This window comes from Streptomyces sp. ADMS, assembly GCF_033441795.1.
Classification (GTDB): domain Bacteria; phylum Actinomycetota; class Actinomycetes; order Streptomycetales; family Streptomycetaceae; genus Streptomyces.
On sequence record NZ_JAVFVX010000033.1, the window covers coordinates 11,886 to 67,180 of the forward strand.

58 protein-coding genes (1 of these 58 only partly in view) are annotated in these 55,295 nt (G+C 70.9%); 35 read left to right on the forward strand and 23 right to left on the reverse strand.

Features of this window, described 5'->3' with window-relative positions; genetic code table 11:
• Nucleotides 1-15: 15 nt before the first annotated feature.
• Nucleotides 16-1,740 (reverse strand): bifunctional 3'-5' exonuclease/DNA polymerase, encoded by a 1,725-nt coding sequence (locus RB628_RS16645; RefSeq protein ID WP_318321275.1) that lies wholly within the window; start codon nucleotides 1,738-1,740, stop codon nucleotides 16-18.
• 56 nt (nucleotides 1,741-1,796) lie between these two features.
• Nucleotides 1,797-2,531, reverse strand: a complete 735-nt coding sequence (locus RB628_RS16650) for a Clp protease N-terminal domain-containing protein (RefSeq protein WP_318321216.1) — start codon at nucleotides 2,529-2,531, stop codon at nucleotides 1,797-1,799.
• Between the two features lie 80 nt (nucleotides 2,532-2,611).
• Here RB628_RS16650 and RB628_RS16655 point away from each other — a divergent pair, with 80 nt between their 5' ends.
• On the forward strand, nucleotides 2,612-3,772 hold the full coding sequence (locus RB628_RS16655) for a DUF2786 domain-containing protein (protein ID WP_318321217.1): 1,161 nt from the start codon (nucleotides 2,612-2,614) through the stop codon (nucleotides 3,770-3,772).
• A gap of 435 nt (nucleotides 3,773-4,207) precedes the next feature.
• On the opposite strand, the gene RB628_RS16660 is transcribed toward RB628_RS16655, so the two are convergent.
• The 3 genes from RB628_RS16660 to rpmB are packed head-to-tail and all read right to left on the reverse strand — an operon-like array spanning nucleotide 4,208 to nucleotide 5,351.
• Nucleotides 4,208-4,741, reverse strand: coding sequence for a hypothetical protein (locus RB628_RS16660; RefSeq protein ID WP_318321218.1), 534 nt, complete (start codon nucleotides 4,739-4,741; stop codon nucleotides 4,208-4,210).
• A gap of 52 nt (nucleotides 4,742-4,793) precedes the next feature.
• Entirely contained in the window at nucleotides 4,794-5,099 is a 306-nt protein-coding gene (gene rpsN, locus RB628_RS16665) for a 30S ribosomal protein S14 (protein ID WP_318321219.1), read from the reverse strand.
• Between the two features lie 15 nt (nucleotides 5,100-5,114).
• Nucleotides 5,115-5,351 carry a 50S ribosomal protein L28 gene (rpmB, locus tag RB628_RS16670; RefSeq protein WP_006376581.1) on the reverse strand — a complete coding sequence of 79 codons (237 nt, stop codon included), beginning with the start codon at nucleotides 5,349-5,351 and terminating at the stop codon, nucleotides 5,115-5,117.
• Nucleotides 5,352-5,412: 61 nt separating this feature from the next.
• Here rpmB and rpmG point away from each other — a divergent pair, with 61 nt between their 5' ends.
• The 5 genes from rpmG to RB628_RS16695 all read left to right on the forward strand — a co-directional run bounded on the left by rpmG (nucleotide 5,413) and on the right by RB628_RS16695 (nucleotide 7,902).
• Nucleotides 5,413-5,577, forward strand: a complete 165-nt coding sequence (rpmG, locus tag RB628_RS16675) for a 50S ribosomal protein L33 (protein ID WP_318321220.1) — start codon at nucleotides 5,413-5,415, stop codon at nucleotides 5,575-5,577.
• A 9-nt stretch (nucleotides 5,578-5,586) separates the two neighbouring features.
• Entirely contained in the window at nucleotides 5,587-5,835 is a 249-nt protein-coding gene (locus RB628_RS16680; protein ID WP_318321221.1) for a type B 50S ribosomal protein L31, read from the forward strand.
• A gap of 11 nt (nucleotides 5,836-5,846) precedes the next feature.
• The gene (locus tag RB628_RS16685) at nucleotides 5,847-7,088 is read left to right on the forward strand and encodes a CobW family GTP-binding protein (protein ID WP_318321222.1); all 1,242 of its coding nucleotides are present in this window, start codon (nucleotides 5,847-5,849) and stop codon (nucleotides 7,086-7,088) included.
• A gap of 6 nt (nucleotides 7,089-7,094) precedes the next feature.
• The gene (rpsR, locus tag RB628_RS16690) at nucleotides 7,095-7,328 is read left to right on the forward strand and encodes a 30S ribosomal protein S18 (protein ID WP_318321223.1); all 234 of its coding nucleotides are present in this window, start codon (nucleotides 7,095-7,097) and stop codon (nucleotides 7,326-7,328) included.
• 298 nt (nucleotides 7,329-7,626) lie between these two features.
• The gene (locus tag RB628_RS16695; RefSeq protein WP_318321224.1) at nucleotides 7,627-7,902 is read left to right on the forward strand and encodes a DUF397 domain-containing protein; all 276 of its coding nucleotides are present in this window, start codon (nucleotides 7,627-7,629) and stop codon (nucleotides 7,900-7,902) included.
• A gap of 108 nt (nucleotides 7,903-8,010) precedes the next feature.
• Here the strand turns inward: RB628_RS16695 and RB628_RS16700 are convergent, their stop codons facing one another.
• The gene (locus RB628_RS16700) at nucleotides 8,011-8,520 is read right to left on the reverse strand and encodes an ATP-binding protein (RefSeq protein WP_318321225.1); all 510 of its coding nucleotides are present in this window, start codon (nucleotides 8,518-8,520) and stop codon (nucleotides 8,011-8,013) included.
• A 345-nt stretch (nucleotides 8,521-8,865) separates the two neighbouring features.
• On the opposite strand from RB628_RS16700, the gene RB628_RS16705 reads away from it, so the two are divergent.
• Nucleotides 8,866-9,690, forward strand: coding sequence for a helix-turn-helix transcriptional regulator (locus RB628_RS16705; protein ID WP_318321276.1), 825 nt, complete (start codon nucleotides 8,866-8,868; stop codon nucleotides 9,688-9,690).
• 116 nt (nucleotides 9,691-9,806) lie between these two features.
• Nucleotides 9,807-11,276: an aldehyde dehydrogenase family protein gene (locus RB628_RS16710; protein ID WP_318321226.1), complete on the forward strand. Its 1,470-nt coding sequence runs from the start codon at nucleotides 9,807-9,809 to the stop codon at nucleotides 11,274-11,276.
• An 81-nt stretch (nucleotides 11,277-11,357) separates the two neighbouring features.
• On the opposite strand, the gene RB628_RS16715 is transcribed toward RB628_RS16710, so the two are convergent.
• Nucleotides 11,358-11,633, reverse strand: a complete 276-nt coding sequence (locus RB628_RS16715) for a hypothetical protein (RefSeq protein ID WP_318321227.1) — start codon at nucleotides 11,631-11,633, stop codon at nucleotides 11,358-11,360.
• On the reverse strand, nucleotides 11,630-11,791 hold the full coding sequence (locus RB628_RS16720) for a hypothetical protein (protein WP_318321228.1): 162 nt from the start codon (nucleotides 11,789-11,791) through the stop codon (nucleotides 11,630-11,632). The genes RB628_RS16715 and RB628_RS16720 overlap by 4 nt, the downstream gene beginning before the upstream one ends.
• Nucleotides 11,792-12,088: 297 nt before the next feature.
• On the opposite strand from RB628_RS16720, the gene RB628_RS16725 reads away from it, so the two are divergent.
• The 5 genes from RB628_RS16725 (at nucleotide 12,089) to RB628_RS16745 (ending at nucleotide 15,408) form a co-directional block, all read left to right on the forward strand.
• Nucleotides 12,089-12,238 carry a hypothetical protein gene (locus tag RB628_RS16725; RefSeq protein WP_318321229.1) on the forward strand — a complete coding sequence of 50 codons (150 nt, stop codon included), beginning with the start codon at nucleotides 12,089-12,091 and terminating at the stop codon, nucleotides 12,236-12,238.
• A gap of 126 nt (nucleotides 12,239-12,364) precedes the next feature.
• Entirely contained in the window at nucleotides 12,365-12,904 is a 540-nt protein-coding gene (locus RB628_RS16730; RefSeq protein ID WP_318321230.1) for a DinB family protein, read from the forward strand.
• 24 nt (nucleotides 12,905-12,928) lie between these two features.
• The gene (locus RB628_RS16735; RefSeq protein ID WP_318321231.1) at nucleotides 12,929-13,570 is read left to right on the forward strand and encodes a PadR family transcriptional regulator; all 642 of its coding nucleotides are present in this window, start codon (nucleotides 12,929-12,931) and stop codon (nucleotides 13,568-13,570) included.
• Between the two features lie 72 nt (nucleotides 13,571-13,642).
• On the forward strand, nucleotides 13,643-14,599 hold the full coding sequence (locus RB628_RS16740; RefSeq protein ID WP_318321232.1) for an ATP-binding cassette domain-containing protein: 957 nt from the start codon (nucleotides 13,643-13,645) through the stop codon (nucleotides 14,597-14,599).
• Nucleotides 14,600-14,610: 11 nt separating this feature from the next.
• Nucleotides 14,611-15,408, forward strand: coding sequence for an ABC transporter permease (locus RB628_RS16745; RefSeq protein ID WP_318321277.1), 798 nt, complete (start codon nucleotides 14,611-14,613; stop codon nucleotides 15,406-15,408).
• A 133-nt stretch (nucleotides 15,409-15,541) separates the two neighbouring features.
• Here the strand turns inward: RB628_RS16745 and RB628_RS16750 are convergent, their stop codons facing one another.
• Entirely contained in the window at nucleotides 15,542-16,954 is a 1,413-nt protein-coding gene (locus tag RB628_RS16750; protein ID WP_318321233.1) for a glutamate decarboxylase, read from the reverse strand.
• Nucleotides 16,955-17,148: 194 nt separating this feature from the next.
• Here RB628_RS16750 and RB628_RS16755 point away from each other — a divergent pair, with 194 nt between their 5' ends.
• Entirely contained in the window at nucleotides 17,149-17,910 is a 762-nt protein-coding gene (locus RB628_RS16755) for a MerR family transcriptional regulator (protein ID WP_318321234.1), read from the forward strand.
• Nucleotides 17,911-17,925: 15 nt separating this feature from the next.
• On the opposite strand, the gene RB628_RS16760 is transcribed toward RB628_RS16755, so the two are convergent.
• Complete coding sequence (locus RB628_RS16760) at nucleotides 17,926-18,291, reverse strand: YbjQ family protein (RefSeq protein WP_318321235.1); 366 nt, start codon at nucleotides 18,289-18,291, stop codon at nucleotides 17,926-17,928.
• Between the two features lie 136 nt (nucleotides 18,292-18,427).
• Here RB628_RS16760 and RB628_RS16765 point away from each other — a divergent pair, with 136 nt between their 5' ends.
• Nucleotides 18,428-19,348: a DedA family protein gene (locus RB628_RS16765; protein ID WP_318321236.1), complete on the forward strand. Its 921-nt coding sequence runs from the start codon at nucleotides 18,428-18,430 to the stop codon at nucleotides 19,346-19,348.
• A gap of 127 nt (nucleotides 19,349-19,475) precedes the next feature.
• Here RB628_RS16765 and RB628_RS16770 read toward each other — a convergent pair whose 3' ends face one another.
• Together RB628_RS16770 and RB628_RS16775 are read right to left on the reverse strand one after the other, a co-directional pair.
• Nucleotides 19,476-21,179, reverse strand: a complete 1,704-nt coding sequence (locus RB628_RS16770) for a threonine/serine ThrE exporter family protein (RefSeq protein ID WP_318321237.1) — start codon at nucleotides 21,177-21,179, stop codon at nucleotides 19,476-19,478.
• A gap of 219 nt (nucleotides 21,180-21,398) precedes the next feature.
• Nucleotides 21,399-21,890, reverse strand: a complete 492-nt coding sequence (locus tag RB628_RS16775; protein ID WP_318321238.1) for an inorganic diphosphatase — start codon at nucleotides 21,888-21,890, stop codon at nucleotides 21,399-21,401.
• Between the two features lie 79 nt (nucleotides 21,891-21,969).
• Between RB628_RS16775 and dacB the strand changes: the two genes are divergently transcribed.
• From dacB to folE, 6 genes are all read left to right on the forward strand, one after another.
• The gene (gene dacB, locus RB628_RS16780; RefSeq protein ID WP_318321239.1) at nucleotides 21,970-23,730 is read left to right on the forward strand and encodes a D-alanyl-D-alanine carboxypeptidase/D-alanyl-D-alanine-endopeptidase; all 1,761 of its coding nucleotides are present in this window, start codon (nucleotides 21,970-21,972) and stop codon (nucleotides 23,728-23,730) included.
• 172 nt (nucleotides 23,731-23,902) lie between these two features.
• On the forward strand, nucleotides 23,903-25,036 hold the full coding sequence (locus RB628_RS16785) for a zinc-dependent metalloprotease (RefSeq protein ID WP_318321240.1): 1,134 nt from the start codon (nucleotides 23,903-23,905) through the stop codon (nucleotides 25,034-25,036).
• A gap of 191 nt (nucleotides 25,037-25,227) precedes the next feature.
• Nucleotides 25,228-26,271: a tRNA lysidine(34) synthetase TilS gene (gene tilS / locus RB628_RS16790; RefSeq protein ID WP_318321241.1), complete on the forward strand. Its 1,044-nt coding sequence runs from the start codon at nucleotides 25,228-25,230 to the stop codon at nucleotides 26,269-26,271.
• A 59-nt stretch (nucleotides 26,272-26,330) separates the two neighbouring features.
• Nucleotides 26,331-26,891, forward strand: coding sequence for a hypoxanthine phosphoribosyltransferase (hpt, locus tag RB628_RS16795; RefSeq protein ID WP_318321242.1), 561 nt, complete (start codon nucleotides 26,331-26,333; stop codon nucleotides 26,889-26,891).
• Nucleotides 26,892-27,102: 211 nt separating this feature from the next.
• The gene (gene ftsH, locus RB628_RS16800) at nucleotides 27,103-29,139 is read left to right on the forward strand and encodes an ATP-dependent zinc metalloprotease FtsH (RefSeq protein WP_318321243.1); all 2,037 of its coding nucleotides are present in this window, start codon (nucleotides 27,103-27,105) and stop codon (nucleotides 29,137-29,139) included.
• Between the two features lie 150 nt (nucleotides 29,140-29,289).
• Entirely contained in the window at nucleotides 29,290-29,895 is a 606-nt protein-coding gene (folE, locus tag RB628_RS16805; RefSeq protein WP_318321244.1) for a GTP cyclohydrolase I FolE, read from the forward strand.
• Between the two features lie 344 nt (nucleotides 29,896-30,239).
• On the opposite strand, the gene RB628_RS16810 is transcribed toward folE, so the two are convergent.
• The 6 genes from RB628_RS16810 to RB628_RS16835 all read right to left on the reverse strand — a co-directional run bounded on the left by RB628_RS16810 (nucleotide 30,240) and on the right by RB628_RS16835 (nucleotide 35,718).
• Nucleotides 30,240-30,722 (reverse strand): DUF3180 domain-containing protein, encoded by a 483-nt coding sequence (locus RB628_RS16810; RefSeq protein WP_318321245.1) that lies wholly within the window; start codon nucleotides 30,720-30,722, stop codon nucleotides 30,240-30,242.
• A gap of 59 nt (nucleotides 30,723-30,781) precedes the next feature.
• Nucleotides 30,782-31,393 carry a 2-amino-4-hydroxy-6-hydroxymethyldihydropteridine diphosphokinase gene (folK, locus tag RB628_RS16815; protein ID WP_318321246.1) on the reverse strand — a complete coding sequence of 204 codons (612 nt, stop codon included), beginning with the start codon at nucleotides 31,391-31,393 and terminating at the stop codon, nucleotides 30,782-30,784.
• Nucleotides 31,390-31,749 (reverse strand): dihydroneopterin aldolase, encoded by a 360-nt coding sequence (folB, locus tag RB628_RS16820; RefSeq protein WP_318321247.1) that lies wholly within the window; start codon nucleotides 31,747-31,749, stop codon nucleotides 31,390-31,392. Before folB ends, folK begins: the two co-directional genes overlap by 4 nt.
• Before the next feature lie 256 nt (nucleotides 31,750-32,005).
• Entirely contained in the window at nucleotides 32,006-32,509 is a 504-nt protein-coding gene (locus tag RB628_RS16825; RefSeq protein ID WP_318321248.1) for a nuclear transport factor 2 family protein, read from the reverse strand.
• Nucleotides 32,506-33,402 carry a dihydropteroate synthase gene (gene folP / locus RB628_RS16830; RefSeq protein WP_318321249.1) on the reverse strand — a complete coding sequence of 299 codons (897 nt, stop codon included), beginning with the start codon at nucleotides 33,400-33,402 and terminating at the stop codon, nucleotides 32,506-32,508. Before folP ends, RB628_RS16825 begins: the two co-directional genes overlap by 4 nt.
• Before the next feature lie 507 nt (nucleotides 33,403-33,909).
• Nucleotides 33,910-35,718, reverse strand: a complete 1,809-nt coding sequence (locus RB628_RS16835) for a phosphatidylglycerol lysyltransferase domain-containing protein (RefSeq protein WP_318321250.1) — start codon at nucleotides 35,716-35,718, stop codon at nucleotides 33,910-33,912.
• A 224-nt stretch (nucleotides 35,719-35,942) separates the two neighbouring features.
• Between RB628_RS16835 and RB628_RS16840 the strand changes: the two genes are divergently transcribed.
• Nucleotides 35,943-37,064 carry an alpha/beta hydrolase gene (locus RB628_RS16840; RefSeq protein ID WP_318321251.1) on the forward strand — a complete coding sequence of 374 codons (1,122 nt, stop codon included), beginning with the start codon at nucleotides 35,943-35,945 and terminating at the stop codon, nucleotides 37,062-37,064.
• Between the two features lie 115 nt (nucleotides 37,065-37,179).
• Entirely contained in the window at nucleotides 37,180-38,496 is a 1,317-nt protein-coding gene (locus tag RB628_RS16845; protein WP_318321252.1) for a hypothetical protein, read from the forward strand.
• Between the two features lie 91 nt (nucleotides 38,497-38,587).
• Here RB628_RS16845 and RB628_RS16850 read toward each other — a convergent pair whose 3' ends face one another.
• Nucleotides 38,588-39,925, reverse strand: a complete 1,338-nt coding sequence (locus tag RB628_RS16850) for a PH domain-containing protein (RefSeq protein WP_412180671.1) — start codon at nucleotides 39,923-39,925, stop codon at nucleotides 38,588-38,590.
• Nucleotides 39,922-40,437 carry a PH domain-containing protein gene (locus RB628_RS16855; protein WP_318321253.1) on the reverse strand — a complete coding sequence of 172 codons (516 nt, stop codon included), beginning with the start codon at nucleotides 40,435-40,437 and terminating at the stop codon, nucleotides 39,922-39,924. The genes RB628_RS16850 and RB628_RS16855 overlap by 4 nt, the downstream gene beginning before the upstream one ends.
• Before the next feature lie 31 nt (nucleotides 40,438-40,468).
• Between RB628_RS16855 and RB628_RS16860 the strand changes: the two genes are divergently transcribed.
• Nucleotides 40,469-41,620 carry an NADH-quinone oxidoreductase subunit D gene (locus tag RB628_RS16860; protein ID WP_318321254.1) on the forward strand — a complete coding sequence of 384 codons (1,152 nt, stop codon included), beginning with the start codon at nucleotides 40,469-40,471 and terminating at the stop codon, nucleotides 41,618-41,620.
• A 44-nt stretch (nucleotides 41,621-41,664) separates the two neighbouring features.
• On the opposite strand, the gene RB628_RS16865 is transcribed toward RB628_RS16860, so the two are convergent.
• Nucleotides 41,665-42,654: an SAM-dependent methyltransferase gene (locus RB628_RS16865; RefSeq protein ID WP_318321279.1), complete on the reverse strand. Its 990-nt coding sequence runs from the start codon at nucleotides 42,652-42,654 to the stop codon at nucleotides 41,665-41,667.
• Between the two features lie 155 nt (nucleotides 42,655-42,809).
• Between RB628_RS16865 and RB628_RS16870 the strand changes: the two genes are divergently transcribed.
• Nucleotides 42,810-44,009 (forward strand): sensor histidine kinase, encoded by a 1,200-nt coding sequence (locus tag RB628_RS16870; protein ID WP_318321255.1) that lies wholly within the window; start codon nucleotides 42,810-42,812, stop codon nucleotides 44,007-44,009.
• A 59-nt stretch (nucleotides 44,010-44,068) separates the two neighbouring features.
• Nucleotides 44,069-44,740: a response regulator transcription factor gene (locus RB628_RS16875; protein WP_318321256.1), complete on the forward strand. Its 672-nt coding sequence runs from the start codon at nucleotides 44,069-44,071 to the stop codon at nucleotides 44,738-44,740.
• Between the two features lie 24 nt (nucleotides 44,741-44,764).
• Here RB628_RS16875 and RB628_RS16880 read toward each other — a convergent pair whose 3' ends face one another.
• On the reverse strand, nucleotides 44,765-45,865 hold the full coding sequence (locus tag RB628_RS16880; RefSeq protein WP_318321257.1) for a DUF5937 family protein: 1,101 nt from the start codon (nucleotides 45,863-45,865) through the stop codon (nucleotides 44,765-44,767).
• Between the two features lie 59 nt (nucleotides 45,866-45,924).
• Nucleotides 45,925-47,103, reverse strand: coding sequence for a threonine aldolase family protein (locus tag RB628_RS16885; protein ID WP_318321258.1), 1,179 nt, complete (start codon nucleotides 47,101-47,103; stop codon nucleotides 45,925-45,927).
• Between the two features lie 194 nt (nucleotides 47,104-47,297).
• Here RB628_RS16885 and RB628_RS16890 point away from each other — a divergent pair, with 194 nt between their 5' ends.
• From RB628_RS16890 to RB628_RS16930, 9 genes are all read left to right on the forward strand, one after another.
• On the forward strand, nucleotides 47,298-48,251 hold the full coding sequence (locus RB628_RS16890) for a Rossmann-like and DUF2520 domain-containing protein (protein ID WP_318321259.1): 954 nt from the start codon (nucleotides 47,298-47,300) through the stop codon (nucleotides 48,249-48,251).
• The gene (panC, locus tag RB628_RS16895; protein WP_318321260.1) at nucleotides 48,248-49,270 is read left to right on the forward strand and encodes a pantoate--beta-alanine ligase; all 1,023 of its coding nucleotides are present in this window, start codon (nucleotides 48,248-48,250) and stop codon (nucleotides 49,268-49,270) included. Before RB628_RS16890 ends, panC begins: the two co-directional genes overlap by 4 nt.
• A 188-nt stretch (nucleotides 49,271-49,458) precedes the next feature.
• Nucleotides 49,459-51,210: an L-aspartate oxidase gene (locus RB628_RS16900; RefSeq protein ID WP_318321261.1), complete on the forward strand. Its 1,752-nt coding sequence runs from the start codon at nucleotides 49,459-49,461 to the stop codon at nucleotides 51,208-51,210.
• Nucleotides 51,211-51,215: 5 nt separating this feature from the next.
• Complete coding sequence (nadC, locus tag RB628_RS16905) at nucleotides 51,216-52,202, forward strand: carboxylating nicotinate-nucleotide diphosphorylase (RefSeq protein ID WP_318321262.1); 987 nt, start codon at nucleotides 51,216-51,218, stop codon at nucleotides 52,200-52,202.
• An 8-nt stretch (nucleotides 52,203-52,210) separates the two neighbouring features.
• Entirely contained in the window at nucleotides 52,211-53,008 is a 798-nt protein-coding gene (locus RB628_RS16910) for a type III pantothenate kinase (RefSeq protein WP_105970850.1), read from the forward strand.
• A 314-nt stretch (nucleotides 53,009-53,322) separates the two neighbouring features.
• Nucleotides 53,323-53,964, forward strand: coding sequence for a hypothetical protein (locus RB628_RS16915; protein ID WP_318321280.1), 642 nt, complete (start codon nucleotides 53,323-53,325; stop codon nucleotides 53,962-53,964).
• Between the two features lie 82 nt (nucleotides 53,965-54,046).
• Complete coding sequence (locus tag RB628_RS16920; RefSeq protein ID WP_318321263.1) at nucleotides 54,047-54,229, forward strand: hypothetical protein; 183 nt, start codon at nucleotides 54,047-54,049, stop codon at nucleotides 54,227-54,229.
• 102 nt (nucleotides 54,230-54,331) lie between these two features.
• Complete coding sequence (locus RB628_RS16925) at nucleotides 54,332-54,772, forward strand: BlaI/MecI/CopY family transcriptional regulator (RefSeq protein WP_412180672.1); 441 nt, start codon at nucleotides 54,332-54,334, stop codon at nucleotides 54,770-54,772.
• A gap of 9 nt (nucleotides 54,773-54,781) precedes the next feature.
• Nucleotides 54,782-55,295, forward strand: the 5' portion of a protein-coding gene (locus tag RB628_RS16930) for an amino-acid N-acetyltransferase (protein ID WP_318321265.1). Its footprint extends 20 nt past the window's final position; the window shows 514 of its 534 coding nt (coding positions 1-514); it begins with the start codon at nucleotides 54,782-54,784; its stop codon lies off the right edge, out of view.

Sequence of the window (55,295 nt, forward strand, 5' to 3'; positions counted from 1 at the left end):
CAGGGTTGACGCGCGTCACTTGGCGTCGGCATAACACTCCACCACCGCCGTACTGAACGGAAACCGCACCGGCGTCTGACCGAACGTCAGCCGCCCCGCCAGTTCCGCCGCCTCCCGGATCGCCGCCACGACCGTCTCCGCCTCCTCCTCGGGACAGTGCACGATCACCTCGTCGTGCTGGAAGAAGACCAACTCGGCCGCCATCCCCGCACAGCTCCGGCGCAGCGCGGCGAGCAGCAGCAGCGTCCAGTCGGCGGCGCTGCCCTGGACGACGAAGTTGCGCGCGAAGCGGCCCCGGGCACGGGAGTTGGAGGAGGCGTATCCGGGCACCCACTCCTGTGTCCCCGTGCCTCCCGCGCCCCCGGCCTGCTCGGCGCCCTCGTCCTCCGCCAGGGGGATGCCGGCCTCCTCCACCGCGTCGTCGTCGGTCCGCACGGCCGGGGGACAGGTGCGCCCCAGCCAGGTCCGCACGAGCCGCCCCTCCTCTCCCGCGCGGGCGGCCTCGTCCACGTACGCGACCGCTTTCGGGAACCGGCGTCTGAGCGCGGCGAGGTTCTTGAGGCCGTCCCCGGAGGTCTGCCCGTACACCGCGCCCAGCACGGCGAGCTTGGCCTGCTCCCGGTCGCCCGAGAACGCGCGGTCGGAGACGGACTGGTACAGGTCGCTCTCCCGCCCCGCGACCTCCATCAGCCCCGGGTCGCGCGAGATCGCGGCGAGGACCCGCGGCTCCATCTGGTCGGCGTCGGCGACGACGAGCCGCCACCCCGGGTCGGCGACCACGGCCCGCCGGATCACCTTGGGGATCTGCAGCCCGCCCCCGCCGTTGGTGACCCAGCGCCCGGTGACGGTCCCGCCCGCGAGGAACTCGGGCCTGAACCGCCCGTCCCGCACCCAGTCATGGAGCCAGGACCAGCCGTGCGCGACCCAGATGCGGTACAGCCTCTTGTACTCGACGAGAGGCTTCACGGCCGGATGGTCGATGCTCTCGATCTCCCATCTCCGCGTGGACCGCACCTTGATCCCGGCCTGCGCGAAGGCCTTGACGACATCGGCGGGCAGATCGGGCCGCACCCGGCGCCCGAACGCCGCCGACACCTCGTCCGCCAGCTCGGCGAGCCGCCGGGGCTCACCACCGCCCGCGTACCGCTCGCCCAGCAGTTCGTGGAGCACCTCGCGATGGACGTCCGCGCGCCAGGGCAGCCCCGCCGTGTTCATCTCGGCGGCCACCAGCATCCCCGCCGACTCGGCGGCCGTCAGCAGCCGCATCCGGTCCGGGTGCGCGGTCGCGTCGTGCCGCCGCTGCTGGTCGGCGTACACCTCGACGAGGTCCGTCAGTGGCAGATGGACGCTCTGGGGCTCGAAGAGCGGCGACTGCGCGCCGGGCTCGGCGGACCGCTGCGGCGGATCCGGCGGTACGGGACCACCGCGCAGCCGGGCGAGGGCCGCCGCCGCGGAACGAGGCTCGCCGAGCCGCCCCTCATGCCCGAGCAGGAGCGTCTCGGCGTCCTCGACGTCGTAGCACCGCTCGACTCGCACCCCCGTGGCGAGCAGCCGCGGATAGACCTCGGCGGTGGACCGCCACACCCATCGGGTGACCTCCGGCCGGCCACGGACGGCGGCGCAGAGATCCCCCTCCCGCAGCACCGGCCCGGCGGGCAGCCCGTCCGGACCGAGGGGGGCGATCTCCACGCCACCGTCCTCGGCCGGAGCGAGCGCCCACCGCTCGGCCGTGTCCGCCATGACTGCCATGTCCGCAGTGTGGCAGGAGGGTCTGACAACGCCCTGGACCAGCGCTTTCAGCCCTGTTCCTCGAACTCCACCCTGATCTTGGCGAGGGTCGCGGTGACGTTCTCCTCCGTTGCCGCCTTGGTGAGGCCGAGGCCGGACAGGACCCCCTCGCCGTTCTCGAACTCCAGCAGGGCTAGCAGGATGTGCTCGGTACCGACGTGGTTGTGACCCAGGCGCAGGGCCTCGCGGAAGGTGAGCTCCAGGACCTTCTTGGCGTCGGAGCCGTACGGGACGAGTTCCGGTACCTCCTCGGCTGCGGGCGGCAGTGCGGTGGTGGCGGCCTGGCGGACGGTGTCGAGCAGGACACCCTGTGCGGTGATCGCCCTGGCTGCCAGGGCCTCCGGTTCGGCGAGCAGACCGAGGACCAGGTGCGCGGGGCGGCCCTCGGGGTTGCGGGCGGCGATGGCCTCGTTGTGGGCGGCCATCACCGTGTTGCGGGCGCGCGGGGTGAACCGCTCGAAGCCCTGGCTGGGGTCGAGGTCGACGGACTCCTTGGGCACGAACCGCTTCTGCGCGGCCTGCCGGGTGACGCCCATGCTCCTGCCGATGTCGGTCCAGGAGGCACCGGAACGCCGGGCCTGGTCCACGAAGTGTCCGATCAGATGGTCGGCAACCTCCCCGAGGTGATCAGCGGCGATCACCGCGTCCTGGAGCTGGTCGAGGGCGTCGGTGTGCACTTTCTTGATGGCCTCGATGAGGTCGTCGAGACGTACGGAGGCCCGGACGGGCTGATTGGTCGTCATGTGTCAACCGTAGGTTGGCAGTAAAGGGACTGTCAACCTCAAGTTGACGGTTGCGGGTGGTGGCATGAAACGATCGACGGGTGACCAGTAGCGCGCCCCCTTCATTCGGCACCGTCGAACGCGCCTTCGAGGCCGCCCTGTACGCCGACACGGACACGGCCCTGGACGCGGGCGCGTCCCTGCTCGCCGCCGACCCGGCCGCGGACGCCGAACTCGCCCGGCGCGGCGAGGAGTTCGTGGCGTCGGCATGGCGCCGAGGCTGGCAGCCGGCCGACGTCGCACGCCTCGTACGGCGCGAGCTGGACGACGTACACGTACGCCAGGTGTCGACGCTGATCACCGCCCAGGCCCCGAAAGACCGAGCCAGGGGCTCCCGCTGGACGGACCAGCTGAAGGACCTCGCGGCAACCCCCGCCCCGCCCCGCACGGACCGCTTCACGCACGCGACGGCGGTCCTGGAGCTGTACCGGCTGCTGCTGACCCTGCCGGCGTTGGAACCTCTGGAGGACCAACCGGCAAAGGCGGGGGAGGGGGCCCGCCCGGAGTCCCGCATGCTGCCCCGTATCCGCGCGCTGCTGGCGAAGGCGGAGGCGACCGGGTTCCCGGAGGAGGCGGAGGCGCTGAGCGCGAAGGCCCAGGAACTGATGGCCCGGCACAGCATCGACGAGGCCCTGCTCGCGGCCGGCGCCCCTGCGGCCGACGCCCCGCGCGCGTGCCGCCTGGGTGTTGACGCCCCGTACGAGGAGGCGAAAGCGGTCCTGCTCCACGCGGTGGCCGACGCGAACCGCTGCCGGGCGGTGTGGAACGAGGCTCTCGGCTTCTCCACGGTGGTGGGCTTCGAACCGGACCTGGAGGCGGTGGAACTCCTCTACACGTCCCTGCTGGTACAGGCGACGGCGGCGATGACAAAGGCGGAGGCGGCCCAGCGGGCAAAGGGCCGCAACCGGACCAAGACCTTCCGCCAGTCCTTCCTGGCGGCCTACGCCCACAAAATGGGCACCCGCCTGGCGTCGACGGCGGCAGCACAGACGGCTGAAGCGGCGGCAACGGGGAGCACCGCTCCCCTGCTCCCGGTCCTGGCCACCCGGGATCTGGCGGTCACGGCCCACCTGGACCAGATGTTCCCCACAACGACGACAACCCGCCTACGGGGCGTGACGGACGAGGCAGGCTGGGCAGAGGGCACGGCAGCGGCAGACAGGGCAGCCCTGCACGCTCACACCCGCCTGCCGGGCACGTAGGGCAACCAGCCCACCCCACCTCCGCCCGCGGACCCGGCACGCGCCGACCGCGCGGTTCCCCGCGTCCCTGAAGGGCGTTCCGGCGGGCCGAGGGTTCATGGGAGCGGGCGCCGCAGTCGGCCGGAGTTCGCGGGCACCGACTGGCCGACTGGGCCCGTGCGTGTGGCTGCGGGCCCGGCGCGCGCCGACCGCGCGGTTCCCCGCGCCCCTGAAGGGGAGCCCCAGCCGGCCGGAGTTCGCAGGCGCCCGACGGCTACTCGCCGATCCTCTGCCGCCGCAGCTGCGGGCATGCGTGCCGCCAGGGGCGGTGGCTGTCCCGCCGGGAGCGGCACCCCGTGCGGCGCCGGGCCGCGCGACCCACCCCGCGGGCAGGACACCGGGCGGTGCCATGCGGCCTCCGTCAGCCACCAACCCCGCGCAAGCGCCCCCGGCGAATCAGGACCCCAGCCCCGCCGTGGGCAACCCCGACGGCAGCTGCCCGCCCTCCGACTTCGTGTACGTCTCCGTACCGAGCCCGCTCTCCCACGTGATCGTCATCGACGTCCTGTCGACGGAGTCGACCATCCCCTGGGCCCGGTCCTCGCTCCCGTCCGAGCAGGTGAGGCGGACCATCTGCATCCCCGCCTCCTTGCCCGCCGTACCGCTGCACACGGTCCCCCCGGTGGCGAACAGCCCGGCCTTCGCCCCGGTGACCACCAGCGCCACGGCACTGCCCTTGCCGGTGGTCAGCCAGCTGCCCGCCAACGCGCTGTCCGCAGTGGGCGAACCGCTGCTGCCGTCGCCGCCGCCCGCGTCGGAGGGCGACGGCGAGGAGGGTGAGGCCGACGAGTCCGTACCGCCACTCGCCGACCCGTCGTCGGACCCCCCGTCACCACTGCACCCGGCAAGCAGCAGCACGCCGGCCACCCCGACCGCCGAGGCCAAACCAGCCCTGCGCGCCAGCACGCGCGCGTACGTCACCGAAGTCACCGGAAGCTCCCAAGCAGTAGCCGTTACGACCGCCCGACACGACCGCAGAAAGCTACCAGGAGGACTTGCGCACCCCGGGAAGGAACCCGGCATGAGCCTGTTCCCGCAGGCCGACCCGGGACAGTCCGAACGTGCGGAAGTACCCGCGCGGCCGCCCGTCCATCTGGTCCCGGTTGCGCACGCGCGTGGCGCTCGCGTCCCGCGGCTGCCGTTCCAGCTCCCGCCGCGCCGCCGCCCGCTCCGCATCCGTCGAAGCCGGCCGCCGGAGGATCTCCTTGAGCTCGGCCCGCCGCTGCGCGTACCGGGCGACGATCTCCTGCCGCTTCTCGTTCTTCGCGATCTTGCTCTTCTTCGCCATGTCGCCGAACCCCCCTCAGACCTTGACCCCACGGGCCCGGATCCGGGCCACCGCCGCCTCGACGCCGATCGTGTCGACGGTCTTGATCCCCTTCGTGCTCAGCCGGAGCCGAACGTTCCTGCCCTCACTGGGCAGCCAGTACCGCTTGGACTGGATGTTGGGGTTGAAGCGACGGGACGTACGCCGGTGCGAGTGGCTGATGTTGTTGCCGAAGCCCGGCTGGGCGCCGGTCAGCATGCAGTGGGCGGACAAGGTGACGCACCTCTCTCGGTCAGGTTATGCAAATGGAAGTCGTTTTCAGTAAGATACCAGCATGGCTCGCAACGAACTCCGGCCGGTCATCAAGCTCCGGTCCACGGCCGGGACCGGCTACACGTACGTCACCCGCAAGAACCGCCGCAACGACCCGGACCGTATGACCCTGCGCAAGTACGACCCGGTCGCCGGCCGGCACGCCGACTTCCGAGAGGAGCGCTGATCAACCGCCATGCGTGAAGGAATCCACCCGGCGTACGGGCCCGTCGTCTTCCGTGACCGGGCCGCGAACCACGCCTTTCTCACCCAGTCCACGATGACCAGCGAGAAGACGATCGACTGGGAGGACGGCAACACCTACCCCGTCGTCGACGTCGAGATCTCGAACATCAGCCACCCCTTCTACACCGGCACGGCCCGCGTTCTGGACACGGCCGGCCGCGTGGAGCGCTTCGAGCGCCGGTACGGCAAGAAGGACTGAGGAGCCCACACGTGCAGGTGCATGAGCATGAGCTCTCCGTGGCGATCGTCGGCGGACTGCACGCCGACGCCCGCAAGGCAGCCGTCGCACGGCTGCTCGCCGACGTGCCGGGCAGCGTCGCACTCCACCACGACCTCGCCACAGCGGCTGCCGGCACGGTCGTCCGCACCGTCAGCGACGCCGGCGGCATCCTCTGCGCGGGCGAGGCGCCCCTGGTCAACGACTGTGCGTGCTGTGCCCTGCGCGAGGATCTCGTCCCGGAGCTGCGGCGGCTCGCGGACGCCGGGCTGACCCGGCTGGCGATCGTCGAACTGTGGGACTCCGTCGAGCCCAAGGCGATGGCCGAGGTGGTGACGGCCGGCGGCCTCACGGTCACCGGCGTCATCACCGCCGTCGACCCGGCGCTGCTGCTGCCGTACCTGGGCAACGGCGACGACCTGGCCGAAGGCGGCCTCGCCGCCGCGGCCACCGACCAGCGCACGGTCGCGGACACCTTCGCCCGCCAGCTTGAGTACGCCACCGTCCTCGCCCTCGTCGACTCCCCGGAAGCCGACGACGAGGACCGCGAGCTGCTCGCGCAGCTCCACCCGACAGCCCGCCAAGTCCCCGTCACGGGCGGCCACCCAGGGGACTTGGCGGGCGCGGCCGGCGCGGCCGCGGCTGCACCCGCGGGAGCAGGCGCGGCGGCGGCCGAGACGGCGAAGGCGACCGCACTCCCGCCCCTCGCCTCCGCCGCCCTCGCCGGATTCGACGTCGAGGCCGCCGCCGCTGCCCAGCACCCGGCGTCCGCGCTGCTGCCCGCCGAGGCCGACGCGCACGGCGTGTCCACCCTCGTGTGGCACCGTCACCGCCCCTTCCACCCGGAGCGGCTGTACGAGGCGCTGGAGGACCTGACCTGCGCCGCCGCGCGCAGCCGGGGCCGGTTCTGGCTCGCCGACCATCCGGACACGTTGCTCCACTGGGACGCGGCGGGCGGCGCGCTGTGCGTGGAGAGCGCGGGCCCCTGGCTCGCCTCGCTCCCGGACGCGGCCTGGGACATGGTCCCGCCCGTACGCCGGGCCGCCGCCGCCCTTGACTGGCACCCCGAGCACGGTGACTGCTGCCAGCACCTGGTGTTCACGTCCCCCGGCCTCGACCGCGACGGGCTCGAACATCTCCTGGAGTCCTGCCTGCTCACCGACGCCGAGTACGCCGGCGGCCGCGCCGCCTGGAAACGCCTGCCGCCCGCCTTCGACACCCTCCTGGAGGTCTGACCCGTAATGGCCCGCAAGATCGAACGCAAGCCCCTCAAGTCCCGCCCCAACCCGCTGGACGCGGCGAAGATCACGTACATCGACTACAAGGACACGGACCTGCTGCGGAAGTTCGTCTCCGACCGGGGCAAGATCCGCAGCCGCCGGGTCACCCGCGTCTCGGCCCAGCAGCAGCGCCTGCTCGCCCGCGCGATCAAGAACGCCCGGGAGATGGCACTGCTGCCGTACGTGTCCCGGTAGCCGCCGCGACCTGAGCGACCTGTCCGCGCGCCCCCGCCGTGCCCCACCCCGCACCCCCGTCTCCGTAGGTCACAGGAGGCGGGGGTGCGGGCGTGCGGGGGAACGCGCGGGGGCGCGCGTGCGTCAAGGTGTGTAGCGGAGCGAACACCCCGCGTGCACGTGCATATGCTCGTGCGTATGCCCATGCATACGGCTGTGCATACGTCCATGCGTCTGCACGTGAACAGAGTTATGATCCGGCTCAGTTGACCACCGCACCAATGGCCTCACCAGCCAGTGCACCACCAGGGAGCGACCTGTGGACCACGACGTGTACGGCGTTGGCGTAGCCGATGAGTCCGGCGCGTACAACGGCATGGCCGCCGCCCGGCTGGACGGGGTCGCCTGGCAGAAGAGCCGCCACAGCAACTCGCAGGGCTCCTGCGTCGAGTTCGCGCGGCTGCCCGGCGGCGAGGTGGCGGTACGCAACTCGCGCTTCCCCGACGGTCCGGCGCTCGTCTACACGCGCGCCGAGATCGAGGCGATGCTCCTGGGCGTCAAGGACGGCGAGTTCGACCACCTGACAGCCGGCTGACCGCCCCGCGCCGTCCCCGGCACGGAAGCGGGACGAAGCGGGGCGTAGCTGCCGTCTCGCGCGCGGCGACGCGCGTAGAATCCCGGCGCGAAGAAACGCCCCCGTGCCTCACTCGGCGGAGCCCAGGCCGAACAGCGCCCAGACGACCTTGCCGCCCAGTGTCCCCGAGAGCGGGTGCCAGCCCCAGCTGTCGCTGAACGAGTCGACGAGGAACAGACCGCGCCCCGACTCGGCCGAGAAGTCCTCCGAGAACTCCTCGGCGTCGTAGGCCACCGGGCTCTCCCGGCTCGGGTCGCGCACCGCGCACACCAGCCGCTCGGTCCAGCGCATCAAGTGCAGCCGTACGGGCGGTTCCTGGGCCGGCGGCGGTGCGGTGTCCGTGGGCAGTGCGTGCCGCAGGGCGTTGGTGACCAGCTCGGAGACGACCAGGCAGACGTCGTCGAAACGGTCGCCGATGTCCCACTGTGTGAGGGTTCTGCGGCTGAACTGCCGTGCCTCACGCACCGCTTCGTAGCGGGCGGGCAACGCGCACGACGCCGCGTTGGACACGGTCGAGGGATCCAGTGGCGGAAGCCCCTGCCTTAACGGCTCGAGCATGGTCGATCCATTCGTCCCCATGCGAGGCACTCCCGGGAGATCGCGGTCGTTGCGATGCAGTTATTGCGATGCAGCGGTGGCGCGAGCCCATGGTTTCGGATGCTTACGGCGGATGCAAGGGCAGATGCACGTGCACACGCCTGAATTGGACCCTCCCGTACCGCTTCTTGGTCATTTTTTCCGCCAACTTTTCACCTCTGGCCGGTCTTCCCCTTGCCCCTTCCTGTGCGTACGCTCTGACGTCTTCCCGTTTGAGTAACCGGACGAGTACTGCTCGGAGTGTTTTAGTGGCAGACTGCGGCCCCTGGAGAGGTTGGGGAGGCTGACGAAGTGAGCGCGGGAGAGCCGGGATCGGTGGTGCGGCGCATGCTGCTCGGATCACACCTGAGGCGACTGCGTGAGGCGCGGGGGATCACGCGAGAGGCTGCGGGTTACTCGATCCGTGCCTCCGAATCGAAGATCAGTCGTATGGAGCTGGGCCGGGTGAGCTTCAAGACGCGGGACGTCGAGGATCTGCTGACGCTGTACGGCGTCAACGACGAGGCCGAGCGCAGTGCGCTCCTCTCCCTCGCGAGGGAGGCCAACGTCGCGGGCTGGTGGCACAGTTACTCGGACGTCCTGCCGAGCTGGTTCCCCACCTATGTGGGGCTGGAGGGCGCGGCGTCCCTGATCCGCGCTTACGAAGTGCAGTTCGTGCACGGCCTGTTGCAGACCGAGGCGTATGCGAGCGCGGTCGTCGGACGCGGTATGAAGGGCGCGAGCCCCGCCGACATCCAGCGCCGCGTCGCGCTGCGCCTGGAGCGGCAGAAGTACCATCTGTCCACCGGCGGCCCGGAGTTCCACGTGGTCCTGGACGAGGCCGCCCTGCGCCGCCCGTACGGCGACCGCGAGGTGATGCGCGGCCAGCTCCAGCACCTGATCGAGATCTCCGAGCGCCCCAACGTACGGCTGCAGATCATGCCGTTCGGCTTCGGCGGGCACGCCGGCGAGAGCGGTGCGTTCACCATCCTGAGCTTCCCGGAGTCGGACCTGTCCGACGTGATCTTCCTGGAGCAGCTCACCAGCGCGCTGTACCTGGACAAGGCGGAGGACGTCACCCAGTACGAGAAGGCGATGAAGGAGCTGCAGCAGGACAGCCCCGGGCCGGACGAGAGCCGGGACCTGCTGAGGGGCCTGCTTCAGCTGTCGTGACCGGGCTTGTCCACTCGCGTCACAAGGTCATCCGATGATCCCCCAACTCCCTCTGATCGCACGTACGATGACGTGCGGTCAGACCGTGATACGGGATTGAGGGATTGAGGGATCACATGCCATCGCTTGAGCACTACTTCGCCGACCTCGCGCAGCAGTACATAGGCGGTGAGTGGCGCCCGGGCACCGGCTCCTGGGACATCATCGACTTCAACCCGTACGACGGCGAGAAGCTCGCCTCGATCACGATCGCCACGGTGGACGAGGTCGACGAGGCGTACCGCGCCGCCGCCGCGGCCCAGAAGGAGTGGGCCGCGACCAGCCCGTACGCCCGCCGGACGGTCTTCGAGAAGGCCCTGCGCATCATCGAGGACCGTGAGCAGGAGATCGCCGGGGCGATCATCGCCGAACTCGGCGGCACGCACCTCAAGGCCGGCTTCGAACTGCACCTCGCCAAGGAGTTCCTGCGCGAGTCGATCCGCCTGGCGCTGACCCCCGAGGGGCAGATCGTCCCGTCGCCGGTCGACGGCAAGGAGAACCGCGTCTACCGCGTCCCGGTGGGTGTGGTGGGTGTGATCAGCCCCTTCAACTTCCCCTTCCTCCTCTCCCTGAAGTCGGTCGCCCCGGCGCTGGCGCTCGGCAACGGCGTCGTCCTCAAGCCGCACCAGGACACCCCGGTCACCGGCGGCTCCCTGGTCGCGAAGATCTTCGAGGACGCGGGCCTGCCGCCCGGCCTCCTGAACGTCGTCATCACCGACATAGCCGAGATCGGCGACGCGTTCATCGAGCACCCGGTCCCGAAGGTCATCTCCTTCACCGGCTCGGACAAGGTCGGCCGCCATGTCGCCGCCGTCTGCGCGCCCCTCTTCAAGAACGTGGTCCTCGAACTGGGCGGCAACAGCGCCCTGGTGGTCCTGGACGACGCGGACATCGACTACGCGGTCGACGCCGCGGTCTTCAGCCGGTACGTCCATCAGGGCCAGGTCTGCATGGCCGCGAACCGTGTCCTGGTGGACCGTTCGATCGCCGGCGAGTTCACCGAGAAGTTCGTGACCAAGGTCAGGTCCCTGAAGGTCGGCGACCCGAGCGATCCCACGACGGTCATCGGACCGGTGATCAACTCCTCCCAGGCGGACGCGATTTCCGGTGTGGTGCGCCGGGCCCTGGCGGAGGGCGCGACGGCGCTGCTCCACGGCACGACGAAGGACAACCTGGTCGAGCCCTCGGTTCTGACCGACCTTCCCGCCGACTCGCCCCTCCTCCGGCAGGAGATCTTCGGCCCGGTGGCCCTCCTCGTCCCCTTCGACGGCGAGGAGGAAGCGGTCCGCCTGGTCAACGACACCCCGTACGGTCTCAGCGGCGCCGTCCACACGGCCGACGTCGAACGCGGGGTCGCCTTCGCCAAGCAGATCGACACGGGCATGTTCCACGTCAACGACGGCACGGTCCACGACGAGCCCCTGGTCGCCTTCGGCGGCGAGAAGTCCTCGGGCATCGGCCGTCTGAACGGCGAGGCGACGGTGGAGGCGTTCACGACGCGGAAGTGGATCTCTGTGCAGCACGGGCGGAGCTTCTTCCCGTTCTGATTCCTTCTGATTCCGTCTGATCCGTAGGGTGCGTTGGCCCCGGTCGGCTGTCACGCCGTCCGGGACCAGGTCGACAGGGTCTCAAGGCCGGGCGCCACGGCTCACCGCGATCCGGCGTACGTCGGTCAGGGCTTCGCTCATCCGGGCCAGCACGAACCGGAGCTGGTCGGGGGTCGTCCGGTGGTCGTCGAGCAGATCGGCCGCGTGGTCCAGGAGATCGCCCGCCATGTCGAGCTGCACGGCCTCCATGGTGTCGGCGAGCCGGGAGACGTAGCCGGTTCCGTCGGTGAAGAGGTAGGCGGGCTTGCCCTCAGGGGTCACCCAGGGCAACAGCCGCGCGGTATCGAGATCGCTCACGCCGTCACCTCCACGCCGAGGATGTTGATCTCGCGCGGCTTGAGATCGACTCCCCGGACGGTTAGCCACAGTGCGCGCCGACGGCCCCGCTGCCCCCGCTCCTTCTCCCGCCGCTCGTGAACGACGAGGTAGGGGGCGGACCAGCGGGGTGTCCTCACCGCGCAGGGGGCGCTCCCAGGGGCCGCGCGCGGTACGGCTGTTGAGGTACGGGGTGACGGGATGGTTCTCCTCCCGGGCGGCGGTGTACGGCTGCCGTCGGCGGCCCGTCGCGGGCAGCAGAAGCCGCAGGAGACAGCGGGCGATACGGTGCCCCATGTCGTCAGCTCCGATGCGTTTGTTGATGACCACGCCCTCGGACCGGTGGCTCGCTTCGTTCGTCGCGGCAGTCAAGGGCGACGTGTTCCTCCCGTCGACCATCTGACGGCATCGGCCGGCCAGCCGACATGGAAAGCAACATGCCTACCACCCGCCCCGCTGCTGAAGATCTTGAGGATGCCCTCGCGCTCGCCCGCCTTGAACATGAGCGCGCACTCGGGCGCGTCGGCACCCTCATCCCACATGCCGAGGCGCGTCGGGCGCTCCTCGCAGCGGCCGGGCTCGGCTGACAGCCGTTTCCCGCGCAATGTCGTCTCGAGAGCCTGCCCATGCGGACAGAACCTGACCTGAAGCCCTCGTAACGTCATCGGTGTCAGGCAGCAACGCCCGCACGACCCGATGGAAGGCGGCCCACCATGGTCAGTCACGTCCCCTCCGAAGCGCCCGGCGACGAGCGCGGAGCACTGCTTTCCTTCATCGAGGAGCAGCGCGGCGGTATCCGGCGGGCCCTGCTGGGGCTGACGGACGAGCAGGCGGCGAGCAGGCCCAGTGCCAGCGAGCTGTCTCTCTCCGGGCTGCTCAAGCACGTCGCCGAGGTCGAGCAGGGCTGGATCGCGCGGGCCAAGGGCGAGGCGCCGGCCGTCAAGCGGGACGAGTCGAACTGGCACGAGTGCTTCGTGCTCGTCGAGGGGGAGACCGTCGCCTCGCAGCTCGCGTACTGGGAGAAGGTCGCCGCCGAGACCGAGGCGTTCCTGCGTTCCGTACCGAGCATCGACGACACCTTCGCGCTGCCGCCGGATCCCTGGTTCCCGCCCGAGGGGCGCGTCTCGATGCGCTGGGTGGCGCTGCACCTGATCCGCGAGACGGCCCGGCACGCCGGTCACGCCGACATCATTCGCGAGTCCCTCGACGGTGCCACCGCCTTCGAGCTGGTGGACCGGGAGCGGGCCGGCTGACCCTCGGGTCCTAGTCTGGACCGCATGTCAGCGATCCGTCTCCTCGTGCTCGGTGCGGTCCGTCAGCACGGGCGGGCCCACGGCTACCAGGTGCGCAACGACCTGGAGTACTGGGGCGCGCACGAGTGGTCCAACGCCAAGCCCGGCTCGATCTACCACGCCCTGAAGCAGATGGCCAAGCAGGGCCTGCTGATCGCGCACGAGATCGCTCCCTCCACGGCCGGTGGCCCGCCGCGGACGGAGTACGAGATCACCGAGGCCGGCACCGAGGAGTGCTTCAGGCTGGTGCGCGAGGCGCTGACCTCGTACGACCAGAAGACGGACGTCAAGTCGGCGGCGATCGGCTTCATCGTCGAACTGCCGCGCGCCGAGGCCGTGGCGCTCCTGAAGGAGCGGATCCGTGGAATCGAGGCGTGGCGCTGCTCGGTCACCGAGCACTACGTGCCCGAGGGCGGCCCCGAACAGCTCGGCCACATCGGCGAGATCATGAACCTGTGGATCCACACGGCCGACGCCGAGGCCGAGTGGACCCGGGGTCTGATCGCCCGGATCGAGGGCGGGGCGTACACGTTCGCCGGGGAGGGCGAGCCGTTCGTCGGCGTGCTGACCGAGGGCGAGGAGAACCCGTACGCGACGGGGGAGAAGCACCCCGGGGACGATCACTAATCAAGTTTGACCAATCATCCTGGGCGCGTTACCTTGGCTAGATAATCAAGTTTGACTAGTGAGGAGGGTCCTGTGGCCGACGCGGCGATCACCGTCGAAGGCGCACACAAGAAGTACGGCGACACACAGGCACTGTCCGGTCTCGACCTCCACGTCGTGCGTGGCACGGTGCACGCCGTGCTCGGGCCGAACGGCGCGGGCAAGACGACCCTGGTCCGCATCCTGTCCACGCTGCTCAGGCCCGACGGCGGCCGGGTCGAGGTGGCAGGCCGCGACGTGGTGAGCGAGGCCCGGGAGGTCCGTTTCCGCATCGGTCTGCTCGGCCAGCACGCGGCGCTCGACGAGGAGCTGAGCGGCCGGCAGAACCTGGAGATGTTCGGCCGCCTCTACCACCTGGGCGCCCGCCACGCGCGCGTGCGGGCCGGTGAACTCCTCGCCCGCTTCGGACTCGCGGACACCGGCCGCAAGGCGGTCCGGCACTACAGCGGCGGAATGCGGCGCCGACTGGACCTCGCCGCCTCCCTCGTCACCGACCCGGAGGTGCTGTTCCTGGACGAACCGACGACCGGCCTCGACCCACGCGGCCGGACGGAGGTGTGGACCGCGGTCCGCTCCCTGGTCGGCGGCGGTGCGACGGTCCTGCTCACCACCCAGTACCTGGAAGAGGCCGACCAGCTCGCCGACCGTGTCTCGGTCGTCGACCGCGGCCGGGTCGTCGCGGACGGCACACCGGACGAGCTGAAGGCCGCCACGGGCGGCGACCGCATCGACGTCGTCCTGCGCGACGCGGGCCAACTCGGCGCGGCCGTCGCCCTGTTGCCCGTACCCGCCGAGGGCGTCTCGGTGGACCCCGACCGGCGGCTGCTGAGCGCCCCCGTCACCGACCGCATGGCGGCGCTCTCCGGGGTCGTAAGGGCCCTGGAGGCGGCCGGGATCGAGGCCGAGGACGTCGCGCTGCGGCGCCCGACGCTGGACGAGGTGTTCCTGGACCTCACCGGGGGCGACGAGCGGACGAAGGAGGCCGTGTGACGACGTACGGGATGAGGAGCGGCGTTCCCGCCCCGGCACTTGGGACGCCGGGCACGCGCGCGTTGACGGACTGCTGGACCATGACCCGCCGCGAACTCGCCCACTGGGCACGGCAGCCGGTCCAGGTGCTGGTCGGGCTGGTCTTCCCGGTGATGCTGCTGCTGATGTTCGGCTATCTGGTCGGCGGTGGCCGGGGCGTCGCGGGCGACTATGTCGACTTTCTGGTCCCCGGCATGCTTGTGCTCACCATGGCCTTCGGCCTGGAGGGCACCATGCTCGCCGTCACCCAGGATCTCAACAAGGGCGTGATCGACCGCTTCCGGTCGATGCCCATGGCCAACGGCGCGGTCTTGGTGGGCCGTTCGGCCGCCGACATGCTCCAGTCGGCGCTGGGGCTCGCCGTGATGCTCGCGGTGGGGTACGCGATCGGCTGGCGCGCCCACGGGGGCGTGGCGGCCCTCCTGGGGGCCGTGGGCCTGCTCCTGCTGTTCCGCTTCGCCATGCTCTGGATCGGCATCCAGCTGGCCATGGTGGCCGGGAAGCCGGAGCTGGTGCAGGCGGTCCAGATCCTGGTCTGGCCGGTCGGCTTCCTGTCCAACGCCTTCGCCACCCCCGAGTCCATGCCGGGCTGGCTGGGCACGGCCGTCCAGTGGAACCCGATGTCCCATACGGCCACCGCCGTACGCGACCTGTTCGGCAACCCCGGCGGCGAACCGGGCCACATCTGGGCGGCCGTCGCCTGGCCGCTGGCCCTGCTGGCGGTCTTCTTCCCGCTGGCGGTACGGAGGTTCGGCCGGCTGAGCCGCTAGCGCTCCGCTGGAAGGGCGTGACCAACCTGCGGGTCGGTGGGGGCTGGTCGCGCGGTTCCCCGTGCCCCATTCGGGACGCGGTGGCGCACCCGGCCTCACCAGGGTCGCTCAGGCCGATACCGATGGACTGCGTTCAGTGATGGAAACCGGTGGCCGCGTCCGTGTCCCGAGGCGACGGACGCGGCTGCCGGCGCAGTTCGGGCAACAGCCGCTCCAGGTCCTCCACGAACAGCTCGGCGAGGTCCGCGGAGAACCCGTTGCGGCACACGACCCGCAGTACGGACAGGTCCTGGCGGTTCTCCGGGAACGTGTACGCGGGCACCAGCCAGCCGCGCTCGCGCAGCCGCCGCGAGACGTCGAAGACGTCGTACGCGGTCACGTCCGACCCGGTCGTGAAGGCGAACACGGGCAGCTCGTCGCCCCGGGTGAGGAGCCGGAAGTCGCCCAGTGCCTCGATCCGCTCGGCGAGGGAGCGCGCCACGTCCCGTGTGCACTGCTGCACGGTCCGGTAGCCGTCGCGGCCCAGCCGCAGGAACGTGTAGTACTGCGCGACCACCTGGGCCCCGGGGCGCGAGAAGTTGAGCGCGAACGTCGGCATGTCGCCGCCCAGGTAGTTGACGCGGAAGACGAGTTCCTCGGGGAGCGCCTCCTCGTCCCGCCACAGCGCCCAGCCGACGCCCGGGTAGACCAGCCCGTACTTGTGCCCCGAGGTGTTGATCGAGGCCACGCGCGGCAGCCGGAAGTCCCACACCAGGCCCTCGTCGAGGAAGGGCGCCACCATGGCTCCTGAGGCCCCGTCGACGTGCACGGGGATGTCGAGCCCGGTCCGCTCCTGGAGCGCGTCCAGGGCCGTACAGAGGTCCGCGATCGGCTCGTACGACCCGTCGAAGGTGGACCCGAGGATCCCGACGACCCCGATGGTGTTCTCGTCGCACAGTTCGGCCGCCGCCTGCGCATCGAGATGGAACCGCTCGCCCTCCATGGGCACCTGACGCGCCTCCACCTCCCAGAAGTTGCAGAACTTGTCCCAGCAGACCTGCACGTTGACGCCCATGACGAGGTTCGGCCGGACGTCCCGCCCCGGATACCGGTCGGCGTTGCGCGCCGCCCACCGCCGCTTCAGCGCCATCCCGGCGAGCATGCACGCCTCACTCGAACCGGTGGTCGAACAGCCCACGGCGGCGGCCGGGTCGGGCGCGTTCCACAGATCGGCGAGCATCGCCACACAGCGCCGCTCCAGCTCGGCCGTGCGCGGGTACTCGTCCTTGTCGATCATGTTCTTGTCCCGGCACTCTCCCATCAGGACCCCGGCCTGCGGCTCCATCCAGGTGGTGACGAACGTGGCCAGGTTGAGCCGCGAGTTGCCGTCGAGCATCAGTTCGTCGTGCACGAGCTGGTACGCCGTCGACGGTGGCAGCGGGGCGTCCGGGAGCCGGTGCGTGGGCGGAGCCTCGGTCATACCGCCGACCGGATTGGCCTCACCGTGGAAGGGGTTCACCGCCATCGGGCGCCTGTCGGGCTTCCCGGGACCTCGGTGGAGCGGCATGCAGTCTCCTCGTGTCTCCTGGTGAAGGACGCTCGGCCGGTGCTCACGAACACCCTAAGCGGGCGAAAGCGGCACAACATCCGGAGGGGGCGTACGGCTTGCACCTCACGCGACGTGAGGCGCCAGCCTGGAACACGTACCCACCAGGGACAGACACAAGGGACCGCAGGCAGGGGACCGGAAGGGAGCGGGAAGTGGGCTACTCGGTCGGCCAGGTCGCCGGTTTCGCCGGGGTCACGGTGCGCACCCTGCACCACTACGACGAGATCGGCCTCCTCGTGCCGGGCGGACGCAGCCACGCGGGCCACCGGCGCTACAGCGATGCCGACCTCGACCGGCTGCAGCAGATCCTGTTCTACCGGGAGCTCGGTTTCCCGCTCGAACAAGTCGCCGCACTGCTGGACGATCCGAAGGCGGACCCGCGCGCGCGGTTGCGCCGTCAGCACGAGTTGCTGACCGTCCGGATCGAACGGCTCCAGAAGATGGCGGCGGCCGTGGAGCACGCCATGGAGGCACGCAGAATGGGCATCAACCTCACGCCCGAGGAGAAGTTCGAGGTCTTCGGAGACAAGGACCCGGAGGCACACGCGGAGGAGGCCGAGCGCCGCTGGGGCGGCACGGAGGCGTACGCGGAGTCGCAGCGCCGCGCGGCCACGTACACGAAGGACGACTGGAAGCGCATGCAGGCCGAGGTGGCCGACTGGGGCGAGCGCTACGGCGCCCTGATGACCGCCGGTGAGCACCCGGCCGGTGAGGCCGCCATGGCCATGGCCGAGGAACACCGGCGCCACATCACCAGATGGTTCTACGAATGCACGTACGACATCCACCGCGGCCTCGCCGACATGTACATCTCCGACGAGCGCTTCAAGGAGTTCTACGACTCCATGCGTCCGGGTCTCGCCGAACACCTCCGGGAGGCGATCACGGCGAACGCGGCCCGGCACGGTTCATAGCCGCCTGGCCCGGGGTCACTCCCGGGCCAGGACCACCGCGGTCCCGTACGCGCACACCTCTGTGCCCACGTCCTGCGCGTCCGTCACGTCGAAGCGGAACGCCAGCACGCCGTTGGCACCACGCGCGCGTGCCTGTTCGACAAGGCGTTCCATGGCCTGATTGCGGGTCTCGACGAGAGTCTTCGTCAGCCCCTTCAACTCGCCACCGATCATCGACTTCAGCCCGGCCCCGATCTGGCTGCCGATGTGCCGCGACCGCACGGTCAGTCCGAAGACCTCGCCGATGACCTTCTCGACCCGGTAACCGGGTACGTCGTTCGTCGTCACGACCAGGACGTCGGACTCGGGTCCCTGGCCGCCGCCGTACTCTTCGATGCCCATAACCTCACAGGGTGGCCCCAGTTCCCGCACAGCGCACCCCGTAGTGGCGCATGGAAGCTGAGGGAACCTGGAGGGGCCACATTGCGTTGATAGCTTTGGCCCACTCATTTCTGCCAAGCCTCAGGAGCCCGGAACAGTGACGACGCTTGCCCTCGGACCGAGCTGGCTGGATCCGGACTACCTGTTGAACCAGTTCGGCATCTGGGGTCTGCTCCTGATCGTGTTCGCCGAGTCCGGCCTGCTCATCGGCTTCTTCCTGCCGGGCGACTCGCTGCTGTTCACGGCGGGCCTGCTGATCACCGCGGGCACCCTGGACTTCCCCCTGTGGGGGGCGGTCGTTCTGATCTGTGTCGCCGCGATCCTCGGCGACCAGGCGGGCTACATGTTCGGCAAGAAGGTCGGCCCGTCGCTCTTCAGCCGCCCGGACTCCCGCCTCTTCAAGCAGGAGAACGTCACCAAGGCCCACGAGTTCTTCGAGAAGTACGGCCCGAAGTCCCTGGTCCTGGCCCGCTTCGTGCCCATCGTGCGCACGTTCACGCCGATCATCGCCGGCGTCAGCGGCATGAAGTACCGCTCGTTCCTCATCTTCAACGTCCTCGGCGGCATCCTCTGGGGCGCGGGCGTCACCCTGCTCGGCTCCTGGCTCGGGAACATCGACTTCGTCAAGAAGAACATCGAACCGATCCTGCTGCTGATCGTCTTCCTCTCGGTCGTCCCGATCATCATCGAGTTCGCCCGGGCCCGCAGCAAGGCCAAGAAGAACCCGCCCCAGCAGCCCGAGCCCCCGGCCCACCAGCAGTACCAGCAGCAGTACCAGCAGCCGATGGACGACGCGACGACCCAACTCCGCCGCATCCCCCCGGCCCAGCAGGCCGAGGACCAGAGTCACGACCAGGGCTACGGTCAGCAGTACGCCCGGCAGCAGTACCCGCAGGGCTACCAGCAGCAGCCGCACAACCAGCAACAGCCGTACAACCAGGACTACGGCTACCAGCAGCAGGCCCGGCAGCAGTACCCGTACGGCGACCAGAACAACAACGGTTACCCGCAGAACTGAGGGTTGGGCAGCGTACCCAGGGGCGCGGGGCTGTGACATCTGCGGCTCCGCGACGTGGGCGCGACAAGCCATATCGGTCCCGCGCCCGCCACACAGCAGAACCTCCCGAGCTCCCAGGCACCCTGCGCTAGAACCCTCGCGTCCGCTTGGCGGCCCGCCGCCCCCCGGCGGAGCCGCTGGGCAGCCTCAGGAACAACCGCGAGATCTCCGACCCGAGATTCACCCCGATGGCAATGGCCATCGCGAGCGCCGCCGCCTTCGACAGCGACACCAGCCCCGCGTCCATATCGTTCTGCGCGATCGACAACAGCCCGAAGTACGTCGCCGACCCCGGCAGCAGGGGCCCGATCGCCGCCGTGGTGTACGGCAGAGCCGACGCGTACCGGTATCGCGACAGCAGCTGCCCGAACAGCCCGACCAGCCCTGCCGCGACGGCGGTCGAGGCCACGGGTGAGAAGCCCCCGGTGTTGTGCATCGCGCCGTACACGGTCCAGGCGACACCCCCGTTGAGCGTCACGACGAGCACGGTGGATCGTTCCTGCTGAAGCAGGACCGCGAAGGTCAGCGACAGCAGCATGGAGGCGCCGATCTGCCACAGTGGCTCCGCGGTGCCCAGGGCCGCGTCCGGATTGAACTCGGCCCCCAGCTCCACGCCGAAGTACAGGATCACCAGCACCCCGACGACGATGCCCACGAAGAAGTACATGACCTCCAGCAGGCGTGCCGACGCGGTGATGTAGAACCCGGTCAGCCCGTCCTGCACCCCGGCCACCAGCGCCCGCCCGGGCAGCAGGGCGAACAGCCCGCCGGTCACCACGGCGGACGCCTTCACGTCCACGTCCGCGAGCGTCAGCGCGACCCCTATCGCGGCCGGCGGCATCGCGGCCACCGTGAACTGGTAGAACTCCGGCAGCCCCCGCCCCGCGCACAGCCACGCCAGCCGGTCGCCCAGCATCGCGCCGAGCGCCGCCGCCACGAACACGATCAGGCCACCGCCGACGAGGACGGAGGCGGCGCCCGCGAGCAGCCCGGCGGCCACGGTGAGCGCCCAGCCGGGATACGGGTGCCGGTTGCGCCGGATCTCCGCGAGGCGCCTGTACGCCTCTTCCAGGGAGGTGGCGGTCTCCGAGTCGCTCAGGTCGTCCACGAGCCCGTAGACGGCCGCCAGGCGCGTGTAGTCGGTGCCCCGGCGCCGGACCGTCCGTGACGCCGTCACCGGATCCTCGACGAGCGAGGGCTGGTACGAGATGGACAGCAGGGTGAAGGTGACGTTCGGCTCGCAGCGGTCGAGGCCGTAGGACCGGCAGACGGCGAACATGGCCGCCTCCACGTCCTCGGCGCCCTCGCCGCCCGCGAGAAGCAGTTCGCCGATGCGCAGAGTCAGGTCGAGCACGCGCGGGACGGCCGGTCCGCCCTCCTCGGCCGCCTTCTGGAGCCGCTCCGGTGCGGGCCGCTCGGCCACCGGCATCCGCAGCATCGTGCGCATCCGGTCCTGCCAGGGCACGTCCTTGGTGACACTCACCACAGGGATACCGCTGGGCGGCGTGAACGCGGGCGCGCGGTACGTACGCGGGGTGCTGAAGGCCGAGGCCGACCCAGCGGCATCGCCGCCGGGCGCCTGCGGAACGTCCAGCCCGTCCGGCAGGACGAACTCGGAGGTGGTCTCGGCCTCACCGGCGACGGGCCTCGGCGGGGCCAGACCCTCGGGAAGCGCGAACTCGGAGGTCGTGGACGACTCCCCGTCACCACCGCCCGACGCGCCACCCACCAGGGGAACCGCGTAAACACCCCTGGCCTCGTCCGATGCCGGCTTGCGGTCCTCGTCCGTCACTCGGTATCGCTCCCTGCGCGTGCCCCTCAAGTACGCCCCTCAGTATGCGCACAGGCACCGAAACGGCCGCGCGGCCCCCATGAGGACCGCGCGGCCGGATGTCTTTCGCAGTGCTCGCACCGCAACCATCAATCGAGCAACCACGGCTGACTGGGCAACCACGGCGGCGAGGAACCAGCTCCGCGAGAGCGGCGCCGGTTCAGGCGCAAAGAGGAGTCCTCAGTGGCCGCCCTGCTCCTTGAGGCGCTTGTACGACCGCTCGATCTCGGCCTCGGCCTCCGTGCGGCCCACCCAGTCGGCGCCCTCGACGGACTTGCCGGGCTCCAGGTCCTTGTAGACCTCGAAGAAGTGCTGGATCTCCAGACGGTCGAACTCCGACACGTGGTGGATGTCCCGCAGGTGCTCCACGCGCGGGTCGTGCGCGGGCACGCACAGCAGCTTGTCGTCGCCGCCGGCCTCGTCCGTCATCCGGAACATGCCGATCGCACGGCACTGGATGAGGCAGCCGGGGAAGGTCGGCTCGTCCAGGATGACCAGCGCGTCCAGCGGGTCGCCGTCCTCGCCGAGGGTGTTCTCGACGAAGCCGTAGTCGGCCGGGTAACTGGTCGAGGTGAAGAGGCGACGGTCCAGACGGATCCGACCGGTCTCGTGGTCCACCTCGTACTTGTTCCGTGAACCCTTCGGAATCTCGATCGTGACGTCGAACTCCACCGGTGGCTCCTCCATGATCAGCACATAGTTCTGGTGGTTAAGTGTCCCTCACGCAGGTGTGTGATCGCGAAAGGGGCTGGTGGTCGTGCCGGAGCTGAGGCCTTGGCGGGCCGCGAGGCCGCGTGTGGCGCGGCTGGCGCGAACCGTACGACCGCGTCTCACCCGGGCCACGGCAACGGTGAAACCGCAGCTGGGACGGGCCAGGGCGGCCGTGAGACCGCAACTCGAACGAGCGACGGCGACGGTGAAGCCGCAACTCGCGCGAGCCGGACGAGCCACAGCCGCGGTGAAACCGCGGGTCGCGCGGATCACACAGGCGGTGGGACCGAAGCTGTCCGGTCTCCCGATGCCGAAGACCCTGAAGGCACTGCCGCTGTCGATGCCGAAGACCCTGCGGACCTGGCAGTACACCGCGGGCGCCGCCACCGCCGGACTGGCGTTGACCGCCGGCGTGGTGACCGCCGCCGGCCCCTGGGACTCCTCCGGTCAGCGTACGGCCGAGCGGGACTGGGCAGGCGCCCAGGAACGACCTGGTGGCACAGATCACGGTCGTAATTCTGGTACGTCCGACACATCCGGTACCTCCGGTACGTCGGCCGGGGCGCCCGCGCCCGCGCCGAGCGCCGCCTCCGTGCTGACCGGCCTCGGCAGCACCACCGGCACCCTGAAGGCGGCCCCCGGCGCAGAGGCCCTCGCGGCCGTCCTGGACCCGCTCCTGAGGAACCCCGCGCTCGGCACCCGCCGGACGGCCGCCGTCGTCGACGTGGCCACCGGGAATCGCCTGTACGGCCTGGGCGCCGGCGAGGCGCTCGTCCCCGCCTCCACCACGAAGATCGCCACGGCCGTCGCCGCGCTCTCCGCGATGGGCGCCGACCACCGCCTCACCACCCGGGCCGCCCTGGAGCCCGACACGAACGAACTCGTCCTGGTCGGCGGTGGCGATCCCACCCTGACGGCCCGTACGGACCCGGAGGGCTGGGCGAGCCTGCGCACCCTGGCCGACTCGACGGCCGCCGCCCTGGACAAGCGCGGCGTACGCCAGGTGACGCTGTCGTACGACACCACGCTCTACGACGGCCAGGAACTCCACCCGATCGGGGTCAACGACAACCTTGCCCCGGTCAGCGCCCTGATGACCGACGAGGCCCGCACGGACGGCTCGACCAGCGGACCGGCCCCGCGGGTCACCGACCCGGCGGCGGACGCGACCCGCACCTTCGCCGCCCTGCTCGAGAAGCACGGCATCAGGACGAGCTCCCCCGGCCCGTCCAAGGCCACGGGCCGCGCCACCACGCTCGCGACGGTGTCCTCGCCGCCGCTCTCGGACCTGGTCGAGCGCATGCTGACCAACAGCGACAACGACCTCGCGGAGGCGCTGGCCCGCCAGACCGCGCTCGCGACGGACGTCCGGCCCGACTTCGCGGGCGGCGCCCGAGCGATCCACACCCAGCTGGGAAAGCTCGGGCTGCCCATGTCGGGCGTCCGCTTCGCGGACGGCAGCGGCCTGAACCGCGCCGGCCTCCTCACCCCCGACCTCCTCACGGCCCTCCTGGCCAAGGCCGCCGACCCGTCCCACCCCGAACTCCGCCCGGCCCTCACGGGCCTCCCGGTGGCCGGCTTCACGGGCACCCTGAGCGCCCGCTACACGGACGGCGCGGCAGGCATCGTACGGGCCAAAACAGGCACCCTGACCGGCGTGAACGCCCTGGCGGGCACCGTCGTCGACCGGGACGGCCGCCTCCTGGCCTTCGCCTTCCTGGCCGCGCACACCACGAGCCCGACGGAGGCCCAGGCAGCCCTGGACCGCACGGCAACGGCACTGGCAGCCTGCGGCTGCTGAGCGCTCCGCCGGACCGGCGGCGACCTTGTCCGCGGGCCGGTGGGGGCTGGTCGCGCCCATGCGGCGGAGCCGCAAGCCGATACGGTCCCGCGCCCCTACGGGCGCGGTCCCCGCACCCCCTCCCGACCTCGCCGCCCTGCCCCCAGCGGAGTTGCTCCCGTACGGTTGACGCATGACGAGCATCGGTGGTGCTGCATCTGCTGGGATGGTCGACTGGAATCTCGCGGTGGCGACCGCGACCCGGCTTGTTCGGCCGGGCCCCGAGGTGAGCCGTGACGAGGCCCGGGCCATCGTCGCGGAGCTGCGACGGCACGCGAAGGTATCGGAGGAGCACGTCCGGGGCTTCACCCGGATGGGAACGGACGCCGCCCACGACACCCCCGTACTCGTCGTCGACCGCCCAGGCTGGGTGCGGGCGAACGTCGCCGGGTTCCGCGAGGTGCTCAGGCCGCTGCTGGAAAAAATGCAGGAGCGGCGCGGGAGTTCACCGGGCGGGGCCGTGTTCGGCGCGGTCGGCGGCAAGGTCACCGGCGTCGAACTGGGGATGCTGCTGTCGTTCCTGTCGTCCCGGGTCCTCGGCCAGTACGAGACCTTCGCCCCGGCCACCCGCGAACTCCCGGCGGGCGCGAACGGCGGCGGCCGACTGCTTCTCGTCGCGCCGAACATCGTGCACGTGGAGCGTGAACTCGACGTGGAACCCCACGACTTCAGGCTCTGGGTGTGTCTGCACGAGGAGACACACCGCACCCAGTTCACTGGCGTGCCCTGGCTGCGGGACCATCTGGAGGGCGAAATCCAGTCGTTCTTGGCGGAGACCGACGTCGACCCCATGACGTTCCTGGAACGCATCAGGGAGGCCGCGCAGTCCCTCGCGGGCGGCCGGCCGGAGGGCGAGGAGGACGACGGCGGGCGTTCCCTGGTGGAGCTGGTGCAGACGCCGGCCCAGCGGGAGATCCTTGGCCGGCTCACCGCGGTCATGTCCCTCCTTGAGGGACACGCCGATTTCGTGATGGACGGAGTGGGCCCCGCGGTGGTGCCCTCCGTGGCCGAGATCCGGGAGAAATTCCAGCAGCGACGGGCCAAGGGGGCCTCCCGGCTGGACCTCGCCCTGCGCAAACTGCTCGGTCTGGACGCCAAGCTCAAGCAGTACCGGGACGGCGAACGATTCGTCCGCGCAGTCGTCGACCAGGTCGGCATGGACGGCTTCAACCGCGTGTGGACCTCCCCGAACACCCTTCCTACGAAGACGGAGATCGCCAAACCGGCGGACTGGGTCGCGCGGGTGCACCGCAAGGCGGAATCGTGAGCCCTCGGAGTACGTGGTGAAACAAATCCGGCCGACGGCAGGTGAACGCCCCTTCAATCACCCGTCCGAGGGACCGTGGGGCATGCGTAGGCGTGCAATGCTCGGGGAACCGCCCATCTCTGTCACCATCTACACACTCTGAGTGACCGGACTCGGCTCACCTCCCGAAAATTTCATGAAGGGAACCGGACATGGGTCCCCATCCTGCGGTCGCGGCGATACGCCTGGCGGTTCGCCGCGCCCTCCACGACGTCCTCACCGCGCACACCCCGCCCCACAGCATCCTCCCCGCCCCCACCACTCCCGGCGAGTCCTCCCCGCTCGTCCTCGTGGCGTGCTCGGGCGGTGCCGATTCCATGGCGCTCGCCTCCGCTCTCGCGTTCGAAGCGCCCAAACTCGGTGTGCGGGCCGGCGGCGTCACCGTCGACCACGGTCTGCAGCCCGGCTCCGACCTCCGCGCCGACGAGGTCGTCCTGCGCCTGACCGAACTCGGCCTCGCCCCGGTCGAGTCGGTCGCCGTCACCGTCGGCCGTGAGGGCGGCCCCGAGGCCGCCGCCCGCGACGCCCGGTACGCCGCGCTGGACGGCGCCGCCGAGCGCCACGGCGCCACCGCTGTCCTCCTCGGCCACACCCGTGACGACCAGGCCGAGACCGTACTGCTGGGCCTCGCCCGTGGCTCCGGCATCCGTTCCCTGTCCGGGATGGCGGCTGTCTCAGGGCGGCCGGGAGCCCCCGGCCGCTACCGCCGCCCGTTTCTCCAGCTCGACCGGCAGACCGCCCGCAAGGCGTGCATGGTCCAGTCCCTCCCCGTCTGGGACGACCCGCACAACGCCGACCCGGCCTACACCCGGTCCCGGCTGCGCCACGAGGGGCTGCCCGCCCTGGAGAAAGCCCTCGGCAAGGGCGTCGTGGAGGCCCTCGCCCGCACGGCCCAGCTCTCCCGCGACGACGCCGACGCCCTCGACACCTGGGCCCGTCAGGCCGAGGCCTCCGTACGGGACGCGGCGGGCCTCCTGGAGTGCGCCAAGCTCTACGCCCTGCCGCCCGCCGTACGCCGTCGCATCCTGCGCAGTGCCGCCATCGAGGCGGGCGCCCCGGCCGGTTCGCTGTTCGCCCGCCACATCGAGGAAGTCGACCGGCTGATCACCGGCTGGCGCGGTCAGGGAGTCATCAATCTCCCCGGCCGGGTCGTCGCCCAGCGGCAGGGTGGCAGACTGGTGATTCGGCAAGGCTGAATCTCACCCCCCTTCGGGGAGGGGTCGGCGAGCCAGGAAAATGGCGACGACCGAAAGTGATGCGGGTGGACGCGAAAGACATGGGTGCCGACCTCAAGTCGGTACTCATCACCAAGGAAGAGATCGACGCGAAGCTGGTTGAGCTGGCCGCGAAGATCGACGCGGAGTACGCGGGCAAGGATCTGCTGATCGTCGGTGTCCTCAAGGGCGCGGTGATGGTCATGGCCGACCTGGCCCGGGCGCTGTCCACCCCCCTCACCATGGACTGGATGGCCGTGTCGTCGTACGGCGCGGGCACCCAGTCCTCCGGTGTGGTGCGGATCCTCAAGGACCTCGACACCGACATCAAGGGCAGGCACGTCCTCATCGTCGAGGACATCATCGACTCCGGGCTGACCCTGTCCTGGCTGATCTCCAACCTGGGCTCCCGCGAGCCCGAATCCCTGAAGATCTGCACCCTGCTGCGCAAGCCGGAGGCCGCGAAGGTCGCCATCGAGGTGGAGTGGGTCGGCTTCGACATCCCGAACGAGTTCGTGATCGGCTACGGCCTCGACTACGCGGAGAAGTACCGCAACCTCCCGTTCGTCGGTACGCTCGCGCCCCACGTCTACGGCGGCTGAGTCCGGCGGCCGCTGAGCCAATGGGCCGGTCCTGTGGGACGTCCGGGAACCACGGCGGGCTTCGCGCCGTTGGAGCATGCGTGGACGGGATTGCCAGCGGCCGTGCGCCTTCGGGTGACAATGCTGGGGTACCGTCCGAAGAGCAGTCTTCAGAACAGTCTTTGTCAAACTCACTATGGCAGGAGGGACGGGGCGGCACCGCTCCGTATGGATGGACGTGAAGCGATACTTCCGTGGGCCGGTCATGTGGATCGTGCTGGCCGTCCTTGCCGTGGTCGTGTTGATGCAGGTCGTCGGCTCGTCCGGCGGCTACAAGACGGTGGACACAGGCCAGGTCGTTCAGGCGATCAACGACAACAAGGTCGAGCAGGCCAAGATCACCACCGGTGACGAGCAGGTCATCAAGGTCCAGCTCAAGGACGGCCAAAAGGTCGAGGGCAGCTCGAAGATCCAGGCGAGCTACATCGGCGACCAGGGCGTCAACCTGGCGAACACTCTCCAGGACAAGTACCAGAACAAGCAGATTCCGGACGGCTACACGGTCTCTCCGACCAAGCAGAACGCGTTCGTGAGCATTCTGCTGTCGCTGCTCCCCTTCGTCCTCATCGTCGTCGTGTTCCTGTTCCTGATGAACCAGATGCAGGGCGGCGGCTCCCGGGTCATGCAATTCGGGAAGTCCAAGGCCAAGCTCATCACCAAGGACACCCCGAAGACGACGTTCGCGGACGTCGCGGGCTCGGACGAGGCCGTCGAGGAGCTCCACGAGATCAAGGAGTTCCTCCAGGAGCCGGCCAAGTTCCAGGCCGTCGGCGCCAAGATCCCCAAGGGTGTGCTCCTCTACGGGCCTCCCGGTACGGGCAAGACGCTGCTCGCGCGTGCTGTCGCGGGCGAGGCGGGCGTTCCGTTCTACTCGATCTCGGGTTCCGACTTCGTCGAGATGTTCGTCGGTGTCGGTGCCTCCCGCGTCCGTGACCTCTTCGAGCAGGCCAAGGCGAACGCCCCGGCGATCGTCTTCGTCGACGAGATCGACGCGGTCGGCCGCCATCGCGGCGCCGGCCTCGGCGGCGGGCACGACGAGCGCGAGCAGACGCTCAACCAGCTGCTCGTCGAGATGGACGGCTTCGACGTCAAGGGCGGTGTGATTCTCATCGCCGCCACGAACCGTCCCGACATCCTCGACCCGGCGCTGCTGCGTCCCGGCCGCTTCGACCGCCAGATCGCGGTCGACCGCCCGGACATGCTGGGCCGTCTGGAGATCCTCAAGGTTCACCAGAAGGGCAAGCCGGTCGCTCCGGACGTCGATCTGTCGGCGGTCGCCCGTCGCACGCCGGGCTTCACCGGCGCGGACCTGAGCAACGTCCTCAACGAGGCCGCGCTGCTCACCGCCCGCAGCGACAAGAAGCTGGTCGACAACGCGTCGCTGGACGAGGCCATCGACCGCGTCGTGGCGGGTCCGCAGAAGCGGACCCGGATCATGTCGGAGAAGGAAAAGAAGATCACCGCGTACCACGAGGGCGGTCACGCCCTGGTCGCGGCGGCCTCCCCGAACTCCGACCCGGTCCACAAGATCACGATCCTGTCCCGCGGCCGGGCCCTCGGTTACACGATGGTGCTCCCCGACGAGGACAAGTACTCCACCACCCGCAACGAGATGCTCGACCAGCTGGCCTACATGCTGGGCGGGCGCGCGGCGGAGGAGCTGGTCTTCCACGACCCGACGACGGGCGCCGCGAACGACATCGAGAAGGCCACGGCGACGGCCCGCGCGATGGTCACGCAGTACGGCATGACCGAGCGCCTCGGCGCGATCAAGTTCGGCGGCGACAACACCGAGCCCTTCCTGGGCCGGGAGATGTCGCACCCGCGCGACTACTCGGAAGAGGTCGCCGCGCTCGTCGACGAAGAGGTCAAGAAGCTCATCGAGAACGCGCACAACGAGGCCTGGGAGATCCTGGTCGAGAACCGCGACGTCCTCGACGCCCTGGTGCTCGAGCTGCTGGAGAAGGAGACGCTGAGCAAGGAGCAGATCGCCGAGGTCTTCGCTCCCATCATCAAGCGCCCGGCCCGCCCCGCGTGGACCGGCTCCTCCCGCCGTACGCCGTCCACCCGCCCGCCGGTGCTCTCCCCCAAGGAGCTGTCACTGACGAACGGGACCAACGGCTCGGCGCCGGCGATCACCGCCAAGGCCGGAGCCACCGAGTCCGCCCCCGCGACGGAGCAGATGCCGGAGGACCGCACGGAGAGCTGAAGTCCCGGCTCTCCGGCCCCCTCCCGCTCAGTGGGCCCGGAATGGATGCCGCGCCCCCCAGGTTCTAGCCTGGGGGGCGCGGCATTTCGGTATGTCCGCACGTGCGACGCGTGGTCCACACGCGTGACAGGGACAGGAACGAGGCACGAAATGACCCACCCCGTGACGCTTGACGGCGAGGGCACGATCGGTGAGTTCGACGAGAAGCGGGCGGAGAACGCCGTACGCGAACTGCTGATCGCGGTCGGCGAGGACCCGGACCGAGAGGGCCTCAAGGAGACGCCGGGGCGGGTGGCACGGGCGTACCGGGAGCTTTTCGCGGGGCTCTGGCAGAAGCCCGAGGACGTTCTGACAACGACGTTCGATCTGGGGCACGATGAGATGGTCCTTGTGAAGGACATCGAAATCGTATCTCTGTGTGAGCATCATCTCCTGCCGTTCCATGGTGTGGCGCACGTCGGGTACATCCCGGCCGAGACAGGCAAGATCACGGGCCTCTCGAAGCTGGCACGCCTCGTTGAGGTGTTCGCCCGTCGCCCCCAGGTGCAGGAACGGCTCACCACGCAGATCGCGGACTCCCTCATGCGCATCCTGGAGGCACGGGGCGCAATCGTCGTCATCGAGGCCGAGCACATGTGCATGTCGGTACGCGGCATTCGCAAGCCCGGTGCCAAGACCACGACGTCGGCGGTGCGCGGGCAGCTTCGGGATGCTACGACCCGGGCTGAGGCAATGAGTCTGATAATGGCTCGCTGACCTGATTGTCAGTGGTGCCCGACAGCGTCCTCGGCCAGCGGCATAAATCGTTGGTCGAGGGGGATCGTAGCGGGATACGGGCTGCCCAGTCGTCAGAAGGTGAACGGGGCTGGCGGGCGTCTGCGGGCGCGCGCACGGGACGTGAAGGTCGGTTGTCAGCTCTGGACGTTGGACGGCGACCGCACAGTGCGGACCTCAGTCATGGCCGTGGAGACCGTCAAGGGCCACGAGGTCGTGGACATCGTGACTGATCACGTGACGTTCACCGTCGCGCCCGGTCACATGCTGGGCACACCTGACGGGTGGGGTCACGCGAGAGACGCTGCGGGGATCGTTGGTGAGTGTCAGGTGGCCGGTGCCGTGCCCGCGTTGTCGTCGTCCTCCGGGAGTTTGCAGACTCGCTCCAGGAAGAAGGCCGCCGCAATGACGGCGATGCCCGCCAGGACCGAGAAACCGGCGTAGATGGCCTGGTCGCGGCGGGCCGGGATGTCCAGGGACTCCAGGAGGAAGGCGCCCGTGCCGCCGTACATCCCGGCGACCAGAGCGGCCACCAGGGCGCTGGCCTGGCCGAAGACGACCGCGCGGGCGGCCATCAGGGGGTCGACGCCCTTGGCACCGGGACGCCGGTCGCGCTGGGCCTTGAGGCGGGCGCGGAGGGAGAGGGCCGTGGCCAGCAGGACCGCGGCGATCAGGGCGAGGACGACGGGAGCGGCCAGCGGGACGCTGGGAAGTGTCCCCACGGAGTTCCACAGCCGGGCGACCGCCCAGGAGAGCACTCCGGCCACGGCGAACACGCCGGCCAGCATCTTGACGCGCAGCTCTCTCACGGTGCCCCTTCAGCTCCCCAGAACGGACCACCGACCTGTGGTCGTCACGACCTTAACGGCTATTCCGGCAACTGGAGTTCCAGGTCGGCGCGGGGCGCGACACCGTCCAGCACGACGGTCTCCAGAAGGCCGGCCACCGGGCCGCGGCCGGGCAGCTGAGCCTCGGGGTCCACGTCGTGCCAGGGGGCGAGGACGAAAGCCCGCTCATGGGCGCGCGGGTGGGGGAGGGTGAGGGCCGGGTCGTCGGAGACCTCGTCGGCGTACGCGACGATGTCGACGTCGATCGTGCGCGCACCCCAGCGCTCCTCCCGGACCCGGTGGAAGGCCTCCTCGACCGCGTGGGCGCGCTCCAGGAGCGAGGACGGGGGGAGGGTCGTCTTCAGGACGACCACAGCGTTGAAGTACGACGGCTGGCTGCCCGCCGGCACGCCCCACGGCTCCGTCTCGTAGACGGGGGAGACCGCCTTGATGCGGACGCCCGGGGTGTCCTCCAGGGCGTCGATGGCCCCCTGGAGGGTCTCCAGGCGGTTGCCGAGGTTCGAGCCGAGGGAGATGACGGCGCGTTTCGGGTTGTGCAGCGTGGTGTCGGCGGCGTCCACCTGCTGGACCACGGAGGCGGGCACCGGCTGGACGGTCGGGTCGCTGTGACTCTCGGTGAACGAGGTGGTCATACTCGGCTCCGGGTGATGGTGATGGTCACGTCGTCGAAGGGGACCGTGATCGGTGCGCCCGGTTTGTGGACGCACACCTCGACCTCCTGCACCCCCTGGTGCTTCAGACAGACCTGCGCGATGCGCTCGGCGAGCGTCTCGATGAGGTCGACGGGCTCGCCCTCGACGACGGCCACGACCTCCTCCGCCACGATGCCGTAGTGCACGGTCTTCGCCAGGTCGTCGCCGGCCGCGGCCGGACGGGTGTCCAGGCCGAGGGAGAGGTCCACGACGAAGGTCTGGCCCTCTTCCCGCTCCTGCGGGAACACACCGTGGTGTCCACGGGCCCTCAGGCCGCGCAGCGCGACACGATCCACGCGAATCACTCCTGCAATCGTCGTTGGCGGCCGCTGTGGACCGGGTGCGCCCGGCCCGGCGGCCACTTCCGAATCTACCTGCGGGCACTGACAGTGCCCGCCCCACGAGGGGCCCGTCCACGTGATGACGAGGAGGGTTCATCGGGTGTTTCCCCGTGGGAACGCGGCTGCTCACGGGCTGGTAGCCGCACTTACCCCGTCTTCTCGATTCCAACCATGTTCGGCCGCGACAAGCCGCGTTCGGCCCAGGCGGATGTCAGGAGGGTGTGTCGTCGGCCTCGTCCTCGTCGTTCTCGGCCAGTACCGGGGACGCGTGGTGCGACCAGAGTTTCCAGCCGGCGGATGTGCGGCGGAACACATTGGTGGCGACGACCAGCTGGCCGACCAGCGGCCCCAGTTCGTCGCTGTCCTCGGGGGCCGGGCCGCCGCTCAGGATGTTCTCGGTACAGGTCACCAGGGCGGTGTCGCCGGTGACGGAGACGTGCACGTCGGTCAGGAAGAACTGGATGTACTCGGTGTTCGCCATGATCAGCGCGTACGAGCGGAGCACCTCGCCGCGTCCGGTCAGCACCGGCCAGCCCGGGTGCACACAGGAGACGACGCCGGTCTCCGCCGGGTCGTGGTACTCCTCGTCGACGCCCAGGTCGGCGGGGGTGAGCCAGAGCGTGGACAGTTCGTCGAAGTCGCCCTGTTCCAACGCCTCGTAGAAGGCGCGGTTGGCGAGCTCGACCTGCTCGACGTCGGTGTGGGGCGCGCTCACCGGGCTCCCTCTGTGCTGCGGACCGCTTCCGTGCCGCGGGCCTCCTCCACCGCGCGCGCGACCCGTACGGCGTCGGCGGTGGCGCGGACCTCGTGGACGCGGACCGCCCAGGCGCCCTGGTGGGCGGCGAGCGCGGAGACGGCGGCGGTGGCGGCGTCGCGCTCCCGTGCGGGCGGCGGGGCACCCTCGGGGCCGGCCAGTACGCGGCCCAGGAACCGTTTGCGGGACGCGGCGACCAGGAGGGGGTGGCCCAGGCCGTGCAGGCGGTCGAGGTGGGCCAGGAGGGTCAGGTCGTGATCGGCGCCCTTGGAGAAGCCGAGGCCCGGGTCCACGACGATCCGGTCGGGGGCGACACCGCCGGCCAGTACGGCGTCCACGCGCGCGTGCAGTTCGTCGACGACCTCGGAGACGACGTCCGCGTACACGCCCTTGATGCTGCCGCCCTCCAGGAAACCGCGCCAGTGCATGACGACGAAGGGGGCGCCCGATTCCGCGACGACCGGGACCATCGCCGGGTCCGCGAGGCCGCCGCTGACGTCGTTGACGAGGACGGCGCCGGCCGCGAGCGCCTGCTCGGCGACCGAGGCGCGCATGGTGTCGACGGAGACGGTGACACCCTCGGCGGCGAGGCCGCGGACCACGGGGACGACGCGCTTGAGTTCCTCGGCCTCGTCGACGCGGGTGGCGCCGGGGCGGGTGGACTCGCCGCCGACGTCCACCAGGTCGGCGCCCTCGGTGACCAGGTCGAGGCCGTGCTTGACGGCGTTGGTCGTGTCGAACCAGCGGCCCCCGTCGGAGAAGGAGTCCGGGGTCACGTTCACGACGCCCATGACCGCGCAGCGGTCCCAGGCCGGGAGGCCGGCGACGCGGCCGCGTCCGCTGTGGTTGTTCATGCGTTCAGCGTAGGCCCCCGGCGGTGGGGCGGGTTCTTTGGTGCGGGTGCGTTGGGGCTTGGGTTTTTGTTTCCCACCCACCCGCCCGTCTCGGTCCGTCGAACGGTTCGGTCGAAAAGCATTCTCGGTCCGGTCGGAATGCCGCCTCGGCTGGGTTGGAGGTGACCTCGGGTCCGGTTGGAATGCCGCCTCGGCTGGGTTGGAGACGGCCTTGGTCTGGTCGAAATGAACCGCCCCGGGTTCGTCGGAGAGGGCCCTGGGTCCGGTTGGAATGCAGCCTCGGTCGGGTTCGAGACGACCTTGGTCTCTTTTTGTAATGCCCTCGGTTGGGTCGGCGAACAGCCTTGGTCCGGTCGGATGTGACCCAGGCTCGGTCGGATGTGACGCCGGCCCCGCCGGATGAGACCCAGGACGGGTCGGAAAGCTTGGTCTGGGCTGTGGCCCGAGCGGACGTCCCTGGGCTGAGGGGACGACGGGGCGCCGCTCGGGCCTGTCTCTGTCACCGTGTCATGCCGCGCGTACCGTCCCTCTGTCCGCCGCCCCGTGGGCGCACGGGCGCGGGGACGACGTGCGGCGGCGCAGGAAGCGGGGGAGGGCCAGGGTCACGAAGCCCTCCGCCTGCATCGCGGCGAGGCCGATGCGGGGCAGGTCGCCGGAGGCTCGGTAGACCACAAAGCGTGGCTCCCAGCGGGGGCGGAACTTGGCGTTGAACTTGTACAGGGACTCGATCTGGAACCAGCGGGACAGGAACACCAGCAGGCCGCGCCAGGCGCGCAGCACCGGCCCGGCGCCGATCTTCTCGCCGCGGGCCAGCGCCGCGCGGAACATGGCGAAGTTGAGCGAGACGCGGGCGACGCCGAGGCGGGGGGCGGCCTCCAGGGCGGCCACGATGAGCAGTTCGTTCATGCCGGGGTCGGCCGAGCGGTCGCGTCGCATCAGGTCCAGGGAGACGCCGTCCGTGCCCCACGGCACGAAGTGCAGGATCGCCTTCAGATCGCCGTACGGGCCCGGCTGGTCGTCGGTCTTGTGGGCGGTGGCGATCAGACAGTCGCCGTCGCCCGGGTCGCCGATGCGGCCCAGCGCCATGGAGAAGCCGCGCTCGGCGTCGGTGCCGCGCCAGTCCTCCGCGGCGAGCCTGATCCGGTCCAGCTCGTTCTCTCCGAGGTCACGGATGCGCCGTACCCGGGTTTCGTAGCCCGCGCGTTCGATGCGCTTGACCATCTGGCGCACGTTGCGCATCGCGCGCCCGGAGAGGGAGAAATCCGCGACGTCCACCACCGCCTCGTCGCCCAGTTCGAGGGCGTCGAGGCCGGTCTCGCGGGTCCAGACCTCGCCGCCGGTCTCCGAGCAGCCCATGACGGCGGGGGTCCAGGAGTGGGCCTTGGCCTCGTCCATGAAGCGTTCGATGGCACCCGGCCAGGCCTCCACGTCGCCGATCGGGTCGCCGCTGGCGAGCATCACGCCGGACACCACCCGGTAGGTGACGGCGGCCTTGCCGCTGGGGGAGAAGACGACCGCCTTGTCGCGGCGCAGCGCGAAGTGGCCGAGGGAGTCGCGGCGGCCGTGCCGGTCGATGAGGGCGCGCAGCCGGTCCTCGTCCTCCTCGGTCAGGTGTGCGGCCGGGTGTTCGGGCCGGAAGGCGAAGTAGATCGTCGTGATGGCGGTCAGCAGGCCCAGGGCGCCGAGGGAGTAGCCGACGGTCCAGGAGGTGGGCCCGTCGTAGTCGACGGGGCCCTCGAAGCCGAACAGGCCGTACAGGACGTGGGTGATGCGGTCGGCGAGGCTCGGGTCGCCGTACATGTGGTCGCCGTGGGTGCTCACTATGACCAGCCCGAGCGCGAGTGAACCGGCGCTCATCAGTACGAAGTTGGTGAGCGCGCGCCAGCGGCTGCGGGGGTCGGGCAGTGCCGCGAACTCGGTGCGGTGGCGCAGCAGCACGACCAGCAGGAGTGCGGAGATGACGAGCCCGACGAGCGAGTGCCGGTAGGTGAACTGGGCCACGGCGCCGGCCGGCAGCAGGGCCACGGCGGCGCGCCAGGCGCGGCGCTTGCGGCGCCTGAGGCCGTGGGCGAGGAGCAGCAGGAGGACGCCGGTGCTGAGCGAGAGCGCGGCGGCGAACGGGCCGAGCGCGCCGGGCAGCACCTCGGCGAGCGTGTGCATCCGGCTGTGTCTGAAGCGCGGGAAGACTCCGGCGGCGATGTCTACCAGACCCACGAGCGCACAGGCCCGGGCGACCACTGCGGGGACGGCCTCGGGGCGCGGACCGCGCAGAACGCGTGGCACTCGACGTGATCGTCCCGGAACCTCGCCCGACATTTCCCCATCTATCCTGACAGACATCGCATCCCGTAGTTCTGCGAGAGACCTGGAAACCGGAGCCAATCCGGCATCCGGCGACATTGCGCCCTCTAGGACGGTGTCTCGGGGGACGAGGTTCACTCCCTCATGGAAAGCAGTTTCAAAGGACACCCAAAGCCCGGGGCAAGCCGCTGTGAAGGATGCGGGGGCGCCACCGGCGGAGAGAGTGGGCAACAGCAGTCATGGGTCTCACGAGCAAGACGGTGCTGGCGCTGGCGATCCTGGCCGCCACCCTGCTGTTCATCGGCACGATCGTTTTCTGGCCCCGGCTGGCGCGCCGCGGCCGGCGGGCCGTCGGCGGCCGGGTGGTGCTGCTGCTGGCCACCCAGGTCGCGGTGTTCGCCTCGGTCGGGTTCGCCGTCAACCAGAGCTTCGGTTTCTACGCATCCTGGGACGACCTCCTCGGCAGGGAGACCGACCAGGGCGTGGTCGTCGACCACAGCACCGGGGCCCGCGGCGGCCTCCAGGTGCTCTCCACCCGGGCGGTGAGCGTGCCGGGCGGACACCTGCCCAGGGTCGGCGGCCAGATCCAGAAGATCGGCGTCGTCGGCAAGGAGACAGGCATCACCTCTCCGGCGTACGTCTATCTGCCACCGGAGTACTTCCAGCCGCAGTACGCGAAGCGCACCTTCCCCGTGGTCGTCGTGCTGACGGGCTATCCGGGCACCTCGGAGTCCCTCGTCACCAAGCTCGGCTTCCCGCACACCGCGAACGGGTTGGCGAGCGAGGGCAGGGCGCAGCCGATGATCCTGGTGATGCTGCGGCCGACCGTGGCGCCGCCCCGGGACACCGAGTGCGTGGACGTGCCGGGTGGGCCGCAGACGGAGACGTTCTTCGCCCGGGACCTGCCCGCGGCCGTCGCCGGCCACTACCGGGTCGGGTCGAAGCCCGCCAGTTGGGGCATCATCGGCGACTCGACGGGCGGCTACTGCGCGCTGAAGCTCGCGATGCACCACCCGCGCGTGTACACGGCGGCGGTGGGCCTCTCGCCCTCCTACAAGGCGCCGATCGACGCCACCACGGGAGACCTCTTCCAGGGCGACAAGCAGTTGAAGCACCATGCGGACCTGGAGTGGTACATCAGGCACGTGCCACCGCCAGACGTCTCCCTGCTGGTCACCACCAGCAGACACGGAGAGGCCAACTACGGTCCGACGATGCGGTTCGTGGATCTCGTCAGGACGAAGGCCCCGACCAGGATCTCGACGATCGTCCTGGAAAGCGGCGGCCACAACTTCAACACCTGGCGGCGCGAGATCCCCGCTTCGCTGGAGTGGCTGAGCCGACGACTGGCGGACCGCTGACGCCGCCACGCCTGACGAGGACCCGGACGCCCCAAGCCCTGTGAAGGGTTCGGGGCGGCTGTGTTTTTACCGGGCGGGGCACCAAGATTCGCCTACGCGCGGTAAGTTTCTGGCCATGCCACGTGGACGTCACCGCCATTCACCACCTCTGCACCGGCTGCTGCCTCCTGCGGCGATCGCGGGCGTCTCGCTCGTCTGCTCCCTGGGGCCATGGGTGTTCACGGACACCGGCGTCCTCCGGATGCTCGCCGCGTTCGCCGCGGCGATCACGGTCGTCGGCGCGGCCGTCATGCGGCGCTGGGACATGGAGGCGGGCAAGCAGGTCGCCGACCTCACGCGCGCGCGTGCGAACGACGACTGGCGGCACGAGGAGCGCGTCGCCGAACTGGAGACCGACCTGGAGGAGTCCCGCGAACTGCGCGTCAAGCTGGAGCAGAAGCTGCGCGCCAAGCGGGCCGAGCTCCAGGGGCTGCGCAACGAGCACGCGGCGCTGCTGCGGCGGTACGCCACGGCGGAGACCGAGCGGGCCAGCGCCCTGGAGGGCCGGCGACTGCTGGAGCTGGAGGCCGCGGTACCGGCTGAGGACTCGGGTGCGGACTCGGACGTGGACGTCGACGCGAAGGCGGCCGCGGTCACGGAGTCGGCGCGGGCGTTTCCGGCCGGGTCCGGCGAGTCGGCGGACGGGGCGGACGGGGCGGACTCCGACGAGGCCGCGCTGGACGCGGCGGCGGCAGGGGTGTCGGCGGCGCTGGGCGCGGTCGGCGCGCAGGTCGCGGCCGACGCGGACTCCGAGGAGACCCCGGCGGCACCGGCGATCTTCTCGCCGGAGGGTTCCTCGCTCTTCCTGCGGGCGCGGGCGGCGCTGGCCAGGTTCGACGGCGAGGCTCCGGCGAAGCACGAACCGGCCCCGGCCGCGGCGGAGATATCCGCGGCCGTCTCGAAGGTCCCTGAGGTCCCTGAGGTCTTTGCGCTCTCCGACGGCCCTGGTGCCGGCAGGCCGGAGGCCGTACGGGAGGACGAGGCGAAGGGGAAGCCCGAGGCGGCCCGCGGCCATACGCGCGCCGCCTCCACCCCCGCCGAGGCGAAGCCCGCCAAGCCCGTGCGCGGCTCCGGGCACTACACCGTGCCGACCGCGGTGGCGGTCGTACCGACGAGCGCGCCGATGCGCAGGCCCGGCGCCGAGGGCGGGTTCGACTTCTTCGGTACACAGACGGAGACGGGGGCGGACGCGCTGGAGGCCGTGCAGAACGAGGACCTCGCCGACGTGGTCGGGCAGGAGGCGCTCGCGCTGCACAAGGCGGAGTCCGAGGCCCGGTTCAAGCCCGCCGACGAGGAGTCGCGCGGGGTCGGGATCGGTCAGGTGATCGACCTGACGGCACACGACGAGACCGAGCAGATCGACCTGCAGGGGCTGCGGAGCGCGGTTTCCTGACGGTCGGCCATATCCTGCTGCGTCCCTGCGTCCCTGCGTCCCTGCGTCCCTGCGTCCCTGCGTCCCTGCGTCCCCGCGTCCGTGACGCCGGTTACGCCATCCACCGGTCCGGTCGCGCGTCCCGCCGTCCCGTCCGGGACCGCTCCGCCTGTCCCCGGAGCAGCTCCGCGGCCTCTTGGGCGTCCCGTAGACCGGCTGTGACGGTCTTGTTGGCCCCTGTGTCCACGTGGATGTCCGCGAGGCCCTTGAAGCGCGCCCAGGGCCCCTGCTTCAGCCGTACGCTCTGGACCTTGGCGTGCGGGACCAGGGCCAGGCTGCGGCGCAGCAGCCCGTGCCGGGAGACGAAGACGCTGTCGGTGACGGCGATGCCGTAGCCGCGCCACCAGAACGGCAGACACCAGGCGGCCCGGCGCGGCGGACGCGACAGCGACGCGGGCACCGTCACCCCTGGCAGCACCTGGCCTATCACCGCCTCCGCGATCTCGCGCGGGGCCACCGGCACCAGCACCGAGTTCGACGAGCCCGCCACGTCCAGCTCCACCCGGACCCACCCGCGCCGCCGCCACAGCAGCGGCTCCACGATCCGTACGGTCTGGACGCGTCCCGGCGGCACCGTCTCGTGGGTGCGGTCCAGGAGGCCGTGGTCGATGCGCAGCCCGTCCGGGGACTCGCCGACCGTCCAGTCGTACTCGCTGATGAACCGCCCCACACTGCTCGCGCCCGCCGCGCCGAGCAGCGGTACGCCGGTCGCGAGCACTGTCCACAGGTTGTGGGTGGCGAACCAGAGGAACGGCGGTACGACCAGGGCGGCGGCCAGCGATCCCCAGGTCGCGCCGGTCAGCAGCAGGGAGACGGCGAGCACACGCGCGGGGATGTGCAGCAGCCGCCGGGCCGGTGCCTCGCCCACCTCGTGCGCGGTCTCGGGCGCGAAACCGGCCGCTCGGGCGAGGAGTTCGGCCCGCAGGGCACGCGCGTGCCCCTCGCCCAGGTAGGCCAGCTCGTCCTTCTTGTCCGTCCCCACGACGTCCAGCTTGAGCTTGGCGACGCCCGCGACGCGGGCCAGCAGCGGCTGCGTGATGTCGACGGCCTGGATGCGTTCGAGCCGGATGTGCACGGTGCGCCGGAACAACAGGCCGGTACGGATGCGCAGTTCGCTGTCGGTCACCGCGAAGTGCGTGAACCACCAGGTCAGAAAGCCGTACAGGGCGCCGCCGACGACGAACACGGCGAGGCCGAGGAGCAGGGTCGTGGTCGTCAGCCTGGTCAGCTGCCGCTGCGCCTGGTCGGGGTCGTGCACCGCCCACCCGATGAGCACGGCGACCGGCGCCCACGCGCGCCTGAGCGGCGTGACGGGATGCAGCCGCTGTTCGAAGACCGGCTGTTTGCCGTCCTCCATGGGTACGTCCGTCTCGGTCCCCGGGGTCGTCACAGCCCCGCCGATCGGGCTTCGCCGAGCTCGGTGAGCCGGTCCCGCAGCCGTTCCGCCTCCGCCGGTTCGAGGCCCGGGATGAGCGCGTCGGTCGCGGCGGCCGCCGTGTGCAGCTGCACGCTCGCCAGCCCGAAGTGCCGCGCGACGGGCCCCGACGTCACCTCGACCAGCTGCATCCGCCCGTACGGCACGATGGTCTCCTCGCGCCACAGCACACCCCTGCTGATCAGCAGGTCGTTGGCGCGCTCGGCGTACCGCCAGGAGGCCCAGTTGCGGCCCAGCATCGGCCAGCCCCACAGCAGCAGGCCGAGCGGCAGCAGCGCGAAGGCCGCCCACGCGGGCCCGGCGAGCAGGCCGGGCAGCAGCCCCGCCGCGAGCGTCAGCGGCACCAGCCAGACCACCAGCAGCAGCCGGCGCATCCGCAGCAGGTCCCGGGGCAGCCCGGTCCACACCGTCTCGCCGTGCGGTTCGCCTCGCGTTTCGCCCGCGCTCTCCGGGCTCCCCGTCTCCATGCCGCAAGCGTACGTAGGACAGACTGTGTTCATGAGTCCCACGACGGAGGCCATGGTCGGTATCGGCGGCGCCGCGGAGAGCACCGACATGGTGCTCAACATCGGGCCCCAGCACCCGTCCACGCACGGCGTGCTGCGGCTGCGGCTCGTGCTCGACGGCGAGCGGATCCAGCACGTGGAGCCGGTGATCGGCTATATGCACCGAGGCGCGGAGAAGCTCTTCGAGGCGCGTGACTACCGTCAGATCATCATGCTGGCCAACCGGCACGACTGGCTGTCGGCGTTCTCCAACGAGCTGGGCGTGGTCCTCGCCGTGGAGCGGATGCTCGGTATGGAGGTCCCCACGCGCGCGGTGTGGACGCGCACGCTGCTCGCGGAGCTGAACCGGGTGCTCAACCACCTGATGTTCCTGGGTTCGTACCCGCTCGAACTGGGCGGGATCACGCCGATGTTCTATGCCTTCACGGAGCGTGAGGAACTCCAGCACGTCATGGAGGAGGTCTCCGGCGGGCGCATGCACTACATGTTCAACCGCGTCGGCGGCCTGAAGGAGGACCTGCCGGCGGGCTGGGCCACGCGCGCGCGTGCCACTGTCTCGTCCGTGCGCTCGCGCATGGACCGGTTCGACGACCTGGTGCTCGGCAACGAGATCTTCCGGGGCCGCACGCGGGGCGTGGGCGTGCTCGCGCCGGAGGCCGTGCACGCGTACGGCGTGAGCGGGCCGATCGCGCGCGCCTCGGGTGTGGACTTCGACCTGCGCCGCGATGAGCCGTATCTGGCGTACGGCGAACTCCAGGACACCCTGAAGGTGGTGACCCGGCAGGAGGGCGACTGTCTCGCCCGCTTCGAATGCCTCCTGGAACAGACGTACAACGCGCTCGACCTGGCCGACGCCTGCCTCGACCGCCTCGCCGAACTGCCGCCGGGCCCGATCAACCAGCGCCTGCCGAAGGTCCTCAAGGCGCCCGAGGGCCACACGTACGCGTGGACCGAGAACCCCCTCGGCATCAACGGCTACTACCTCGTCAGCAAGGGCGAGAAGACCCCGTACCGGCTGAAGCTGCGCTCGGCCTCCTACAACAACATCCAGGCGCTGGCGGTACTGCTGCCGGGGACGCTGGTCGCGGACATGGTGGCGATCCTGGGGTCGCTGTTCTTCGTGGTGGGGGACATCGACAAGTAGGTCCCGGGGCCCGTGAACGGGGCAGGCTCGCCGGGACCGGGTCCTCAGAGGAGCGGGTCGGGAAGTCCCACCGGCTCCACCAGCCACCCGAAATCCCCGAGCCCGCCCGTCGCCGTCAGCTCGGCGGCCTCTCCGGCGCCCGACAGGGCCCGTACGTACGCGGCGGGGTCCGTGGACGCCAGGGACAGCGGAGGCCGCCCGCCTGCCACCCCGAGGGCGTGCAGGGCCTCCCGCTGGGTCAGCAGCCGCGACCCAGGCCCCGCGCAGGCGTCCAGTGCCACATGGGCGGTCACGTCGCACGAGCCGTCCGGCACGGGCGCGGTCTCGCGTCCGTGCCGGAAGCCGGTGAGCGTCCCGAAGGGCGGCCGGGCGCCGGCCGTGTGCGCGTAGTCGACGGCGACGGCGAGCCCCCGGTCGACGGTGGCTGCGGCGGCGGCCCAGGCGGTGTCCCTGGGGAGCCCGATCTCGGCCCGCGCCCCCGGCTCCGGCGGCAGTGGCCACCACCGCGCAAGCCACCGCGCCTCCGCGCCGGCGACCGGCTCCCCGAGCCGCTCGGTCCCGTCCCGCCGTACGAGAACGAGGCGCGGTACGCCCTCGGGGCCCACCTGCGCCACCTCCACGGGGACGTTGTCCAGCCACTCGTTGGCGAACAGCAGGCCGGTGAGGCCGCCGGGAGGCTCGGTCAGCCACTCGACGCGGTGATCGAGGTCCGCGGGGCGGTCGGCCAGCTCGACGGCGTACCCACGCGCGCGTGCGGCCACTTCCGGGGGCAGGGCCGCGAGGACACGGGTGACGAGTTCGCCCCGGCCCGCGCCCATGTCGACGAAGCCGAGCGACGCGGGGCGGCCCAGCGCCTCGTCGACCCGGCACAGCAGCCGCGCCACGGCACCGGCGAACAGCGGCGACGCGTGGACGGACGTACGGAAGTGCCCGCCAGGACCCTCGGGCCGTCGGTAGAACCCGTGTTCGCCGTAGAGCGCCTCCTGTGTCGCCGCACGCCAGCCACGCCACTCGCCCGCTGTCCAGCCCGCCATCGCGCCCCTCGTCACTCCTGCCACCGGGTCAGGCTAGGGCCCGCACCCCCGCCACCCAGGGGAGAGGGTCTCCACCTTGCGGAGTACACGGGGGCTCTGCGGATCGACCCTCCGGTTGACCCCCGCCCGCACAACGCTTCCCTACTCTGGGTTACGTGCAACGCGTCTATGACTTCCTCCGCAGACACCCCGCATGGGTGGACGGCTTCTGGGCCGTCTTCCTTTTCGGGATCTCCATGCTGAGTGGAGCCGTTCAGGACACTCCCGGCGCAGCGTCTCCGGCGGTGATCACCGTGCTGACGCTCCTGCTGTGCCTGGTGATCGCCCTGCGCCGGCGCATGCCCGAGCGGATGCTCGTGCTGGCCGCCGGGGTCGGGCTGGCGCAGCTGGCCCTAGACGTCGAGCCGGTGCCCGCCGACTTCGCCCTGCTGGTGATCGTCTACACCGTGGCGGTGAGCGGACCCCGCTGGGCCTCACGGTTCGCGCTGATCGGCGGTCTGTGCGCGTCCCCGCTGGCCCAGTTGCGATGGCCGGAGAAGGAGTCGAGCACCGCGGGCAATCTCGCCCTGGTGGTCTTCCTGGCGGTGCCGTTCGCCCTCGCCTGGGTGCTCGGCGACTCGCTGCGCACCCGCCGCGCCTACTTCGCCCAGCTGGAGGAGCGCGCCGCCCGTCTCGAGCGGGAGCGCGAGGCACAGGCCAAGGTGGCGGTCGCCGCCGAGCGCGCCCGGATCGCCCGGGAGCTGCACGACGTGGTCGCGCACAACGTCTCCGTGATGGTGGTCCAGGCCGACGGCGCCGCCTACGTCCTCGACACCGCCCCCGAACAGGCGAAGAAGGCCCTGGAGACCATCTCCGGCACCGGCCGCCAGGCCCTCGCCGAGATGCGCCGCCTGCTCGGTGTCCTGCGCACCGGCGAGCACCAGGAGGGCTGCGAGTACGTTCCGCAGCCCGACGTCGAGCAGCTCGACGAGCTGATCGAGCAGTGCCGTACCTCGGGCCTGCCCGTCGACTACAAGATCGAGGGCACCCCGCGTCCGCTGCCCAGCGGCGTGGAGCTGACGGCGTACCGCATCGTGCAGGAGGCGCTCACCAACACCCGCAAGCACGGCGGCCCGAACACCGGAGCGAGCGTGCGTCTGGTCTACTTCGACGACGGTCTCGGCCTGCTCGTCGAGGACGACGGCAAGGGCGCCCCGCACGAGCACTACGAGGAGGGCGGAGCCGACGGACAGGGCCACGGCCTGATCGGCATGCGCGAGCGTGTCGGCATGGTGGGCGGCACCCTGGACGCGGGCCCGCGTCCAGGCGGCGGCTTTCGCATCAGTGCCCTGCTGCCGCTCAAACCCGCTCACTGACACGTGCACGTTCGATCAACGCATCGATGTTCGAGACGTAACGACCGGAGGACCCAGCCATGCACATCCGCGTGATGCTCGTCGACGACCAGGTGCTGCTGCGCACCGGGTTCCGGATGGTGCTCGACGCCCAGCCGGACATGGAGGTCGTGGCCGAGGCGGGCGACGGTGTCGAGGCTCTCCAGGTGCTGCGGGAGACCGAGGTCGACGTGGTGCTGATGGACGTACGCATGCCGAAGCTCGACGGGGTGGAGACCACCCGGCGCATCTGCCAGGGCGACAACCCGCCCAAGGTGCTGATCCTGACCACCTTCGACCTCGACGAGTACGCCTTCTCCGGGCTGAAGGCGGGCGCGTCCGGCTTCATGCTCAAGGACGTGCCGCCCGGCGAACTCCTCACCGCCATCCGCTCCGTGCACAGCGGCGACGCGGTCGTGGCGCCCTCGACGACGCGGCGGCTCCTCGACCGCTTCGCGCCCATGCTGCCGGGCACCGGCAAACAGCCCCAGCACAAGGAGCTGGAACGGCTCACCGGCCGTGAGCGCGAGGTCATGATCCTGGTCGCCCAGGGCCTGTCCAACGGCGAGATCGCGGCCCGGCTGGTGCTGTCGGAGGCGACCGTGAAGACCCACGTGGGTCGCATCCTGACCAAACTGGGCCTGCGGGACCGGGTGCAGGTGGTCGTCCTCGCGTACGAGACTGGGCTCGTGCGGGCGGGAGGGACCGGCTGACCGGCTGCCCGGGAGAACCGCCGTCTACCTGAGGATTCCCTCCAGGAAGTCGCTGCCCAGCCGGGCCACCATCGTCACGTCCAGCTGGTGCAGGACGTACCGGCCGCGACGGCGGGTGGTGGTCAGGCCGGCCTTTCTCAGGACGGCGAGGTGCCGGGATATCTCGGGGGCCGTCATGTTGTGCGTCCGCGCCAGCTCGGTCGTCGTGGACGAGCTGCGGGCCAGCTGGCGGCATAGCCGCATCCGCACCGGATGGGACAGCGCGGTCAGACGCAGGCCGAGCTGCTCGACCGAGGGCGGGGAGGCGAGCTCGGGGGAGCCCGCCGGGTAGTGCAGGACCGGCTGCCAGCCGTACCGGTGCAGGACCATCAGATGGGGCCAGCCCAGGCTCGTCGGGACGAGCAGGAGGCTGCCCGCCGTCGTCGTGTGGCCGTTGCCCAGTTTGTCGACGGTGATGCGGCCCGCGGCCTCGTCGAGCGTGACCGCCGACGACACCGACGCCAGCGCCTCCGACAGGCCCTTGTGGCGCAGGAGGTCCGTCTTGTGGCGGGCGTCCGCCATGAGCTGGGGGTGCAGCCTGGACCAGGTCTCGGCGAAGAAGGCATCCTCGCAGTCGGTCAGCAGTTGCCGCAGCCAGGTGCGGATCCGGGGCGGGTCGTCCAGCAGGCGCCTGGTGAACCGGACCTGGCGGGGGCCGCGCGAGACGGCCAGATCCAGGGCCCGTTGCCGCGCCCTGGGGTCGGTGAGCGCGCCGGCGCCCTGCTCGTCGTACGGCAGCGCGCAGGTGAACTCCAGGCACGCGTCCACGAACTGTTCGTCCGTCAGCCGGTCCAGCTGGTCGAGCTCCGCGGTGAGCGTGCCGCCGGGGAGGGCGCCCGCGCCCAGGCCCGCGTACGGCAGGAAGAGGTCCGAGAACGTGGAGCGCCACAGGAAGTCGGCCTCGCACATCCGGTCGGCCAGATGCGGGTCGAGCCCGGCGGTCACCCCCGTCGCCCAGCCCTGCAGCCGGGGGTGGTGTCCCGGCTCGGCCAGCGCGTGCAGCGCCATGCCGAGCTCGGCCAGCGGTGACGGCACGACGGCGATCCGCTCCCGGCCCAGCCCGCACAAGTCGATGCTCACGCTCATGGAGTCATGGTGCACCCCACCACTGACATCGATGCCTCCGCGAACGCCCCCACAGGCCCCTACAACCGCCCCACGAACTCCGTCACCGCCGCCCTCACGTCGTCCGCCGTCCACTCCAGACCGCTGGCTCGGACGAACACCTCGGTGACCGCGAGGCCCGGGCCGCCGCGGGCCCACTCGTTGGCGAACAGAACGGTCCCCGTCTCCTCGCCCTGCCGGATCGCGGCCTCCGCGGCGACCTCGTGGCCGTACGGCAGCCAGACCTGGAACTCGTTCGTGTGCGGCACGTCCGGGTGGACGCGCGTCCACGGCACCCCGGCCGCCGCGAAGCCCTCGCGCAGCGCGGCGGCGACCACGCGCGCGTGGGCCACGTACTCCGGCAGGCGCGGCAGCTCGCGGTCCAGGCCGACGAGGGCGGACAGGACCGTCGGGAACTGCTGGAAGACCGCGCCGCCGTACCGGTGGCGCCAGGCCTTCGACTCCTCGATCAGAGCCGCGGGACCGGCCAGTGCGGCGCCGCCGTAACCGTCCAGGGACTTGTAAAGCGACACGTAGACGCTGTCCGCGAGGCCCGCGATCTCGTCCAGGGGGCGCCCGAAGTGGGTGGTGGACTCCCACAGACGGGCCCCGTCGAAGTGCACCACCGCGTCGTGTTCCCGCGCCGCCGCCACGACCTCGGACAGCTCCTCCCAGGTGGGCAGCACAAAACCGGCGTCCCTGAGGGGGAGTTCCAGCATCAGCGTTCCGAAGGGCTCGGCGAAGTCGCGCACCTCGTCGGCCGTCGGCATCCTGGGCTCGCTCGTCACCCGCAGCGGGCGCAGTCCGCTGACCGTGCTGAACGCGTTCCGCTCGTGCACCTCGGGATGGGCGAGCGCGTGCAGGGCCACCGCCGGGTTCCCGGTGCGGCCCGCCCAGCAGCGCAGGGCCACCTGCTGGGCCATCGTGCCGGTCGGGAAGAAGGCGGCGGCCTCCTTGCCGAGCAGTCCGGCGACCCGCTTCTCCAGCGCCTCGACCATCCCGCCGCCGTAGATGTCGGACGGTTCGTCCAGGTCGTACGACTCCCGCGCCTCGTCGAGCAGCGCAAGCCGCTGCCGGATCGTCCCCAGGAACCCCGGGCGCGCCAGGACCCGTTCGGCGCCCCGGATCGCGGCCCGGCGGCGCAGCCGCTGTTCGTCCCCGCCCCGCTCCCCGCCGGGTTCCCCGTCCGCAAGCCCGCTCTCGTCCGCCGTATCGCTCATGCCCCGGATCATCCCGCGCGCGGGATGGGCCGGGCACCCGGATTTCCGCGGATTCCGTGCGCGGACGGCTCCCGGGAACCCACAGCCTGTGGACAACCGGACGCCGCCCGGACCGATCGCGTTAACATGACGAGAAATCGTCCGGTACATCGTCCGGTACCCCGAGCGGACTGGAACGGGAAGGCCGCCGTCGAGTGAGTACATTCCAACAGCCAGATCCCAGGGACCGCCCCGCGCGGCTCACCGTCGGTGTGGTCGGCGCCGGACGCGTGGGCCCCGCGCTGGCCGCGTCCCTGCAACTCGCCGGGCACCGTCCGGTGGCCGTCTCCGCGGTCTCCGACGCCTCCGTCCGCAGAGCCGCGCAACTGCTCCCGGACGTACCCGTCGTGTCGCCGGCCCAGGTCATGGAGCGCGCCGACCTGGTCCTGCTGACCGTCCCTGACGACGCCCTGCCCGGCCTCGTGGAGGGACTCGCCGAGACCGGCGCCGTACGCCCGGGACAGCTGCTCGTGCACACCTCCGGGCGGTACGGCGCGAAGGTCCTGGACCCCGCCCTGAGGGTTGGCGCGCTGCCCCTGGCCCTGCATCCCGCCATGACCTTCACCGGCACTCCCGTGGACGTCCAGCGGCTCGCCGGGTGCTCCTTCGGGGTCACCGCGCGCCCCGAGCTGCGGCTGGCCGCCGAAGCCCTCGTCATCGAGATGGGCGGCGAGCCCGAATGGATCGCCGAGGAGAACCGCCCGCTCTACCACGCGGCCCTCGCCCTGGGCGCCAACCACCTGGTGACACTGGTCGCCCAGTCCATGGAGCTGCTGCGCGCGGCGGGCGTCGACGCCCCCGACCGGATGCTCGGCCCGCTGCTGGGCGCCGCCCTGGACAACGCGCTGCGCTCCGGGGACGCCGCGCTCACCGGGCCCGTCGCGCGCGGAGACGCGGGCACCGTCGCCGCGCACGTCGCGGAGCTGCGCAAGCACTCCCCGCAGAGCGTCGCCGGGTATCTGGCCATGGCCCGCGCGACCGCCGACCGCGCGCTCGCGCACGGCCTGCTCAAGCCGGAACTGGCCGAGGACCTCCTCGGGGTACTCGCGGGGAGCACGAACCCGCCCACCAACCCCGAGAGCCCCGAGAGCGACGGGGGAGACCGATGAGCAGCCGTTTCTGGGGACTTCTGTCCGACGCCGGCGAGCTGGAGGACGCACACCTGCACATCGGTGTGCCGGGGCACAACGCCGTCGTCATGACCATGGGCGCCCTCCACGAAGGCCACGCCACCCTGATCCGGGCCGCCCGCGAGCACGTCGGCCCCAAGGGCTTCGTGACCGTCACCGTCTTCGTGAACCCCCTCCAGTTCGGCCAGGGCGAGGACCTCGACCGCTACCCGCGCACCCTCGACGCCGACGTCGAACTCGCCGGACAGGCGGGCGCGGACGCGGTGTTCGCCCCCTCCGTGGCGGAGGTCTACCCGGGCGGCGAACCCCAGGTCCGGATCAGCTCGGGCCCCATGGGAGAGCGGCTGGAAGGGGCCACACGCCCCGGGCACTTCGACGGCGTGCTCACCGTCGTCGGCAAACTGCTCCACCTCACCCGGCCCGACGTGGCCTTCTTCGGGCAGAAGGACGCCCAGCAGCTCGCGATGATCCGCCGGATGGTCCGCGACCTGAACTTCGGCGTGGAGATCGTCGGCGTACCGACGGTGCGCGAGGCCGACGGCCTGGCCCTGTCCAGCCGCAACCGCTACCTCTCCCCGGAGGACCGGCGTACGGCGCTCGCGCTCTCCCAGGCCCTGTTCGCCGGCAGTGACCGGCACGCCGCCCAGGAGGCGCTGCGCGCGCGGGCCCGCGAAGTGCCCGCCACGCACGCGCGTGCCCAGGCCCTCAGCGCGCTCGGCGAATCCCGCGCCGCGGCCGACGCGCACGCCGTCGCCAAGGTCCCCGCAGACGGTCCCGCCGCCGTCCGGGCCGCCGCCCGCCTCGTCCTGGACGACGCGGCCCGACTCCGGCCCCCGCTGGTCCTCGACTACCTCGCCCTGGTCGACCCCGCCGACTTCACCGAAATCCCGGACGACTTCACGGGCGAAGCCGTCCTCGCCGTCGCAGCCAAGGTCGGGACAACCCGGCTGATCGACAACGTCCCTCTCACTTTCGGAACCCCCGGAGCCGCCTCGTGACCACCACAGGCCCCACAGCCGGCCCTAGGGCCTGTCGTCACACTCCCGCCTGCCTGGCGACGCCATGCACGCACTCTCGCCGCACCGGGCACAGGCCCACGTACAACCAGTACGAGGGCCTGCACCCGGCACGCCGAGAGCACGCACCTGACGCCGTCAGGCCCGCCCTCCGGGCGGACGACGGGAATGTGACGACAGGCCCTGGCGCCGGCACCTCCACGGGCATACGGCTGCACGCCCCCGCCCCCGGCTGGGCCCTCGCCGCGGACGTCGTGGTCGTGGGCTCCGGTGTCGCCGGGCTCACCGCCGCCCTGCGTTGCGACGCGGCCGGCCTGAAGACGGTCGTCGTCACCAAGGCCCGCCTCGACGACGGATCCACCCGCTGGGCCCAGGGCGGCATCGCGGCGGCCCTGGGAGAGGGCGACACCCCCGAACAGCACCTGGACGACACCCTGGTGGCCGGCGCGGGCCTGTGCGACGAGGAGGCCGTACGGATCCTCGTCACGGAGGGACCGGACGCCGTACGGCGGCTCATCGAGACCGGCGCCCACTTCGACGAGTCCTCCGGAGGAGGACTGGAACTGACCCGCGAGGGCGGCCACCACCGGCGTCGCATAGCGCACGCGGGCGGCGACGCGACCGGCGCGGAGATCTCCCGCGCCCTCGTCGAGGCCGTCCGCGCGCGGGGACTGCGTACGGTCGAGAACGCGCTCGTCCTGGACCTCCTGACGGACGCCGACGGCCGTACGGCGGGCGTGACCCTGCATGTCATGGGAGAGGGCCAGCACGACGGCGTGGGAGCCGTCCACGCCCCCGCCGTGGTCCTCGCCACCGGCGGCATGGGCCAGGTCTTCTCGGCGACCACCAATCCGTCCGTGTCGACCGGCGACGGCGTCGCCCTGGCCCTGCGCGCGGGCGCCGAGGTCAGTGACCTCGAATTCGTCCAGTTCCACCCCACCGTGCTCTTCCTGGGAGCGGACGCCGAGGGCCAGCAGCCGCTCGTCTCCGAGGCGGTACGCGGTGAGGGCGCCCATCTCGTCGACGCCGACGGCGTGCGCTTCATGACCGGCCAGCACGAACTCGGCGAACTCGCGCCCCGGGACATCGTCGCCAAGGGCATCATGCGCCGCATGCAGGAACAGGGCGCCGAACACATGTTCCTGGACGCCCGGCACTTCGGCACGCACATGTGGGAGCACCGCTTCCCGACGATCCTCGCCGCCTGCCGCACCCACGGCATCGACCCGGTCACCGAGCCCGTCCCGGTCGCCCCGGCCGCCCACTACGCCTCCGGCGGCGTCCGCACCGACTCCCGGGGCCGCACGACCGTCCCCGGCCTGTACGCGTGCGGCGAGGTCGCCTGCACCGGCGTCCACGGCGCCAACCGGCTCGCCTCGAACTCCCTCCTGGAGGGCCTGGTCTACGCCGAGCGCATCGTCGCCGACATCACCGCGGCCCACGCCGGAAACGGCCTCCACACGCGCGTGCCCGTCCCCGTCCCGCACCCCGAGAAGCCCGCGCACCCGCTGCTCGCCCCCGAGGCCCGCTTCGCGATCCAGCGCATCATGACCGAGGGCGCCGGAGTACTGCGCTCCGCCGCCTCCCTGGACACCGCCGCCGCGGCCATCCAGAAACTGCACACCGACGCCCGCGACGCCCTCGACGAGAACGGCAAGACCGCCGAGCCCGGCGTCGACACCTGGGAGGCCACCAACCTCCTGTGCGTGGCCCGCGTCCTGGTTACCGCCGCCCGTCTCCGTGAGGAGACCCGCGGCTGCCACTGGCGCGAGGACCACGCCGAGCGCGACGACACGGCCTGGCACCGCCACATCGTCGTACGGCTGAATCCCGACCGGACGCTGGCCGTACACACCACCGACACCGCAGACTTCCCCCCGACCCGGCATCATCAGCCGGAGCACCGTCCCCAGGAGCAGTGACAGAAGTGAGCACCCCCGACCTTCCCCTCGCCGAGAGCGGCGGCTGCGGCGACGGCTGCGCCTGCGGCGCTGCCTCCGACATGCCAGACGACGTGTACATGGAGTGCGGCCTCGACCCCGCGCTCGCCGCTCTCCTCGCCGACGCCGGCCTCGACCCGCTGGAGGTCGAGGACATCGCCAACGTCGCCATCCAGGAGGACCTCGACCACGGCGTTGACGTGACGACCGTCGCGACCATCCCCGAGGAGGCCCGCGCCACCGCCGACTTCACCGCCCGCGAGGGAGGCGTCGTGGCCGGTCTCCGGGTCGCCGAGGCGGTCGTCTCCGTGGTCTGCACCGACGAGTTCGAGGTCGAGCGGCACGTCGAGGACGGCGACCGCGTGGAGGCCGGGCAGAAGCTGCTCAGCGTCACCACCCGCACCCGTGACCTGCTGACCGCCGAGCGCAGCGCGCTCAACCTCCTGTGCCGCCTGTCCGGCATCGCGACCGCCACGCGCGCGTGGGCGGACGTTCTGGAGGGGACCAAGGCGAGGGTCCGCGACACCCGCAAGACGACTCCCGGCCTGCGCTCCCTGGAGAAGTACGCGGTACGTTGCGGCGGCGGCGTCAACCACCGCATGTCCCTGTCGGACGCGGCGCTCGTCAAGGACAACCACGTGGTGGCCGCCGGGGGTGTCGCCCAGGCCTTCAAGGCCGTACGGGACGCCTTCCCGGAGGTACCGATCGAGGTCGAGGTCGACACTCTCCATCAGCTGCGCGAGGTCGTCGACGCGGGCGCCGACCTGATCCTCCTGGACAACTTCACCCCCGGCGAGTGCGACGAGGCCGTCGCGATCGTCGACGGCCGCGCCGTGCTGGAGGTCTCGGGCCGGCTCATCCTGAAGAACGCCAGGGAATACGCCGACACCGGCGTCGACTACCTGGCGGTCGGCGCCCTCACCCACTCCTCGCCGATCCTCGACATCGGTCTCGACCTGCGAGCGGCGGAGTAGGTACGGCCATGCTGCTGACCATCGACGTGGGAAACACGCACACCGTCCTCGGCCTCTTCGACGGCGACGAGATCGTCGAGCACTGGCGCATCTCCACGGACGCGCGCCGCACGGCCGACGAACTCGCGGTCCTCCTCCAGGGCCTCATGGGCATGCACCCGCTCCTCGGGGACGAGCTGGGCGACGGCATCGACGGCATCGCCATCTGCGCGACCGTGCCGTCGGTGCTGCACGAGCTGCGTGAGGTGACGCGGCGGTACTACGGCGATGTACCGGCGGTGCTGGTCGAACCCGGCGTGAAGACGGGCGTACCGATCCTCACCGACAACCCGAAGGAGGTCGGCGCGGACCGCATCATCAACGCGGTCGCCGCCGTCGAGCTCTACGGCGGGCCCGCGATCGTCGTCGACTTCGGTACCGCGACCACGTTCGACGCGGTGTCCGCGCGCGGGGAGTACGTCGGCGGGGTCATCGCGCCCGGGATCGAGATCTCGGTCGAGGCGCTCGGGGTGAAGGGGGCGCAGCTTCGGAAGATCGAGGTGGCGCGCCCCCGGGCCGTGATCGGCAAGAACACGGTCGAGGCGATGCAGGCGGGCATCATCTACGGGTTCGCCGGTCAGGTGGACGGTGTGGTGACCCGGATGGCGAAGGAGCTGGCGGAGGACCCGGACGACGTGACGGTGATCGCCACGGGTGGGCTGGCGCCGATGGTGCTCGGGGAGGCGTCGGTGATCGACGAGCATGAGCCGTGGCTGACGTTGATCGGGCTGCGGCTGGTGTACGAGCGGAACGTGTCGCGTATGTGAGTCTCGCCCCCGCCGCCCTGCCCGTCCCGTCCTCGGGGGCTCCGCCCCCGAACTCCCGTTCGCGCTGAACGCGCTCGCCTCGAACACCGGACGGGCTGAGTTGCCTGGGCCCGGGGCTGGGGAAGTGGTGGCGGCGGGTGGGTGACAAACAAATTGCGCGAGTCGGTCTCGGCCATCGAGTGCCGGACGCCTCCGCGAGGGTGTGCACGGCCACCCGGGTGGCTCGCTGCGCCACACCTCCTCTGCAATGTCGAGTTTGTCTGATTAGCGCGTATCGTCGCCGCATGCCCACGCCATTCGGATCTCGCGGCGGCATGGCGTTCGGTGCGGAGGAGCTGCGTGTGCTCCGTCGCGCTCTCGCCCTCGCCCTCCACCCCGGCCCCGCCCCCGTCGAGGACGTCCAGGACTGTCTCCGGCTCGCCGAGTCCGTCGACGAGGCGGCGCGCGAGGGGGTCAGGCTGCGCGCCTTCCTCGTGGCCGACCTCGCCCGCTACCGCGCCGCCCTGCCCGGCACCGCCGCCGGCTATCTCACGCTCCTGGAGGAGGCCCTGGGTTCCGGTTACCGCCCGGCCCCGGACGACCTCGCCGCCCTCCGGGCCCTGCGGGGGAACCCGGTCGCCGCCGCCCTCCTGGACCGCTGTATGCGGCACGCGGAACGGGACGTACGGGCCCGGCTGGGCGCCAGAGTGGCCGGCCGTCAGCCGGTCGCGCCGACGGTCCCCGCCTCCCGCACCCGCCTCCTGGCCCTGCCCGGAGGTCTTGCCACCGAGGAGCCCGTCAGGAAGCCCGCCCGGAAGCCCGCGGAGAAGCAGCCGCACGAGCGGCCCGCCCCCACTCCCCGGCCCGCACCCGACGCCCCCAGGCCCGCCCGCCCCATCCCCACCCCGGGCGAGGTCTTCCCGCGCCGCAAGCCGACCCCGCCCGCGAATCCCCCGCAGCAGCTTGCCGCGGGCTGAAAAGAACCGGATCGAGCTGGACCACCTTCCAAGGCCCGGGCCCCCGCCCGGGCCTTCCGTCCGCCCTGGCTACTCTGGACGCATGGACTACGTCTCCGCGCTCGTGCCCCCCGTAGTGATGGCCGCGCTCTTCATCGGTGTCATCGTGACGATCGTGAAGAGTCAGGGCGGTGCCAACAAGGCCAAGGAGGATGCCGCCGTCGACGCCACCCTCGCCCGGGCCGAGCAGGTCGAGCAGACCGGACTGGATCGCCCCGTTTCGTAGGTGTTCGGCAGTGAAAGCGCACGTCCTTCGCGCTATTCGCCGTTTCTCCCACTAGTGTGCTGAGTTGTGCCTCGCCCATTGGGAGAACTCGAAGACGCGGTCATGACGCGGGTGTGGAAGTGGAACCGCCCGGTCACCGTTCGAGAAGTCCTGGAAGACCTTCAGCAGGAACGGTCCATCGCGTACACCACGGTGATGACCGTTTTGGACAATCTCCATCAGAAGGGCTGGGTCCGTCGTGAGGCGGAAGGCCGGGCCTATCGATATGAGGCGGTCTCCACCCGTGCCGCCTACGCGGCGGCGCTGATGAACGACGCGTGGTCGCAGAGTGACAACCCCGCCGCCGCTCTTGTCGCCTTCTTCGGCATGATGAGCGAAGAACAGCGGGTCGCCCTCAGGGATGCCGTTCACATCGTCCAAGGGCCGGAACAGGTCGAACAGCCCCGACGGACAGAACAGGCAGTACAGACCGATCAGGCGGAAGCCGCGGAACACACCGCCTCGCAGAACCCCGCCTCGGTCCAGGACTCCACCGGGCGATAGCGTCCGCTCATGTCAGCGATGCGTCCCGAAGTCACAGCGAAAGCCATCAGCGTCCGGCGGGCCAGGACCAGCGATGTCCAGGCCGTACGCGGACTCCTTGACTCGTTCGTCCGTGGCCGTATCCTGCTCGACAAAGCGACGGTGACGCTTTACGAGGACATCCAGGAGTTCTGGGTCGCCGAACGCGACGACAACGGTGAGGTCGTGGGCTGCGGCGCACTCCATGTGATGTGGGAGGACCTCGCCGAAGTCCGTACTCTCGCCGTGAACCCGGACCTGAAGGGTTCCGGTGTGGGGCATCAGTTGCTGGAGAAGTTGCTGCAGACCGCCCGCTGGCTCGGTGTTCGACGCGTTTTCTGTCTGACCTTCGAAGTGGACTTCTTCTCGAAGCACGGCTTCGTGGAGATCGGCGAGACCCCTGTTGACACCGATGTCTACGCCGAGCTGCTGCGTTCCTATGACGAGGGCGTCGCGGAGTTCCTCGGTCTCGAACGAGTGAAACCGAACACCTTGGGCAACAGCC

Excerpts from the sequence above, each read along its gene's own strand:
- RB628_RS16875 (WP_318321256.1), top strand. The coding sequence starts at position 44,069 with ATGCACATCCGCGTGATGCTCGTCGACGACCAGGTGCTGCTGCGCACC.
- RB628_RS16750 (WP_318321233.1), bottom strand. The coding sequence starts at position 16,954 with ATGCCGCTCCACCGAGGTCCCGGGAAGCCCGACAGGCGCCCGATGGCG.
- RB628_RS16865 (WP_318321279.1), bottom strand. The coding sequence starts at position 42,654 with ATGGCGGGCTGGACAGCGGGCGAGTGGCGTGGCTGGCGTGCGGCGACA.
- folP (WP_318321249.1), bottom strand. The coding sequence starts at position 33,402 with ATGAACAACCACAGCGGACGCGGCCGCGTCGCCGGCCTCCCGGCCTGG.
- RB628_RS16860 (WP_318321254.1), top strand. The coding sequence starts at position 40,469 with ATGAGTCCCACGACGGAGGCCATGGTCGGTATCGGCGGCGCCGCGGAG.
- RB628_RS16880 (WP_318321257.1), bottom strand. The coding sequence starts at position 45,865 with ATGAGCGTGAGCATCGACTTGTGCGGGCTGGGCCGGGAGCGGATCGCC.
- hpt (WP_318321242.1), top strand. The coding sequence starts at position 26,331 with ATGCGGGTGGACGCGAAAGACATGGGTGCCGACCTCAAGTCGGTACTC.
- panC (WP_318321260.1), top strand. The coding sequence starts at position 48,248 with ATGAGCAGCCGTTTCTGGGGACTTCTGTCCGACGCCGGCGAGCTGGAG.
- rpmG (WP_318321220.1), top strand. The coding sequence starts at position 5,413 with ATGGCTCGCAACGAACTCCGGCCGGTCATCAAGCTCCGGTCCACGGCC.
- RB628_RS16885 (WP_318321258.1), bottom strand. The coding sequence starts at position 47,103 with ATGAGCGATACGGCGGACGAGAGCGGGCTTGCGGACGGGGAACCCGGC.
- RB628_RS16745 (WP_318321277.1), top strand. The coding sequence starts at position 14,611 with ATGAGGAGCGGCGTTCCCGCCCCGGCACTTGGGACGCCGGGCACGCGC.
- RB628_RS16920 (WP_318321263.1), top strand. The coding sequence starts at position 54,047 with ATGGACTACGTCTCCGCGCTCGTGCCCCCCGTAGTGATGGCCGCGCTC.
- RB628_RS16915 (WP_318321280.1), top strand. The coding sequence starts at position 53,323 with ATGGCGTTCGGTGCGGAGGAGCTGCGTGTGCTCCGTCGCGCTCTCGCC.
- RB628_RS16785 (WP_318321240.1), top strand. The coding sequence starts at position 23,903 with ATGACGAGCATCGGTGGTGCTGCATCTGCTGGGATGGTCGACTGGAAT.
- RB628_RS16710 (WP_318321226.1), top strand. The coding sequence starts at position 9,807 with ATGCCATCGCTTGAGCACTACTTCGCCGACCTCGCGCAGCAGTACATA.
- RB628_RS16925 (WP_412180672.1), top strand. The coding sequence starts at position 54,332 with ATGACGCGGGTGTGGAAGTGGAACCGCCCGGTCACCGTTCGAGAAGTC.
- RB628_RS16730 (WP_318321230.1), top strand. The coding sequence starts at position 12,365 with ATGGTCAGTCACGTCCCCTCCGAAGCGCCCGGCGACGAGCGCGGAGCA.
- RB628_RS16725 (WP_318321229.1), top strand. The coding sequence starts at position 12,089 with ATGCCTACCACCCGCCCCGCTGCTGAAGATCTTGAGGATGCCCTCGCG.
- RB628_RS16735 (WP_318321231.1), top strand. The coding sequence starts at position 12,929 with ATGTCAGCGATCCGTCTCCTCGTGCTCGGTGCGGTCCGTCAGCACGGG.
- tilS (WP_318321241.1), top strand. The coding sequence starts at position 25,228 with ATGGGTCCCCATCCTGCGGTCGCGGCGATACGCCTGGCGGTTCGCCGC.
- rpsN (WP_318321219.1), bottom strand. The coding sequence starts at position 5,099 with ATGGCGAAGAAGAGCAAGATCGCGAAGAACGAGAAGCGGCAGGAGATC.
- RB628_RS16700 (WP_318321225.1), bottom strand. The coding sequence starts at position 8,520 with ATGGGGACGAATGGATCGACCATGCTCGAGCCGTTAAGGCAGGGGCTT.
- ftsH (WP_318321243.1), top strand. The coding sequence starts at position 27,103 with ATGGACGTGAAGCGATACTTCCGTGGGCCGGTCATGTGGATCGTGCTG.
- folE (WP_318321244.1), top strand. The coding sequence starts at position 29,290 with ATGACCCACCCCGTGACGCTTGACGGCGAGGGCACGATCGGTGAGTTC.
- RB628_RS16650 (WP_318321216.1), bottom strand. The coding sequence starts at position 2,531 with ATGACGACCAATCAGCCCGTCCGGGCCTCCGTACGTCTCGACGACCTC.
- RB628_RS16910 (WP_105970850.1), top strand. The coding sequence starts at position 52,211 with ATGCTGCTGACCATCGACGTGGGAAACACGCACACCGTCCTCGGCCTC.
- RB628_RS16835 (WP_318321250.1), bottom strand. The coding sequence starts at position 35,718 with ATGTCGGGCGAGGTTCCGGGACGATCACGTCGAGTGCCACGCGTTCTG.
- RB628_RS16845 (WP_318321252.1), top strand. The coding sequence starts at position 37,180 with ATGCCACGTGGACGTCACCGCCATTCACCACCTCTGCACCGGCTGCTG.
- rpsR (WP_318321223.1), top strand. The coding sequence starts at position 7,095 with ATGGCCCGCAAGATCGAACGCAAGCCCCTCAAGTCCCGCCCCAACCCG.
- RB628_RS16855 (WP_318321253.1), bottom strand. The coding sequence starts at position 40,437 with ATGGAGACGGGGAGCCCGGAGAGCGCGGGCGAAACGCGAGGCGAACCG.
- RB628_RS16645 (WP_318321275.1), bottom strand. The coding sequence starts at position 1,740 with ATGGCGGACACGGCCGAGCGGTGGGCGCTCGCTCCGGCCGAGGACGGT.
- RB628_RS16705 (WP_318321276.1), top strand. The coding sequence starts at position 8,866 with ATGCTGCTCGGATCACACCTGAGGCGACTGCGTGAGGCGCGGGGGATC.
- RB628_RS16840 (WP_318321251.1), top strand. The coding sequence starts at position 35,943 with ATGGGTCTCACGAGCAAGACGGTGCTGGCGCTGGCGATCCTGGCCGCC.
- RB628_RS16760 (WP_318321235.1), bottom strand. The coding sequence starts at position 18,291 with ATGGGCATCGAAGAGTACGGCGGCGGCCAGGGACCCGAGTCCGACGTC.
- RB628_RS16680 (WP_318321221.1), top strand. The coding sequence starts at position 5,587 with ATGCGTGAAGGAATCCACCCGGCGTACGGGCCCGTCGTCTTCCGTGAC.
- folK (WP_318321246.1), bottom strand. The coding sequence starts at position 31,393 with ATGACCACCTCGTTCACCGAGAGTCACAGCGACCCGACCGTCCAGCCG.